We start from the raw sequence: 57,671 nt of genomic DNA on the forward strand, positions 1-57,671 counted from the left end.
CCGCACTCAAAGGATCCAAGCAAATAGGTTTTGCCATCATCGCTATGACATTAACTCTAACCAGCGTTTATGCACCTATTGCTTTGATTGATGGCATGATTGGTCAATTATTCATTGAATTTGCGGTAGCCCTGGCAGGAAGTGTATTCATATCAGGAATAGTAGCCTTGACACTTTCGCCCTTGATGTGTGCTACGTTCCTGCATAAAAATACGAAGCACTTATGGCCTGCCATTGACAGGTTCCTGAATAACCTTGCTCAGTATTACTATAAATTACTAAATATCATTATCTATCGCAAAAAAACAACCTTACTCATACTATTTCTCTCCTTGAGCCTAAGTCTGCTTTTTTACAAAATAATGCCTGCTGAAACCGCCCCTAAAGAAGATCGCGGTTTAATAGGAATTTATACTCCACCTCTATCTGGTGATAACTTAGATAACCTGGAAGCCAATACAAAACTCATGCAAAAGTCCATAGGTATAGTGCCCGAAGCGAAAAATACATTAACATTTTTAGGAAATTGGGGTAGTAGCATTGTTATGCCTTTAAAACCTCATCGACAAAGAGCTCGCTCTGCAGAGCAAATTGTGAATTCATTAAAACCGAAAACAGAGCGGCTACCTTCAGTCGATGCTTCCGTCTGGAGCTGGGACTCAGGATTACCTGGAGTTGAAGATGCGCGCAATAATTCAGAACTGGAACTGGTTATTTCCACCACCGAAAATTTCCGACAATTATTTGAAGCAACGGAGCACTTGAAAAAAATATTGGATCAAAGCAAAAAATTTGCTTCTACTCGCTATGATTTACGTCTTGATTCCATGGGCTACTCTGTAAATATAGATAAAAATGCTTTAGCTCAATTAGGATTGACGCCTATACAGTTAGCTAAAACCATAGAAGTTTTTTTCAGTAGTGATAAGTCCCTATCATTTCAAAAAGACGGTGTATCTTACAATCTAACCCTGCAAGGCTCCTCCAAACCCTGGACTTTGGATGAACTTTATCTTACAGCCCCCTCTGGAAAACGGATTTCCATAGGCTCAGTGGCTCAAATGAAAAGACGAGCACAACCAACCGCATTAGAACATGTCAACCAAATGCGTTCTACAACCTTATATGCCAAATTACCTGAAAAACAATCCTTTAAAAAGGGTATGAATACACTCTTGGAGATGGCGAGAGAAAATCTCCCCAACCAATACAAATTAAGTTGGGCTGGTGCTGCTAAGGCATATAATGAATCATCGCATACTATGGTTTTGTTATTTGCTTTAGCGATACTCTTTATTTATGCCATTCTTGCAGCACAATTTGAGAATTTTGTTTACCCGCTCATCATTTTATTCACCGTACCCTTAGCTTGTTTTGGTGCCTTGCTATTCGCTTACTTATTTGGCCAATCTCTAAACATTTTTACCCAGGTCGGTTTAGTCACATTAGTTGGACTAATCAGTAAACATGGTATTTTGATTGTAGAATTTGCTAATCAATTGCAAAAGGAGGGCTTTACCTTGGCAGATGCGATAAAAAAATCGTGCTCGTTAAGGCTGCGCCCCATTCTCATGACTACTGGTGCTATGGTTTTTGGTGCCATTCCGCTGGTACTTTCACATGATGCAGGAGCTGAAGCAAGGCATGCTATTGGTACAGTGCTTATTGGAGGCCTATGCATTGGTACGTTATTTACTTTGTTTTTGCTTCCTGCCGTTTACTTCATGATCTCACAAATACTAAAAAGACCCGAAAAATCCTAGTTATTGTAGCCAGAACGTGGCAAAACAAAATCCAATTAAACGTTACCATTCACAACCCAGCTTCCGCTTTGCTGCATTTAGGTTCCTATTTCTAATCTTAATCATGCATCAAAAAGCACAGACTGAATATTAAATAACTATAAAAGCATGGTAAAGATGCATAAGCAAGTATTTTTAGAGCCAATTTCGCTCAAAATGTACGACTAATGTCTTTTCAATCAGCTATGCACAAGAATAAGCTCCATATTCTAAAAAACACTTCTTGCACTTTTCTATACTCTGCCCAATCAATTTAATGTACTATGAAATTGTTCAACTTTAATAGGAGATTATGTTGAAAAGGATCTGTTTTTTAATGATATTTTGTGTTACTCAAGCAATAGGTTCTGTATTTAGTTTTGAAGATATCCAAAAACTTCGACAACATTTTTTTGCCAATATTCAATCTAACGGAGCAATAGTAGCCGCTCCTTCAAAACAAAATCCAGATTACTATTATGATTGGATTCGCGATTCAGCGATTGCCATGACATTGATTGAGACATGGTATGAATCCACTCATGCGTTTGGATATAAAGAACGCTTATTTAATTATATTTCTTGGAGCCAAAAGCTTCAGCATCAATATGATCCATCACCCGGACAAGATATATTGGGAGAACCCAAGTTTTATATTAATGGTTATCCTTTTGATGGTCCTTGGGGCAGACCACAAAATGATGGTCCCGCCTTAAGAGCCTCTGTTTTGATTCGTTTTGCACAACAATTATTAGATGATGATGAAGCCGAATATGTACAGGCCAATCTTTATAATAGCAATTTGGATCCAAATTCAATGGGAGTTATTAAAATGGATTTGGAATACACAGCCCATCACTGGTCTGATAAAAATTATGATCTCTGGGAGGAAGTGTATGGATATCATTTTTTTACTGCTATGGCTCAGCAAAAAGCACTTTATGAAGGCGCAGCCCTTGCTCGCCGGCTCAACGATAATGAAGCGGCAGTTTATTATGAACATCAAGCAAAACTGATAGACACACGCTTAATGGAGCATTTGGATCCGGTGCATAAAACAATTCTAGCAACGCTTTCACCCCATTCCGGTCCACAAAAAACCTTAGAGCTAGATTCATCTATAATTTTAGGCATTTTACTTAATCCCAAAAAAGATGGTGTTTTATCTCCCGATAGCCTCTACGTCCAAAATACAGTGGATGCTTTGTATGAACAATTTAATTCAATGTTCCCAATTAATAGCAATCATTCAGGAGAAATTTTATTTGGTCGCTATCCCGGAGATACCTACGATGGATATCAAACCAATAGTATAGGGAATCCTTGGTTTATTTTAACTGCAACTATGGCTGAATATTACTATACACTTGCTGATAATTTACCTTTAACCAAAGCAAATCAATCAACAATAGCGAAACACATCCAAGCAGGTGATAATTATTTGAAGCTTATAAAAAAATATGGCAAAGACATGAAACTAAGCGAGCAAATTAATTTAAATACCGGGAGCCAACAAGGAGCTCCATCATTAACCTGGAGTTATGTAGCTGTTTTACGTGCAATTGAGTTAAGAGATAAACTAATCATCAAATTAAAATAATCTTCGAGGAAATCCTTCACTAGCCAACGGTTTTTGAAAAACCAATGGCTAGTTTTTCTATTATTTTTTAGGTAGAAGCCAAATATGACGGCTCTTTTTTACCAACCTCTTCGGTCGGAAGCACCTCTTCGCGCCCTAATAAACGTAGTGGCTTACCAGACATAATGTAATTCTCAATTTGTTCAAGACTGATACCTTTTGTCTCAGGCATATAAAAATAAGTATATATAAGGCCTAAAAGACAAATCACTGCATACAAAGCAAAAGTATACTCAATACCCATCATTTTTTCTAAAAGAGGGAAACTAAAAATGACGATTGTATTAAAAGTCCAGTTACTCATAGCAGAAAAACCCATTCCTGCGCCACGCACATGCAGAGGAAATATTTCAGCCATTGCAATATGCGGTATTGGCCCCACACTTACTGCAAAAGAAAAAATATAAAGAATTAGACAAGCAACTGATAAATAAGGAAGCCAAATGACTTGATATACTGAAAACATGCATAAGGACAATAGACTGAAACACATACCAGAAAAACCAAACAACAGGAGTTTACGACGACCTATTTTATCAACGCTAAGCATCGCAATAACCGTCACCAGCAAATTAACGAGACCAATGCCTATAGTTGCCAATATTTGCCCGGTAGTATTATTCATGCCTAAATTTTTAAAAATTTCAGGTGCAAAATAGATTACGACATTAATTCCGCTCAATTGTTGTAAACAAAATAGCATTGTACCTAACAGCAAAACAGGTAATAAAGGACTCTTAAACAACAACAGCCAGCTTCCCTTTTTAGGTTCATTAGCCAATGTCATTTCGATATCCATCAACTCATGCTCGATTGAATGACTTTTACGTAGTTTTTTTAACGCTTTAGATGCAGCATCACGACGTCCCACAGTGCACAACCATCTGGGAGACTCTGGCATGAGTAAAATTCCGATGCATAAAATCAGGGCTGGGAAAGCACTTGAAGCAAACATTGCACGCCAATCATTGTTCTCTAGAAATAAATAATTGACTGAATAAGAACAGACGATTCCTACTGTCATTGCCAATTGATAAATAGCAACCACTGCGCCTCTGGTCTCATAAGTTGCTGTTTCAGCCAAATACAAGGGGGCCATTACTGAAGCCATACCAATTGCCAGGCCAAGAACTAATCGTGAAATAATGAGTATGGTAATTGAATCCGCAAATCCAGCACCTAATGCGCCTAAAAAGAACAATACTCCTGAGAAAGACAGTAGTGTGCGACGGCCGAAGCGTTTCACTCCTTTTGATGCAGTAATCGCACCAATCAACATAGAGCCGAACAAAGCACCAAAAGGCAACGCGGAAGCCATAACACCAACATGAGTGGCACTTAAGTCAAAATGATTTTTGACCAACTCTATAGAACCCGCAATGATTCCTTCATCATAACCAAACAAAAAACCAGCGACCGAACCGATAATTGCAACAACCCATGTCATATTTAACTCCTTGATCGACAATCTAAAATTTGGCTATAAAAAAATTATCTCTAACCTGAAAATCATCGGGCTACTGTCTATCTACTCCCATCCTCTTATGCTCTGACGCACAGCAAGAGATAAATCGGTAATTAGTGCCCAATCACCTTTTTTAATCGCCTCTTCTGGTACTATCCAGGAACCTCCAACACACGTAACATTAGGCAATGCCAGATAATCAGAAAAATTTCCCCCATTAATTCCTCCTGTGGGACAAAATTTTGCTTGCGGAAAAGGACCATGCATCGCCCGTAACATATTGGTTCCTCCTGCAGCAGTCGCAGGGAAAAATTTAAAATGGGTATACCCCAAAATTAATCCTTCCATTAATTCAGATACACTCGATATACCAGGAATTAATGGAATGCTGGAAGTACATCCAGCGGTCAATAGGGTTTGTGTTTTTCCAGGACTCAGTGCAAATTTTGCACCGATGTCTGCAACCTGTTTTAATTGTTCAGGGGTAGTTACTGTGCCCACCCCAATTAAAGCTTCAGGGAAGGTTTCTATAAGTAACTTAACGGCATCCAAAGCAATTGGCGTTCTAAGTGTAACTTCGAGTATATGGATACCACCTGCAAATAACGCTGTAGCTAAAGGTAGAGCATGCTCTATTTCTTTAATAACAACAACCGGGATAACTGGTGATGTACAAAATACAATTTCCGGCTGCACCATCCAATTTGGGAACGACATGAAGCTCTCCTTGTAGTCGACCGTTGCCTAGGTGAAGTAAGTGTAATCTGGGATCATAAATAGGACTTTATCCGATTATGCTCATTTTTATCTAGACCACGATTGTTTTAAATAAACTGCAGCCCCTAATATCCCTGGCTGCTCGGCAGTAATCACATAGGTCGGGATTTTCGCATTGAAATCGCTAAAACGACCTTTTTCTTCAAAATTAGATCTGAAATCACTACCGTGCAACAATGAAATTAATCGAGGCACAATACCACCAGCGATATAAACACCACCAAAGGCTGCAAAAATTAATGCCATGTCTCCAGCATAAGAACCCAGAATTGCGAAAAATTGCGCTACTGTCGCTTCAGCAATAGTACATTGTTGTGCTAAGGCCAAAGCAATAATTTCTGATGCAGGAACATGGCCTGTCTCTTTTTGATGCAAAGCAGCCAGTGCTTGATATAAATTTTCCAAACCATGGCCTGATAACAAGCGCTCATAGGATACATGCTCATATGTTCGCTTGAGATAACGATAAATAAACCATTCTTGTTCTGTTTTTGCACCCCAACTTATGTGACCTCCCTCTCCGGCATGAGCAGAATATCCTCCCTGTGTTGACAAAAGGAAAGCAACACCTAATCCAGTACCAGCTCCCAAAACAGCCCTGGTTCCATTTTGATTTGCAGCCCCCCTTCCTATCTGAAGCATTTGCTGGTTCGATAAAACCGGTAAACTCATTGCAATAGCATTAAAGTCATTCAAAACCTTAAGCTTTGTCAATCCTAATTTTTGTTTTGATTCACTAATAGAAAAGCGCCAATGTGCATTGGTCATACAAATCACATCATCAAGCACTGGACAAGCAATAGCAATAGCGGCTTGCGTTATTTCTTCCAATGAATGTTGTGACTTATAGGCTAAAAATACTGATTCAAAGCAGGGATATGCAGCGCATGAATAAATTTCAATTTTATCCATGACCAAGTTTTCTAAATTGACACGGCTGAAACGCGCAAAAGTTCCACCAATATCCGCAACGATCGCATAAGATTTTAAATCATCACTCATAACAAGACTCTTTTCCTTGAAACAAACTACATGCTCCCTGCTCAGCCCCTGTAAATTGCGACCTTAAACTACTGAATAACTCTCTGCCCATGCCAAGGTAAGACCCAACTTCAGTTAAAACAGCTTTAGGTCTTAATCCCAACTCATAATCGGCAACTAATAATTGCAGTACCCCTTGTTCTGCATCAATTAAAATCATATCCCCAGTTTCAATACGAGAAAGCACTTCATTATCTATAGCCTCAGGTGTGACATGAATCGCTGCAGGAACCTTACCCGAAGCCCCAGACATTCGGCCATCCGTGACTAAAGCAACTTGATATCCTTTATCCATAAGCACCCCAAGTTTGGGGGTTAATTGATGTAATTCAGGCATCCCACACGCTTTAGGTCCTTGAAAGCGCACTACCACCACGCAATCTTTGTCTAAAGCGCCTTCAAGAAACATCTGTTCAAATTCCTCCTGACTCGAACACACCACTGCTGGCGCTTCAATTTTACTTTTTCCAGCAGCAAGCCCTGAGGTTTTAATTACAGCTCGTCCTATATTTCCACTTAATACTTGCAAGCCGCCTTGAGCTTTAAATGGAGTTTGAGCGGAAGTTAATACACTCTCATCATTTGAAGTAGAAGGGCCAGAAACCCATAACAATTGCTCATTATCCAGTAAAGGTTGTTGTGTATATCGCTGCAAACCATACCCCATCACTGTCTGAACATCTTCATGCAACAACTCTGCATCCAGTAAAGTATGGATAAAATACGCCATGCCACCAGCTCGTTGAAAATGATTGATGTCTGCATAACCATTCGGATAAATCTTGGCAATCAAAGGAGTAACGGCTGACAATTGGGCAAAATCATCCCAGTTGATCGAATAACCTGCCATAGCCGCTATAGCAATCAGATGCATTGTGTGATTCGTTGAACCACCTGATGCCAATAAGGCCACAATGCCATTAACAATATTTTTTACATCCATTAATTGGCCTATGGGCGTATAATGATCATTTAAATCCGTTAAAGAAAGAATTTGTTGTGCCGCAGTCCAGGTGAGTGCATCACGTAAAGGAGTACCAGGATTGATAAATGATGAGCCAGGAAGTTGCAACCCCATCGTTTCAATAATAAGTTGATTGGAATTAGCCGTGCCATAAAAAGTACATGTGCCTGCAGAATGATATGAAGCGGCTTCCGCCTCAAGCAATGCATTTTTATCCGCCTTTCCCTCAGCATATAATTGACGAATACGGGCCTTTTCCTGATTTGAAATACCCGATGGCATGGGGCCTGCTGGCACAAAAATAAAAGGTAAATGACCAAAGCTCAACGCCGCCATCAGCAGTCCAGGAACAATTTTATCGCAAATACCGAGCATAAGGCCGCCATCAAACATATTGTGCGACAAACCTATTGCTGTTGCCATGGCAATCACATCTCGGCTTAATAAACTTAATTCCATTCCAGCCTGGCCTTGGGTAATTCCATCACACATTGCCGGAACACCCCCTGCAAATTGGGCGACACCTCCCGCAGCAGAAATAGCTTTTTTGATTAACGAGGGATAACTCAGATAAGGTTGATGCGCTGAAAGCATGTCATTATAAGCAGAAACAATGGCTATATTGGCTTTAGTCATGCCCCTCAGATTTGCTTTGTCCTGCTTTGCACAGGCAGCAAAGCCATGCGCTAAATTACCACAGTGAAGCATGCTTCGCTGTGGACCTTTAATACGCGATTGTTCTATATGCTTCAGATAAAATTCTCTACTACGGATACTCCGTTCACGGATGTTATCCGTAACTTGAGCTACAACCGGGTGCATTATTTTTCCTTAAGGTGCATACAACACCTGAACGTTTGCATCAAAGTTATTTAAAAAAGCGCTCACCGGCATCACCATCGAATCATGCTCTGCCATTGCTTGATGCAATACAGTCAATTTTTTCTGACCTAGCAAATGCAAAAAGATAACGCGACTATTTAATAATCTTTTTTTCGATAAGCTTATTCGTTGATGAGGGGCTGTCTTTGGACTAATTCGGAGTACTGCAGCAGCATTATCATCCAATCCCATACTTAGTTCCTGAGAGCAAGGAAACAAAGAGGCAATATGCCCATCCTCTCCCATTCCTAAAACCACCGCATCAAAAGTAGGTAAAGAAGCAATCATTTGCTCGGTTTGCTCTAGAGAATAATCCTCGTTGTATAAACTCAAAAAATGAGCTTTAGCTGCATGATGTTGCAGTAAAAATTGTCGGACTAAACGTTCATTTCGATCCGGGTCATGGGCGGAGACACAACGCTCATCGGTAAGAGTAATTGTAATTTTCTCCCAGGGAATATCAGTTTTGGCTAGGGTCTTGAATAAATCAATTGGAGTTTTTCCACCCGAAACCACTAAATAAGCGTGACCGCGTTGAGCTACTGCATTACATAGAATCCGTTTTAACTGCTCAACCAAGTCATCTGTTAAGATAGAAGCTTCACTAAAACTACGTAACAGCATTTTGATCACCCCATACATGCGCTTTGCCATTGTATAAACGAATTACCTCCAAAGGCCCCCAAGTACCTGCTGGATAAGTATAGAGTGGAGTCTCTTGTCTTTCCCAGGCTTGCTTAATTTCATCAATCCATTTCCAAGCTTGTTCTACTTCTTCTCGACTTACAAACAAATATTGATGGCCTAACATCACTTCCAACAATAAGCGTTCATAAGCGTCGGCAATTCTTTGTGAGTTAAAGAGATGGTTAAAATTTAAATCCAGCTTACTGTCTCGTAGTTGCATGCTTTCACTAAGACCAGGAATTTTATTCATCATTCGAAGCTCTACCCCTTCATCCGGTTGCAAACGAATGATGAGCTGATTAGGAGACAGATCTTGTTTTAATTGTTTAAAAACATTATAAGGTTGCGGTTTAAAGTAAATCACTACTTCACTTTGCTTTTTTGATAATCTTTTACCCGTTAATAAATAAAAAGGAACCCCAGACCAGCGCCAATTGTCTATATATGCTTTAATCGCAACAAAAGTTTCAGTAGTTGACCCTTTATAGGCACCTTCTTCATTTAAATACCCTGGTATTTGTTGACCTTTAATCACGTTTCCCACATATTGCGCCCGCACAGTATGTTCATGAGCATGAGCATCAGAAATAGGCCGTAATGACTTTAATACCTTTAATTTTTCACTACGTATACATTCAGCAGATAGACTCATTGGTGGTTCCATTGCCAAAAGCGACAGAATCTGTAATAAATGATTTTGCAACATGTCCCTTACTTGACCTGATTTATCATAGTAAGCCCATCGCCCTTCAACACCGACTTCTTCTGCAACGCTAATTTCAACCTTATCAATAGCTTGATGATCCCAGTTTGAAGAAAAAATCGCATTGGCAAAGCGCAGTACTAAAAGATTCAATACAGTTTCTTTACCCAAGTAATGATCAATTCGATAAATTTGATCTTCAGCAAAAAAATGGGCTACTTCATTATTAATTGCTATAGATGAAGGTAAATCATGACCAATTGGCTTCTCTAAAACCACTCGTGACGGTTGCTTGGTTAAACCGATACTTGAAAGGCCTTGGCATGCTTGAGCATAAAGAGAAGGAGGAATTGCAAAATAAGAAATGGTTATTCGCTCATCAGGACTCACATAATCTGTTATTTTTGCGTAGTCTTCAGGTTGTGTCAGATCAATCGAGCAATAGGTCATCTTATTAATGAGACGTGACCAAACCTGCTCATCCAGCCCTTCACCGATAAAAGTCTCTAATTTAGATTTTATTAACCCCGTGTAGTCGGTTAAGGTAAATGCGTCTCGTGCGCAACCGATAATGTGGGTATTAGCATGAAGCAAATTCGCGCGTTCGAGCTGATATAGGGCAGGAAATAATTTACGGCAAGACAGATCCCCCAAAGCACCGAATATAATTAAATCACAAGGATGTTTTACAGCGACTTCTTCGATCATGTTTATCCCAAACAATCATTTTTTTGAGGTTCAATACTAAATTGAAAGATTGTGCAGATCAACCCAAATCAAGATTATCCTTGGCAAAGGAATTGCAATTTGCATGAAAAAGTTTAATGTGCTGGATCTTTTAGGGCAATTATTGCAAAACCTCATTTTTATGCTATATCAAATAAATAAGATAGCCGTTCGCTTCTGCCTGACTTTCATGGCTTAGCTGTGAGGCGATGACTTAGAGGAATAATTGCACGTATGTTACCTTAACCTAAATCATTATTAGGAGAAGCAGATGCTTAATAAGAGATTTTCTGAAAGACTAAATAAAGAGCTTGATAATATTGGTGCACCCGAATCAAGTGCAGAACGTATTGAGGTGTTATCAAAATTAGTAAAGATTCCCAAGTTCAAAGCGGAAGCATTGCTTAACGGCGCCACTAGCCCAGATGAAAAATTACTCAATGCATTAGCAGAAGAATTTGAGGTAAGCGCTGACTGGCTAGTTGGTAAGAGTGATTCATCCCACTAAATATTTATTTAGCGCATTATGGCCACATAAAACCTATATTGCCCATAATTAAAACGACAAACTTATAATTATGGGCTCACAATTAACCATGGAACCGATCATTTGCACTAATCGGTTTTGCATTTTTCTCAATGTACTCAATAATTTTTCCAGCAATATTGATGCCGGTGGCTTTTTCCACGCCCTCAAGGCCAGGTGAGGAATTTATTTCCAAAACTAAAGGGCCATGATTCGAGCGAATTAAATCAACACCCGCAACTTTTAATCCCATTGTTTTAGCAGCACTGATTGCAATTGCACGTTCTTGTGGCGATAACTTTACTTTGGTGGCCTTCCCGCCTTGATGAACATTGGCACGAAATTCTCCATCCTTTGCTTGTCGTTTTACAGCAGCAACTACTTTTTCTCCGACAACAAAACAACGGATATCGACTCCGCGTGACTCCTCAATAAATTCTTGCACCAAAATATTGGCATGCATTTCTTTAAAAGCATTAATAATACTCACGGCAGATTGATGACTATCTGCAAGAATAACTCCCTTCCCCTGGGTTCCTTCCAATAATTTAATAACTAATGGTGCACCACCAACCATACGAACCAAGTCTTCAGTATCATCTGGTGATTGAGCAAAGCTCGTTAATGGCATGGGAATACCTTTACGAGCTAATAACTGTAATGAACGGAATTTATCCCGAGAACGAGCAATGGCTATAGACTCATTTAAAGCATACATCCCCATAGTTTCCATATGGCGCAAAACTGCAGTACCATAATATGTATTTGATGCACCAATTCTTGGAATTACTGCATCAAAATGAGGCAAGGGCGACCCTCCTCTATAATGAACTTTAGGGCAGGAAGCGGCGACGTTCATATAACAATATAAAGGATTAATAATCCTAATTTCATGACCAGCAGCTTCTCCCTCTGCTTTCAGACGCTTGTGAGAGTACAAATGTGGATTTGTGGCCAATATTGCAATTTTCATGAAAAACGCTTTCCTCAATTTTTTATTATTCTAGAAACCTTCGAGCCTTCTAAAAAAACTTTATTTACAGCTGGCTCGTATAAATAAAGCCTAGTTCAAAAATGTAAAATCACCTTTGACTAACAAAAATATATTTTATAAAAAAACTTCCGTTAAGAAACCAACAAGATGTAATCCTTCGCTAATATATCTGCATGATGTGGTGTAGTAAAAAATGCATTGAGCTCTCCCTGCGGATTAAATAGCATTAAAGCGCCACTATGCTGAATATCATAGTTTGTTGCGTCATTATTTCCCTTTTCAATTACTTTTGCATAAGCAATACCCATTTCTCGGGTCATTAACTTAATGGATTGCTCATCTCCCCGAGCTCCATAAAAATCAGGATGGAATGAAGTTACGTAATGGCCTAATTTCTCTTGATTATCACGCTCAGGATCAATTGATATCATTACAACGTGCGGCAAATTCTTTACACCTTTCTCTTCAAGAATACGATACATTTTTGATAATTCTGCCATAGTAGTTGGACAAACATAACCACAGTTTGTAAAACCAAAAAACATTAAGGTCCATTTCCCTTTTAAACTCTTATTATCAAATGGTTTTTGATCAATTCCTGTCAAATTGAACTGATTCACTTGCCTTGGATTTTCAAGATAAGTACCATGAAATCTCGACACATCAATTTTTTTCTTAAAATGAACATGTTGGCCTACAAAAATTCCTGAAAGTAATCCTGCAAGAGCCAGCAAAACAACTACAGTAAAGGTAACACTCTTAGCCTTTAAACTCATTTTACCCCCTTATAGGAACAAATATGGAATAAGTCTCACAACCATCTGCTTTCACAAAAAACGGGTTCATAGGACTTATTTCATCCCTATTCCTTACAAATAATGATCGATCAATAAAAAAACAAACAATAACATTAAATACACTATTGAAAATCTGAATGTTTGCATTGCAACTACAGGCTTATCTGTACGATATAATTTATGCGACCAAAATAAGAATCGCGCACCAAGCACTAAAGCGCCTATTAAATAAAACAAACCACTCATCCCTATAACAAAAGGCAATACACTCACTACTAGCAATAAAATGGTATACAAATAAACATTCAATTTAGTAAACGCAATACCATGGGTCACAGGTAACATTGGAATTTGAGCATGTTGATACTCTTCGTAGCGATAAATAGCCAAAGCCCAAAAATGTGGCGGCGTCCAAATAAAAATAATTAATACCAGCAATAAAGCTTGTGGATCCAGTTGATTTGTAACCGCAGTCCAGCCAAGCAATGGAGGTGCTGCTCCAGCCAATCCGCCGATGACTATATTTTGTGAGGTGGCTCTTTTTAAATAACCTGTATAGATACCAGCATAACCAATCAATGTAACAAACGTAAGACATGCAGTGAGCTGATTTACAAAAATCACCAAAACCGTCAGTCCAAGGCCTCCCATGATTAAAGCAAACCATAAGGCCTGACGTACTGAAACCTGGCCACTAGCAACGGGTCTTTTTTTGGTTCTGGCCATAATGGCATCAATTCGTTTATCGACCAAATGATTAATTGCCGCGGCGCTTCCAGCACATAGCCCAATACCAAGCAAGGAAAAAAACATCAGCGACATGCTAACCCAACCTGGAGTTGCCAAATACATTCCGACAACTACAGTCAATAACATGAGCAATACAACTCGAGGTTTGCATAACTCGAGATAATCACGCCAAGTAGCCGACGAAGATTGAACTACATGCTCAGCGTGCATCATTTTGCCCCTTACGCGTAAAATGTAGTGTACTAAATAATGTTGCTAACAATAGAGCAGCAACCCCATTATGAGCTACGGCGACACTAATTGGCAGTAAATAAATTACATTCAAGATACCTAAAGTAAATTGAACTAATACTAATAAACACAACACCACAGCTGCGGTTTTAAGATAATTGAAGCTGCTTCTCAATAGAATCAATAAGGCGAGCACGAGAATATAAGCGGCAGTGATTATTGCACCTAATCGGTGAATAAATTGAATCGTTACTCTAACATCATGATCCAGTAAACCACCTTGATAATTAGCGCCGACAGGTGAAAATAAATTAAACCCTTGTGCAAAATGCAAATCAGGTAACCATACGCCATTACACATAGGGAAACCAATGCAAGAGATTCCTGCATAATTTGAACTAACCCAACCGCCCAATGCAATTTGCATGAACACGATAAGCACCCCAAGCCGTAACCAAGGACGCCATTGTGATAAATCCTGCCCCTTTACTGCACTGATTTGCAATCGAAAACGGCTTAAGCAGGCAACAATGAGCATACCGCCTAAAAGATGCCCCATAACAACCACGGGTAACAGCTTTAAGGTTACGGTCCACATGCCTAATGCGGCTTGGAAAAAAACGAGTATAAGTAGTGCAACGGGCAAATGCCATGGCAAATTATTACCTTGTAATCGCTTGCGCACTACATAAAAACCTATAAAAAGAATTAACAAAGCTAAAGTACCTGCAGCATAACGATGAGCCATCTCCGTCCATGCCTTTCTTGACTCGATAGGAATTTCTGGATATTGGGTTTGTGCTGCCTGCAATTTTTCCTTAGCATTGGGAAGAACCATCTGTCCATAACAACCAGGCCAATCAGGGCAGCCCAAGCCTGCATCGGTCAAGCGTGTATATGCTCCGAGCATGACAACGAATAAAGATAACAGCACAGCAAATGATGCAACATATCGTAATAATTTATTCTGCATTAGATTAATCACTCTTGTTTTCTGTTGTATTGAGCAACAACTTCAAATCTTTGTATACATCATTAGGATTAACCTGCGATGCATAACTGAGAATTAAATAATTACCTGGATCAGCTATAAATACTTTAGTTTCAGACGATAAAGTATCTTTAGTATTAACCTCAGCTGCAGATAATCTTGCCACTTTAAAATCTATTTCCTTTAAATAGGATTGTTGTTCTTGTGATAAAGCAGGTGCTTTATCACTGAGAAGAAGCCACTGATCCACCTGATATAATTTACGTCCTAATGCCAGACGAATTCGAGCAAGCATATCGAGCTGTTTCATACACGCTTGGTCACAGGCCTCTGGACTCCAAAAGATAATGCGCCATTTCGACGTTCCTTCCAGAGCATTCAACTTTACCGGTGGATTCAGTAAGGTCCCTTTATTGATCCGAGTAGCGCCCAACCAGGAAGGATGCTGGTAAAACAAATAAGCAGCTACCCCCGGAGCAACGAATAGTACAACCAACAACACTAAAATATAATATTTACTGGCTTGTTTTTTCATTTTTTTTCTTCAGGTTTAATGCTACAAATATAATTAGTATCACCAATGCCATAGCAAACCACTGCAAAGCATAAGCTAAATGCCGCTGCGGAGGCATGGAGACCGTCTCCCATTCACGCACAAATCCGTTTGTGTCTTGCTTGTCGAGGCGAATAATAAACGGAGCGACTGATTTTTGCAAAACTTGACTGAACAATTGATCATCCACACGCTCCAAAATGATCATTTTATTCCCTTTTTCTTCTAAAGCAGGACCCAAAACCCATTGATTTTTGCTCGGAAAGTAGGCTATCCCCTGCAATTCTATGCTTCCTTTGGGAATCTGAATGTTTGGGAGGATTCGTCGAGTCAGTTCACCAGGAACCCATCCTCTATCTATTACGATGATAGAACCATCAGGCAACTGCAAGGGTGATAAGACATCATAACCAAATTGATGTTTGTGATGCTGATTATCCAATAAAAATACCTGCGACAAATAATGACCTTTTAACGAGATACGTTCATATTGCACAGGCAGTGTTTTCGTTCCAGACCAAGGAACTGGTTTTTGCTTCTCTTGTGTTTTTTGTGCAACAATCATTTTTGTTTTTTCATCCGCACGATGAATTTGCCAAAAGCCAAGCCGAACAAATAAGGAAAAAAATAGGATTGCCAAAATCGACATCGGCCAGCTTGGGGTGAATTGAAATTTAAAACAGGTTAAACTAGGCATCATTAATTAATTGTTTAAATGTTAGTCATAATTAGACGGCAATTTCGGGAGTATAACAAATGATCACTAAAATTATCATCATCTGTGTCATGATTATCATCGCCGGATCTTTGGCAAGTGGTCTTGTCTTCCTTATTCGTGATGCAGGTAACTCCAAACGAACCGTTAAAGCCTTAACTATAAGAATCAGTATTTCAGTGGGTTTATTTATATTTTTATTAATTGCTTTTAAACTGGGTTTAATTAAGCCTCATGGCATTTGATTTTAAGGATATCATTATGCGTAGTGTATTAATCAGTTTCCTAATTCTGTGTCATTGCAGCATCCATGCAGACACCATAAAAAATTACATGAGTATTGCTGATAATATTCCTCAAATGGAAGTTAAAGCTGACCCCCAGGCACAAGCATGGGCTCGCTCTGCTCGTCATGTTTTGACAATAACTTGTGAAAGTATTGCAGAAACAATGCTCCAGGCAAATGAAGTTGCAAAAAACCAAGGAAATCCTGTTTTTTGCTTACCACCAGGTGTTCAGCTGAATGCATTTACTCTGTGTGAGTTGATTCAGCAAACATATAAAGAAATCTCCAGCCAGCAAAGCGATAAAGATTCCATGACTGTGTCTCAGGTTGCCTGGTTAGGTGCGAGTAAACACTATCCATGCCAACAAAATACAGCAGCAAAGAATGAAATGCTTCATGTTTCTGCAGCGCTAGGACAGCATGCAGCAGACAAATAACTGCCGACAAAACAATAAAATGTTTATATAAATAGATATTATCATCCAGTATGAAAGACTTTTTAATGAACTGTTATCAATCCTAGCTACTTCATCAGATTGCCTACTCCAGTCTGATGAACTAGGTCAATGAGCTTATTATCCATATGTTGTTTTTATTTAAATTGTACGAAATATGACTTAATGAACCCAAAAAATCCATTTTGCTCAATTTTAGGTGAATCGATTAATATTTTGTTATACAATACATTCTATAAAAGATCTTAAGAACTATAGCAATGAAGATTTTTAGTAAACAAGGCGTAGGTTTTCAAGAGGTTTATACACACAAAGATACTCTTCCAAAAGGTATAGAGCAACCAGCAAAGAAACCATTTATCATCGTAACATTACCCGCTAGTTCTAAGAATCTTGCTTATCTACTTAACAATTTTCCCCAATTTAAAAATCTAGCGTACACAGAGGTTAAAGAACAGACACTAGTATTAACAATTACCAGCAGCAGAAAGGTTTGCCTTGTTATTAACGCGATTCGTTCAAGCTCTGATTATAATCACCAGGCCAATAGAGCTTTACTCGAGCAATTAAAGCAGCTCCATGATGAGCTAGCCAATGCAACAAAAAAGCACCATCCACCACCAAAAAGTAAAGAGAGCACACAATATACTCCTGTTCAAGCTGAAATTAAAAGAGAAAAATATGCCCCACAACCTTCTCATAGCGCTCAAATAGTAAAAAAAGTTGATAAAGACGCAAAAGAAATTTTAAAAAAAGATGAATCTGGAAGACGAATTACTGAAATTGAAGCCTTCAATGGCATGTGTTATCGCCTTCTATTAAACGACCGCACCCCCAGTGTTAGAAGTGTCCATGACAGTAACGGTAATCGAGTTGGGGTTATTTCCAGGGCCATCGATGATTTTCAATCTTTGCATGATTACTATTCAATACAAAGAGAAAAGACTGGCCGCTACGGATCGCCGCGGCAAAGTGACCTAGTAAAATCAGGTATTGGCAGAATATTAGCTGCAGCCTATACTGAGGAAGAGAATGATTTGCATGGCGGGAATATCGGCTATGATCCAGTCAAACAGATATCCTACAAAATTGATCACGATCAAGCGACCTGGCCAATAACATCAAAATATCAAGGTATAAATCCGAATAAGCCGCTTTTCCATGATAACCATAGAGCCTATGGTATAAAACCTAAAGATGCTTTTCCCATAACTCAAAAGGATATTACCAATTTCCCGCATTTAAGCGATGCGAAACCACGTAATTTTCCTGATCAGGCTGATGGTGGCGTTTTAGCTCTTGGAGGGATTGAGGATAATCCTGATTTTATCAAGGATGTTTTTTCGATTTTTCTTAAACGAGCTTTATTTGACGAGCAAATTTATCGAGCCATTGCTAAGGAAACGATCGAGAATCCTAAACTACAAGAAGAATTAATAGCTCACAAAACCCGGCGTAGCGAGCTACTCAAAACAGAGCTTATAAAAAACAGAAAATTTTTAAATTTTCTGCTCCAAAATCCTAATTTAAAAGAGCAAATTATTGGTGAGTTTAAAAAATATAATGCTGACCATGGTGAATCTAGTCCTTTGCGCCTCGATCTTGAAGATTTAGGAAATAAATTTGATAGCCTTGTTGAGGATACATTAAAGCAGATAGTGCCGAAAGATACCAAACTTTTTAAAATCCATTATAGCCCAGATCAAGATGTAAAATCCTATGAATATAAAACAAAAGCAATCGATTCATCTTTGCGAAAGCAAGAAACAAAAGAACATCTCAAATCAGAACTTGATCTTAACGACATTGAAGCTGAGTTTATTTTTAATAGGATATGGAAAAGTGATCCGACAAATATTAAGAGAAATGCAGAAAAAACGCTTGAGGAAATTTTCAAGGATATCCTTAAACTTGATGGTCAAGTGGGCTTTTCCGGGGGCGAAAAACGAAAACTAGACATGGGTCGCGAAATTAAAATACCCAAAGGTGTTGCCGCTATTTTTGATCTGTATAACAAATATAAAAAGGGCGAAATTCAAACTGCGGTTGAGACTTTAGAGGCGATTATTGCACAAGCAGCTATTGCAAATAGCTATCAGGGACATACTTTGTTTAATCGCCGTCAGCCTGCAACATCTGATTTTTACAATAATATTGTTTCTATTCAGAATAGAATACTTTCGAAAGATGTGAATGATGCAGTGATACCAAAGACACAACTATATAAATGAGTCAGGACTTACAAAAAATCCCCAATCCCTTCGTTAAAAAATGTTTTTAATTCGGTCATTTAGTCTATCTAAACTCCCTCATTAAAAACATTTTTTGCCTCGACCTTGGGGTTTTTCGTAAGTCTTGTGAGTTTTATAAGCTACGCCTGGATCTCAATTGGACCTTTTGCTAAGATGAGGCGAGTTTTCAATGAAGTTTGGATGCCATGTTGGAAGATATCCCTGAAGAAGTTCAAGAAATAATATATTCCTTCTTCAAAGAAAGAGAACTTTTTCTGACAAGTCAGGTATCTCAGCGCTCTTTAAGAATTTCAAGACGACAACTTTTGGAAAAATCCTATTCTTTTATTCAAAATTTAATAAAAACTCCTTTAGAAAGTTCTTCTTTATCGAGTTTATTAATCAATATGCATAGCGCTTATAATGAAGCGTGCAAATTTGAAAAAATGTTCATTACATTCAAAATTGAATTTAAAGAATTATCGTCTGCTGATTTATTAAATATCAGAAAAAGCATTATCCACATTTCACTTGATCATATCAAAAAGAAAATACAAACCCCGTCTGTAGAATATGATGAAGAAACTCAAAAGCTTATGACCCAATACGATGCATCAATAAAAAAGGACGGTATAAGTAATGAATCACGCTCTAGCTTATATGAAAATCTTTACGCTAAAATGGAAGAACAAACGAATAAATATAACGCTTTTTTAAAAAAAGAATTGGCGCTATGGCAGGCTCGCATTGAAGAGTTCGATTCGGAACATAATGTAATTAATCTTATGCCAAATAGATCATTTTCTTAGCCATAATCCAACATAATAAAATCTGAGGGTTCAGTGTTTTATCAATAGGTGCCCCAAAGGGCAATATAAAGCATTAAATAAAGGATGTGAATCATCAACGGGAAAACAGAGACTATGGGGGCACTTCCAGTAAATAAAAACAAGAAATCCGAATTTTGACCTATTTTCACATCATCTTTAGAGAATATTGCATCCTCTCCTGTTGTGAGCTTTTTTATCTTCCCCTGCTATAGTATTGGATTTATCAACTTTTTCGAGACAATCCCTAAAGGAATCGATATGCGCAAGGTTTTGATAGGCTAGGTGCTGAACATCTTGTATTAGCAGAATTAGTTTCTCAGTAAGCAATAATTTTGCTGATTCAAGATCGTCAATATTTTCATCATATAAATCCATGAAGCCCTTTTTTATACGTTCACTCTCGACATTAATTGATTTTGGAGATTTCTCTAAAAGATAGTCTTTGACTAATTTATTTATGCTTGTTGCAAATTTATGATTCGCCTTGATTTGGAGTAATTGATAGGCGTCTGTTAGAAAATTATAAAGTTCATCAACATAACAAGTATCAAACATTGCTTTTAACTCTTTTGTAACATCTTGCTTAATGGCTATTTCCAAATGGTGGCATATACAGTTTAAAGATTTAGTACACATACATGTCCTTATCGAGGATAGTAAACCAAATATATTAAAAATGGCCACACTGTGCAAATAATATTATTAACGGAATCATCAAATTTACACCTGTGGGCGGTGATTTCGGGATACTTATTAAACCTGGTAAATAAACAGCCTTGGATTTTATTTACCTCAGTGGGGTGACTTATAATTTAAAGGGTAGATGTGTAATAGAACCAATTTGACTTTATTTTAATTTATATTTCGATAAACGAAGCCTGGATTCTACTTCATTGCTTCCAGGCTATAAGATCATTACAACAAGTTTATTTACTAAATTCTTCGAACGCTTCTAAAGCTTCAGCGGCATACATTAAAGAGGGACCACCTCCCATATACACAGCCATACCTAAAGTTTCTAAAAGTTCTTCGCGTGTCGCTTGCAATTTAATTAATGTTTGGGAATGAAATCCGATACATCCAGGGCATTGTTTAGCAACAGCCAAAGCCATGGCAATTAATTCTTTAGTTTTTTTATCTAGGGCACCATCTTTGGTTGCTGCTTGAGCTAAAGCCGAAAATCCAGACATTACTTCGGGCATTTCCTTACGCATTTTAGCTAATTGAGTACTAATATCTTTGGTAACTTGAGAAAATTTATCTGACATTTAAAAAGCTCCTTTTTGTAATCACTCATTCTTGCTTATCATCTTCCTTGTTATTAATGCGACAACAAGTCAATGTTTTAGTTTGAGTCATTATTTTTAATAATATACCTAGAAGGCACTCTAATGTACCGCATTACTTTATTCAGAAAAAGATTCTTGATTAAGAAACAGCTCGATTTAAGGTTTCCTTAGCTAAAGTTAAACGGCGCTCTACTTCCCCTAACTCCGCTTTTAAATGCAAAATTGCACTGGAATTGTGGCTATGTCTGAGGTGCTCCAAAGACTTGGTCATTGCCTGTTGTTGTGCTACAAGCGTATTAATTTCCATTTCAAGATCGTTTATCCATTGTTGCCTGGTGCTTAACATCTTTATGCCGAAGGAAACTTTTTCTTCTGACTTTTTTTTGCCCTGATGCATTTGACATAAGACAACCAGAATATTAATTTTTTGTCTGATTCGCTCAGCCAGATATAAAGCACTACGCTTGTTTTGTTGTTTGGATAATGCATGTATGTCCGCTTTAATTTCTGCGATACATCCAGCCCCATTGGCCTCTGAGGCTAAACGGAATACCCCTTTAGGCAAACGTTGAATTGAAAAAAATGAGCCGAGCTCGCTAATCTTCCATTCCAATTCAGGTAATCTTGCCATTAACTGGCTCAGCAATTCATTAGATTCTGTTGGTATGTCCATTATGCTTTTTGTCCTTACAAATCCTATTTACAGAGGATCAGGAACGTCTGCAAACATCTTAATCTGGAACAGCGGCATCCAATATCGCTGTTTTTTCTCGTGACCAAGAACTTACAAATGGTGGTAAACACATGAGAATTAAGCCACCAATTAATGTCAATTCATAGCGGGCCATACCGCCTACATTAATTCCTTCTGGTGGGATAAAACTCACTGCCAAAGTAGCACATACCCCAACAATTCCTACACCTGCAACAAATAACATACCTACTAAGCCGCCAGGGATTGCAAAAGGTCGATGATGATGTGGCTCGGCAATCCGCAATTTAATTGCAGCTGCAAACATAATAAAATACATCAGCATATATAATTGAGCCGCTAAAGCGGTTAGCAACCAATAAGATCCATTCACACTGGGCATAAATAAGAATAAACCCGACAATATAGTGACAATGCTTGCCTGAGTAAACAGCATAACAACCGGTGCACCTTTTGCATTCGTACGTTGGAAATAATCCGGTAAGTTACCATCTTCTGCCGCAACCAATAATCCTTTTGTCGGAGCAATTATCCAGTTACTCACGCCACCAAGCCCACCTAAAACCAACATCACAGCAACTACCGGCATCATCCAATACATGTGGTAACTGGAAAAGAATGCTTCAAATGCTTGCATAATTCCTGCTACTAAATTGATGTCCTTTCCAGGCAAAACAATTGCAATCGCCAAAGAGCCTAGAATTAATGTGCTTAAAATAATTCCCACTGAGTAAATTAATACTTTGGGAAAAGCATGCTGTGGATTGTTCACGTCATTCGCGTGAACAGTCGCAATTTCAATACCACAAAAAGACATGATGATTGCAGTTAAGGAGACCCACATGGACTTGTCATCTAAATGAGGTACGATACTTGGAATATCAAATTGAATTTGCAACGGATTACCTTGCGTAACCCAAAAAGCCCCAAGGCCGATAATCAACGACATAGGCAATAACAAACCTGCAAGAGAGCATAAATTACTGAATGCGGCTGAAGATTTCATTCCCCGCAAATTTAATATGGTAGCCCCCCAAAATGCGCTAACAATTACCGCCCAAAGAAAATAAGGGTTGCTCGTCAATGCAGGATTAATCAAATAACCAATAGTCCCTGCGACAAAAGATAGAATCGTTGGATACCAAATTACATTTTCAATCCATTGCAGCCAAATGGCTAAAAAGCCCATCTTTTTACCAAAAGCCTGTTTCACCCAAATATAAATCCCACCCTGTTTTGCCCATCCTGAAGCCAGCTCTGCAGAAACCAAGGCAGTTGGGATTAGAAAAAATAAAGCACCTAAAACAAAATAAAAAATTAATTGGCTACCAAATAAGGCCGTAGCAGGTAAATTGCGTATACTGTCTACAGAACCAACTGTTATCATAGTCAGACTGAAAATTGTCAGTGAATGTTTTTTATCGATCATCGCATTCCTTCAGTGCAGTTTTGGGCGAGCAGAAGCCTAATTATATAAAAAGTTAGCTTAAGGAACCCTTAATAATCGGGCAATAATTAAACAAAATGTTCCTTGATTTTATTTACTAGCCCATAGATTTTTAGCTTGCACTGTAAAATAACATGATTTAAGGAGAAAATCTCTGCATTTTTTCCTGTCTTTATGCACAAAATCATTAGCTCAAGCCAGAGAAGTGAACACCACTCAAACCTCCTTCTTCAAATAAAAATTAAAAAAAATTTTTGAACAACGCACCCGCTCATAACTGAACAAGCTGATGGACTGAAAAAATCATGTAAAAAGCGTAATCAGCAGCGGTCAGTTTTTTAGATTTGATTATAATGATATCTATGGAATTAATTCTTAAGATTTTAAGTAAGAAACAACAAGCCTTGACTTGCCTCAAATTAGATCATGGGGTGGACAGTTTCATATCATAGCTTCTCTGTGCTATAGTTCCTATTTTTTTCGGGTAATAGATCATGTTTGAAACCTTAACCGAACGGTTGACCCGCTCCTTTAAAAGTCTACGAGGGCAGAGTCGATTAACTGAGGACAATGTACAACACGCTCTGCGTGAGGTCAGGATGTCACTGCTTGAAGCAGATGTTGCCTTACCTGTTATTAAGGAATTTATCGAAGAGGTAAAACAAAAAGCTCTTGGACAGGCCGTTTTAACTGAGTTAAATCCTGATCAAGCTTTTGTTAAAATCGTTCATGATGAATTAATTCATATCATGGGTGATGAGCGTGCTGAGCTTAACTTTAAAACCCAACCGCCTGCAGTATTTCTAATGGCAGGATTGCAAGGTTCAGGAAAAACAACCAGTACTGCAAAACTAGCCCGCTATTTAAAAGAATCTGAAAACAAAAAAGTAATGGTGGCCAGTGTCGACGTTTATCGACCTGCTGCAATACAACAGCTTAAAGTATTAGCAGAACAAATAGATGTCACCTTCTTCCCCGCAGAAGCAAACGAACAACCACTTGCTATTGCTAAAAAAGCGCTTGATGCCGCGAAAAAACAATATATGGATGTATTGCTGCTCGATACTGCAGGGCGTTTGCACATCGATGCCGACATGATGGCTGAAATTAAAGCCTTACACCAGGAAATACACCCAATTGAAACTCTGTTTGTTGTAGACAGCATGACTGGACAAGATGCTGCAAATACAGCGAAAGCTTTTCATGAAGCCTTACCATTAACAGGAGTCATTCTCACCAAAACAGATGGTGATGCTCGTGGCGGTGCGGCTCTATCTGTAAAACAAATTACCGGACAACCTATCAAATTTATTGGTAGCGGTGAAAAAGTAGAAGCTTTGGAACCATTCCATCCCGAACGAATTGCTTCAAGAATTCTTGGCATGGGTGATATTCTTACCCTAATTGAAGAAGTTGAACGGAAAGCAGACAAACAAGCGAGTGAAAAACTAGCTAAAAAGTTGAAAAAGGGAAAAGGTTTTGATCTGGAAGACTTTAAACAACAACTACTGCAAATGAATAATATGGGCGGTATTGCTGGCATGATGAGCAAACTACCCGGTGTCAGTCAAATGATGCCGCAACAGGCAATGAAGCAAGTCAGTGATAAAGCTATGGCACAAACCATTGCCATTATCAATTCCATGACCCCCAAGGAACGTCGTATCCCCAAGCTTATTGTGGGTTCACGCAAGAAACGCATTGCGTTGGGTTCAGGAACACAAATTCAAGATGTGAACAAATTATTAAAGCAGTTTGAACAAATGCAAAAAATGATGAAAAAATTTACAAAACCTGGTGGAATGCAAAAAATGATGCGTGGAATCGGTGGTATGGCAGGGTTAAAAGGCATATTACCCGATGATTTTAAATAATTCGCAAGAATTACTTCACATGCCGAATTAATTTTCGTACAATACACGGCATTTTTACGTAACCACTCTAAAGTAGAGGAAAACAATGGTCGTTATACGTTTATCAAGAGGTGGCGCCAAAAAGCGTCCGTTTTATCATATGGTCGTTACTGACAGCCGCAAACGTCGCGATGGCAGTTATATTGAGCGTATTGGTTATTTTAACCCTGTAGCTCGTGGACAAGAAGTGCGTCTGCATATTGATGCAGAAAAATTGAGCCACTGGCAAAAAGTAGGGGCACAATTATCTGATCGCGTCAGCGCTTTAGTTAAAGAATTTAATAAAAAAGGCGAAGCTGCTTAATAACGTGAATAATCAGGAAAACTGGATAATAATCGCCCGTTTTGGGCGGCCTCATGGTGTTAAAGGTTTTGTTACGGTTCATTCCTTTACAGAACCTCGTGATAATGTTCTAAAGTATGCAAATTGGCATGCCTTTATTAACAATAAATGGCAACCAATCAAGTTGTTGCGTGCTGAAGTACAAAATAAATCCATCATAGTCCAAATTGAAGGTTATCCTGAGCGTGAGCTTGTAGCTCAACTCACTAATATAGAAATTGCAGTTCAACAGGAACAACTGGAACAACTGAAACCAGGCGAATATTACTGGCATCAGCTTATAGGCATGAACGTGATCAACCAACAAGGAGAATCTTTTGGGAAGGTCATTGAAATAATCCCTACAGGTGCAAATGATGTGCTGGTTGTAGAAGGTAATAAAAGACACTTAATACCTTATTTACCTGGAAAATTTATATTAGATGTTGACGCCAGCCAGCAGTTAATTACTGTTAATTGGGATATGGATTTTTAAGTGGTGCTTCATCTTGGAGTAATCAGCTTAATCCCTGAAATACTTAATGCCTTGAATTATGGCGTTACAGGCAGAGCCATTGAACAAGGATTAGTTAAAATCGATTACTGGAACCCAAGAGATTGGTCTTCCAGGCCCTATAGGCAAGTTGATGACAAGCCTTATGGTGGTGGCCCGGGAATGGTTATGATGTACGAGCCCTTAAAAGGGGCGATTATGCAGGCACGTAGTCAAATGCCTAGTCATTGTAAAACGATTTACCTAAGTCCTCAGGGCAAGGTAATTCGTCAAAGTGACTTGAATAAAGTGGCAAATGACAAACAACCCCTGCTCTTTATTGCCGGGCGATATGAAGGAATTGATGAGCGTATTCTTCAAAATTATGTTGATGAAGAATGGTCTCTTGGAGATTTTGTTTTAAGTGGTGGTGAGCTGGCCGCTACGGTATTTATCGATGCGATTATTCGCTTAATACCGGGGAGCCTAGGGCATCTTGGTTCAGCAGAACAAGATTCATTTATGAATGGTTTACTGGATTGCCCTCATTATACTCGACCAGCAACCGTTGACGGATTAGAGGTGCCATCTGTTTTATTAGGTGGTAATCATAGAGATATAGAACTGTGGCGGCGAAAGCAATCTCTGGGTAAAACCTGGCTTAAACGACCAGATTTACTTGAAAAAATACAGTTATGTGAAACAGACCAGCAATTGCTTGCTGAGTTTAAGTATGAACACGGTGATTCCTAAAGGATGAACCAATTTGAGGAGTAGTCCATGACTAATATTATTGACCAACTGAATGCTGAGCAAATGCAAGGCAAGGAAATCCCAGATTTTAATCCCGGCGATACTGTTTTGGTTCAAGTGAAAGTAATTGAAGGTAACCGTGAGCGTTTACAAGCTTTTGAAGGTATTGTCATAGCAAAACGTAATCGTGGTTTAAACTCTGCATTCACTGTTCGTAAGATTTCACACGGTGTTGGGGTTGAGCGTGTTTTCCAAACTTACAGTCCAATTGTTGACAGCATTACTGTAAAAAGACGTGGTGATGTACGTCGCGCTAAGCTTTATTACCTACGTAATTTGGCTGGCCGTGCTGCTCGCATCAAAGAAAAGTTAGCAGGTAAAAAAGCGGATTAATATAAAATTCCATGAAAAATTGCAATTATCCCCGTGCACACGGGGATTTTTTTTGTGACAAAAAATCTCTTCATTTGAGGCTAAAATATCCTTAATTCAGTAAATATAGTTAATCCAAGGTTTTTCTAAAAAGTAAAATTGCTGAAATAACAATGAGTACCATGAATAATAGTATGGGCCAGATATCGGACCATAAAATGCTTAAATCAGCACCCTTCAACATAATATTACGTGTAATTCTTAAAAAGTGAGTTAACGGAATTAATTGACCGATGTCTTGAGCCCAAAGCGGCATTCCACTGAATGGGAATAGAAATCCAGAGATCATTACAGCAACTAAAATATAAGCATTTGTTGAAGCAACAGCTTGGAATTGAGTCTTGGCAAACGCAGAAATAGCTAATCCCATGGCTAAACTTCCAATAGAGTATGGCGCCATAATTAAAAGATAAAGTAAGAAGCTTCCATAAAATGGCACCGAGAAAACAAAAAATGAAATGATCAAGAGCATAAATAAGATAAGATAACCCACTATAAAATGCGGAATAACCTTACCCAAAATAATATTTGCTGCACTAAGGGGCGTGATTAATAGTGTTTCGAAAGTACCCACCTCATATTCAGCAGTAATTGACATCGCAGTTAAGAGCGTAAGTGTTGTAAACATCAATACAGAAATTAATCCAGGGATAATATTATATTGTGAGAAACCTTCAGGGTTAAATTTGGCATGTATATCAAATTCAAACGGTGTTTTTTGGGAAGAAAGATAATCAAAAGAACCAGAAAGATCTCGTTCAAACAATCGAGCTGGCAGAGCTGCGGCGGCTCGAAAGGCATTTGAAATCGCAACTGGGTCAGAGGCATCCGCTTCAATGAGTATATGTGGTTTTTCTCCTCTCAATAAATCCCTTGAGAAATTAGGAGGAATATTAATAACAAAAAGTCCCTTTCCGCTAAGTAATAAATTCTCTGCTTCTTTTTCAGTTTGAGCAAAAGAATTTAAGGAAAAGTATTCTGTGTGTTTAAAACCCTCTAGTAATGTTCGAGTGAACGAATTAATCTCAGAGGATATAACCGCTGTTGGTAAATATTTGGGATTAGTGTTAATCATAAAACCAAATAGTAGTATCTGCATTATTGGAACTAAAAATAGAAACAAAAAAGTAGAAATGTTTCGTTTGATCTGGATAAATTCCTTTTTAGCAACCGCCAGAACGCGACAGAGTTCAATTTTTATCATTTATAATCTCTGCTCACCAAACGTAGAGAGCCAAACAAATACATCCTCCAAAGTCGAATCAATTATTTTTCCATAAAAAAATTCATTTTCGATATAAGGCTGGATTGCTCTGGATAATTCCTCCTGATTTTTACTGCTTACATGGAGTGTATTATGGAATCGTAAAACTTGATCAACGCCCTCCGTAGATTCTAATTGATGGGATAGCATCGCAATATTTTTTCCTTTTATCTCCCAGGTCGTTAAATTTACAGAATTTAAAATTTCTTCAATCGTTCCTGACATAAGGGTTCTTCCATAACACATGTATGCAATTTTATTACATTTATCTACTTCATCTAAATTGTGTGAGCTCAATAAAATGGTGATTCCTTCTCTTGATAATTGATGCATTAATTCCCAAAACTCTCGTCTTGCTTTAGGATCAATATTAGCAGTTGGTTCATCCAATAATAACAATAAGGGATCATGCAATAAAGAAACAGCTAATGATAAACGTTGTTTCCACCCACCAGACAAAGTTCCTGCGATCTGATTTTTGTATTGTTCCAAATCAAATTTGTGCAAATATTTTTCTATTTGATTTTTTCTATCTACTACTCCGTAAACCTCAGAGAAAAAAATCATATTTTCGTAGACAGTAAGATCCTTATATAGACCAAAATTCTGCGACATATATCCAACGAGGGCCTTGATCTGACGAGATTCTGTTACAATATCAAACCCAACACATTCACCAGAACCTGAATCAGGAGTAATCAGTCCACATAACATTCTTAAAGAAGTAGTTTTTCCCGCTCCATTTGGTCCAAGAAATCCATATATATCACCATATTCAACTTTAAGATTTAGATTTCTCACTGCCTGATATTTATCGAATTGTTTCGTTAAATTGCTTACATCGATAATATAATTGCTTTTATCCATAAAATACCTGTTAAAAATTTTATTCGAATATGCTTATTATTCATACATGAAACTGTAAGATTGCATTCTTGATGTATGCTTCCCTATTTCGTTCCCGAAATCTTCATAAGAATTTTTTGAAATAAAGATGGGCGATGAATAGTTATGAATTTTTTAACAAGCTCAGCCTCTATAACTAACAATTCGCTATCAATTTTTGCATAAGCCTGTTCTTTTCTTTTCATATCCGTCATAAATTCAGAATCCCCGAACATTTGATTTATTTTAATAGCTGTAGAACTACTATTTTTTAAACAAAGAAGAACAATCTCCCCTTTAAGGAGGTAATAACAAGCATTAGCAATATCCCCCTCTTTATACAAACAAGAGCCTGCTTTGACCTTAATATTTTTTGCTGTTTTCACCATGGTCTGTATTTTCTCATGGGAAAAATCGCTAAAGAGATGATGAGCGCGAATAAACTGAATTAAAAGAAATTCTTCGCTTAACTTTTTTAAATTAGGATACTTTATTTGTGGCTGTTCCAAAAAGCCAAGAAAGTCATAAAGACTGATCTTTAGTAACTGCATAGGAGTAAGTGCTTTCACTGTGGCCGTACGAAGTCCAGTATGTGAAACAAATCCTTCTGAGGATAAACCGATAATATCTCCTTCTCTTAATTCAGAAATACGCATAGTCTGCTTTTTTCCCAGTGAATGCACCTCTCTTGATACTTCTGCTCGTCCTGAAACAATAAGAAAAATACAATCAATTGGTTCACCTTCAACAACAATCACTTGCTCTGCTTCAACAGATTCAGGTTTTGCGTATCCGATTAACTGATGAGCATTTGAGCGATTGAGAAGACAGAAAAGAGGATGTTGTAAAATAAGCTCCTCACACTGTTCAAAGTTCATTTTCATAAATTATCTGTTCTCTCATAAGCTTTGTATTACCAAGTTATTAATCTAATGTTCTTCTAAAAAGTAAGATTCCAAAAAAAATAATAACTACCGAAAACAAAATTATAGGCCAAGTATCAGGCCACAAAATATCAAACCCGGCCCCTTTTAACATGCTATTTCGAGTAATCCTTAAAAAATGAGTCAATGGAATAGTTTGGCTTATCGATTGCGCCCAATGGGGTACACCAGTAAAAGGAAATAAGAAACCAGAAACCATAATTGCAACAAGACCATACGCATTCGTTAAGCCTACAGCTGCAAATTGTGTTCGAGTAACAGCTGAAATAGCAAGTCCCGTGCCCAAACTTGAGATAGAGTATGGCGCTAAGAGTAATAAAAACAACGAAAAGCTACCATGAAATGGGATGGAAAAAATAAAATAAGCAATTGCTAATAATATAAATAAAAGTAAATACCCTAAAATGAAATAGGGTATCACCTTGCCAAAAATAATATTGGCTGGAGTTAAAGGTGTTATTAATAATGTTTCGAATGTTCCTCGTTCAAATTCTGAGTTTATAGATACCGCCGTTAAAACGGTTAACGTTGAAAAGATTAATAACGCAATTAGTCCTGGTATGGTATTGTATTGAGAAATATTTTCAGGGTTATATTTAGCCTGGATATCAAAAATAAAAGGCGCCTCACTGGAGGCTAAATAACTGAGTGATCCTTTTAAATCATGCTCAAATACTTTCGCAGGTAATTCAGATGCTGCACGAAATGCATTTGAAACGGCTACAGGATCTGACGCATCAGCCTCAATTAATATATGCGGGTGCTTTCCTCGTATTAAATCCCGGGTAAAATTAGGTGGAATATTAATAACAAAAAGAACTGTTCCACTCAGTAATAGTCGCTCTGCTTTTTTTTCATCTTCCGTTATTGTTTCAATTGAAAAATAATTCGTGTTTTTTAGACCTTGTAATAACGTTCGAGTAAAAGAGGTATCTTCCGAAGTAATGACAACGGTTGGGAGATGTCGGGGATTAGTATTAATAATCGCACCAAATAATAATATTTGGATAACTGGAATGATAATTAGCCATGAAAAAATCAAAATATCACGTCTAATTTGAATAATTTCTTTCTTTGCAACCGACCAGATACGAAGAAATTCATTTTTAATCATTTATCGTCCTTGAATGAGAACTGGAAGTACTAATTTTTCTCAAACAAATTTCTGAAATTTTCTCAGAAAAATACCCATAGAAGGTAAGGTGTTTTGACAATTCATCTTCATCACCTACGTACCGTGATTTGTTCGCGGAATCGGGAATGGATGATAAAGCTGAAATGTTTGGTTATTAATCAAATCGATCGTGAATTCCGCGAACAAATCACGGTACGTGGGCTACGATGAATTGTCAACACACCTTAGTTTTTTTGATAAGAATCTTAATCAATTATGTTGTATCGTATCTTAATATGATCCGGACTAACAATCTATTGATCGTGAAGGTTTAATACCTTTCTTACTAAATTCAGTACCATTTACAAATTTTAAACAACATGATGCAAAGAACAACTTGAATGCATCGGCTATGTGACTGATGAACGTAGTGATAGCGGAACGATATTGATTTTCTTTGGATATATATTGTCAGATGTTACTATTTGATGGTAAGTTTTTTTATTTCAGCCAATTGAATCAAAAAATTCATTTAAGATCAAAATAATATGCAAGAATTTATTCCTAGGTGGTTGGTTCTCTTAATGAGTAGTGCATTGATTGTGGGCTGTAAGGAAAAGAACAATTCATTGCAGGGATATGTCGATGCTGATTATATATATATCTCAAGTAATTTTTCAGGCAATCTTATTAGCCTTGATGCCCCAAAAGGAACTGCAATTAATAAAGGAGCGCTGTTATTCAGCCTGGATGCACAGCCACAACAATCCCAACTCAAAAAAGCTAAAGCAAATCTTAGCCAGGCTTTGGCACAAGTAAAAGTAAAACAGGCCGATCTTGACTATCAAAGTAAATTATTGGCTCGTTATCAAAAACTGATAAAATCAGGCGGAGTCAGCCTTGAACAACTTGAAGAAGTAAAAAATAATTATCTTAATGCCGAAGCATCTTTAATATCCCAACAGGCATTAGTCGAATCCTCGATGGCAGAATTAACACAAGCAAAATGGAGTGAATCAAACAAAAAGAGATACTCTTCAATCTCAGGCTATGTTTATGATACCTATTATAATGTTGGTGAATTAGTATTATCAGGACGTCCTGTATTATCTATTGTTACACCTGAAAATCTAAAGGTTATTTTTTACATTCCTGAACCTTTACTATCAAAGTTAAAATTAAAAAATCAAGTTACCATCAGCTGTGATGGATGTAACGACACCTACACCGCGACTGTAAGCTATATTTCTTCAAAAACTGAATATACCCCTCCTTACATATTTAGTGAAAACTCAAGAACAAAATTTGTTTATCGAGTGGAGGCAAAACCAGTAAAAACAGCATTTAATTATTTACATCCAGGGCAACCGGTTAGCATCAACTTGGTTTTATAATCGTTTTAGCGACTCAATTCGCTAATTAATGATCCATTTATATAAGAAGATCAAATGCAAAAAATTTATTTATTTTTATGCACAATAATCCTTACGAGTTGTAAGGTTGGACCTAATTTTCATTCACCAGATGCTCCCAAAGCAACTCACTATAATACTAGCCCTTCGAAAACTAAAACAGTCAGTGCTCATAGTCGAGCAGGCCAACCGCAACGATTCAATTTTAAAAAAAATATATCCAAATCATGGTGGGAAATATTTCATTCAAAAGAATTAAATTTATTCATTGAAAAAGGATTAAAAAATAACCCTTCAATCGCAATGAGCAAAGCTAATTTGCGAAAAGCCCAAGCCAATTTGCTTGCTGAAGCTGGGCCTAATTTATTCCCTACTGTCGATACCCAATTTTTAGGAAGTCGTGAAAGAAATAGCTTGCTTGCTACAGGAATTAATCTTACACCTACCCCAGGAGCGACACTTCCATTTTCCTCCGTAAATACATTCGATCTTTACAATGCCTCAATCAGTGTTAGATATAATCTTGACTTATTTGGCGGTAATCGCCGTCAGTTAGAAGCTCTAAAAGCAGCAATTGATTATGAGCGTTTTGAATTGGAAGCTACTTATTTAACGTTAACAGCAAATATAGTAACAACGGGGATCACAATTGCATCTTTGCAAGAACAAATTAAAACAACAAAAGAACTTATAGAGTGTCAAAAAAAACTGGTGAAATTAGAAAATAACAACTATGTTCAAGGACACACATCCAGGCTTGATTTACTCAATAGTGAAAATCGACTCAAGGAAACTCAAGCGCACCTCCCTATCCTCAAAAATGATTTGGCTAAAAAGCATAATGCTCTTGCAGTCCTTACAGGATCATTGCCGAGTGAAACAAAATTTTTTGACTTTACGCTACAAAATATCCAGTTACCCCTAGATCTGCCAGTTACACTTCCTTCACTTCTTGTCAAACAAAGACCGGATATAAAATCCTCTGAATCATTATTGCATAAAGCAAGTGCTGAAATTGGTGTTGCAACTGCGAATCTATTCCCTAAATTAAATATAGGTGCTACCTATGCGTGGTACTCAACTGCGCTGAGTACCTTGTTTAATCCAGCTAATAACGTATGGAATTATGGTGGTCAAATAGCTCAAACACTTCTTAAAGGAGGAGCATTACGTGCAAAACGCAAAGTTGCCATTGCCACGTATGATTATGAACTTGCACGGTATAGGAAAGTGGTACTTGAAGCCTTCCAGCAGGTAGCAGATGTATTACATGCTTTAGAGTTCGATGCTGAATTGTTGCGTGAACGAGCAAATTCAGAAATAAATACACTTGAACATTTTAAAATAGTGAACATGCAATACCAACTCGGTAAAGTAAACTATTTGGCTGTATTAAAAGCAAAAGAATCCTATTTAAAAATACATTTAAAAGTAATTCACGCAGAAACAGCTCGTTATAATGACACCGCGGCGCTTTTTCAATCACTTGGTGGCGGATGGTGGAATAAGAGAGGGCTAAAGACTTGATGCCTAGTGTTTTTTTACATCGAGCTCGTATTCAACTCTTTTTCTTGCAGTGGTTGGAGCGGTTCGAAGTTTCGCTAGATTTAATTTCATTAAAATTGTGATGTAAAACCAACCCAGATCAAATTCCGAATCCTGGAAAGAAAGTTTGGCGGATGCTGGATTATTATGATGGTTGTTATGTAATTCTTCTCCATTCAACAAAATACCTATATGCATTAAATTACGTGAATTATCCTTTGTATTAAAGTTTCGATAACCACATTTATGGGTTAGAGCAGCAAATGCTCCAAATAAGACAGCAGTAATCACAAAAATATTTATATCCCACATTACCATCCCCCACAAACCAAAGAGCAGAATGTATACAGTTAAAAAGATTATTAATCCTAACGATTGAAATTTAGTGAAAATAAATTTCTCAAGCGCATCATTATCTGAGATATTTCCGTACTTTTCTATTAGCGATGAAGGGTTGCATTGAGCACAAATTTCAAAGCCACTCAAGAACAGATTAAATGTTCCCTTATAGATCGGACTATGCGGATCAGCTGGCAAGTCTGCTTTTTGATGGTGCAATCGATGAATTGAAACCCATTCAGCTCGGTTTAGTCCTGTAGCAATCCAGAGCCAAAAACGACTAAAATATCTTATAACCGGTGTAAGTTCAACTGACCTATGTGTTTCGCATCGATGTAAATAAATACTGAACACAACAATCGTTATATGGTACACAATAAGACAAAATATTAATTTTCCTTTCCATCCCAGATCCCATAGGCCATAAATAAGAATTTGGTTATTAGAAATAAGACAAAAAAGCAAATAAACAAAAAGAAATGACGATACTATTAAAACGTCTTTAGATAAGATTCTTTGATTTATAATCTTCATTACAACCTCTCGGCCCACAACACTGGGATATATCCTGTTGGATTTATTCCTTATGTATTAAAAATAATCATCCGGCATTACACATTTTCGTCCAAAGATTTTATTACTTCAGTGCCAGTCCTTAATTCAAGTGGAACTTTATTAAGATCATAAACAATCTTAATTTTTTCTAAAAAACATAATAAATAATAAGTGATATCTATTTGCCACCAGCGAAATCCCTGGCTAGCTGATCGTGGATAATAGTGATGATTATTATGCCAGCCTTCACCCAAGGTAATTAACGCTAAAAGAAAATTATTGCGGCTTTCATCTCCTGTCTCAAAGGGTTTTGTACCCCATACATGACAAAGTGAATTGATAGTAAACGTAGCATGGAAGAGAGCAATTGTTGAAATAAAGCCCCAAACAACTAACTGCATACCATTAGTATGTAGCTGAGGATAATAATTTGCTAGAAAACTACCTGTAAAATAAAGGATGAAAAGTAAACAAATGGGTACCACGTTATCATAACGATTCAACCAGCATAATTCCGGATATTTTGCAAAATCCTGTATCGCTTTATAGTCTGTTTTAAAATTTTCCGAATAAAAAATCCATCCAACATGACTCCATAATAAACCATGTTGTACCGGAGAATGAGGATCTTGTGATTGCTCTGTATAGCGATGATGATGACGATGATGGCTTGCCCACCAAAGCGGTCCTCGTTGTACAGCTGCATTACCGATTACAGCGAAAATAAATTGCCAAAACCGATTGGTTTTAAATGTCTTGTGTGAGAAATAACGATGGTAAAAGCCCGTTATTGCAAACATTCTAAAAAAATAAAGGAGCATGGCCGTAAAAATAGCGGTAAAGCTCCATCCTACCCAGAACACAGCCAAACAACACAGATGGAGAAGTACAAAAATAAATGCTCGGGCCCAATGTATCGTACCTTGCTTTAGATTGTTCTCTTTAAGACTCGCATCAAACCATCCATGTATGGAGAACATTAACGATTTGAATTTCATTTTATTACCTCTGCAAATGAAAATTCGTTATCTACAAGAAATATGAAATAGGCATGAGACGTTGATATTTTCCATTAAACTTAAGCATGATAGTTCATTTTATAAAATGAACGTGCTTTTACATCAAATGAAAAAATACCTTGCTCAGTGCTACAGCATAAACTCCCCGTCTAGCCTGCATCAGACATTTGCCATAATGTTTTATAAGTGTAGCAGACCCTCATTGTCTAGCACCAAATACAGATCAAAATGAATAAAAAATTACCATATCTTAACTAAATTTCCATATCCCATGTTAATACCGTTAATTCTTTACAAAGGTTGTAGGTTTCTTATAGTAAATCGACAGTTTTTTTGCCATCCATCCATTATCGGGAAAGGTTGTTCCTGGTACTTCCCAAACCCCTGTTGCAAAAGCTCCTGCTCCCCACAGAATTGCAAATATGTGTGCATCAACTGCCTTTTTTAATTGCTCGGCATTATTATGAGCCCAATTAAAATTGTTTAAGGTCAAACACTGGGTCGCATTTTTGCCAGCACATAAACCATACCCTTTAGGTAAATTGGCAATGTCTAGATTAATCCAAGAGGCAATATTGCTTAAATCACGTTGTAACTTTGAATCACCGAAAAAATATACAGGTGCAGAACCCTCTTCTTGAGCCTCTAGAAGAGGTTCATCCTGGGTAGGGAGATGAGCAGCAGGTATTTGCCATAACATAGTAGGTATATAGCCTTTTCCTGCTTGCTTTCCCAAACCTTCGCTAATTTGTTGCGTCATCGTCAGGAAATTTTGCCAGGCGGCATCATTATAAAAGGTTGCCTGATTTATGAGTAAATTTGGAAATTTGCTACTGTAATCATCGGCACCATAACGATCAAAATAAATAAAATCCGGTTTGTATTTGCTACTGAATAATTCAAAACTCTTTAAATCAGAAAGAACCTTGTCCACATAAGTCTTTACAGCAGTTGACCCTCGATGAATCCACCATCCCCCTTCTGGAACTGCAGAAATATTTTCATGAACACCAAGAGCAACATGAGGTCCAAAATATTTAACCATCCAGTTTTGCGCGTGTAACCATCCATTAAAGTTATCTGAAAACACAGGGATATTCTGATCCGGATTGGCTGCACTACAGAGGGGCATCACATAATCATTGACACAATTAGCAAACGCTTGTCCAGCAGTATAGTTATCAGTTTTAGATTTGAGCCAAAGAAGTAAATCAGTAGGAGTACCTTTAATTAGCACAGGTTTATTGTCCCATCCATAAGTGCAAGTGGGTGTATTAGCAGGACTAAAATTAAGTTTTTTACTCACCATGCAATAAGCGTTAGAAACAGCCTGACCTACCGGGATGTATAACGATTTAACTGCTTCCACACGATTTGTATTCCCTAAATAACCCAACATATCTGGATTTAATAAAATAGTGCCATATGTTCCAGTATTGATATAAGCATTATCTTCTAATGTTTTAGACAAAAACATTAAGTTAAAAAAATGTTTTGTTAGATCATCTAAATTAGTAACGCTATCCGGATTCCAACCGCCACTTAGTTGCCAACCGTATTCAACTAAAACAGGATTAACATCATGGCCAGTATTCGTTTTTATATTCTTAGCCATGTTAATCATATTCCAAATTTTATAAGGAGTTTCTATTTTTCCAGGATCTCCATCTCCGCCTGCGCCATTGTATGTAAATACAGCATCAATACGAATATTAGTCGGCTCTTGCGGGGCTCCATTCGTTATAGTTCCCATAGCCAGATAGTTTGGCCAACCAGGAATAATAGAATTGTTTGTATTTTGACTAAAAGAAAAGGAAGATAAGCTCATTGCAAAAATAATCAAAAAACTAAAACTCTTTTTTTTCATTGCATAGTTCCTAAATGATTCATCAGGATTGAAAACAATCGTTACACTGTTGCTGATTTTACTGACTAAATTGGTACTTATAATGAAACGAATTATACCACAACAGCTCACATTGAGCGCATACTACGCCTAATAGTCAAAATATATGCAGTTTTAATGATTGTTATTGCAGATGTGCATTGGCATTGGAAAATTTAGAGTCGCAGCATGCGACTCAACTCGCAAGCAACACGCGGCATCTTTATAGGAGGTAAATTATTCGCCTATGTCTTCATTCCATAGAGTTCTCTCTTGAGCAATGAAGTGTCGCATCATGGTGATACATTCTTTATTTTGTAACACCTCAAGTTTTACACCACGTGATGTTAATAATGATTCTTCGCCCATAAAGGTTTGATTTTCTCCAATCACAACATGAGGAATTTTATAAAGAAGGATAGCTCCGCTACACATCGCGCAAGGTGAAAGAGTGGTGTATAAAATGGATTGCTCATAAACTTTAGCTTGCTGTCTACCCGCATTCTCTAATGCATCGATTTCAGCATGTAATATGCTGCTTCCTTTTTGAACCCGTTGATTATGTCCGCGCCCAATGATCCTGTCTTGATAAACAAGTACCGCACCAATGGGTATTCCTCCCTGAGCGAGACTTCGGCGTGCTTCTTCTATAGCTGCTTCAAGAAATCGTTGATGAGACTCTGACATGGTTATCCCTCCAATGACAGTAATATTGGGAATATTCTCCAGTATTTAATCATTATAAACAAGAACATAAACATGGAAAAAAATAATCTGAGCCTACTGTGCCGCAGGTTGTATCAAATGACTTACTTAGTAGCGTTTATCATACATTAACCGTAGAGTAGGAAGAGACAATAAATCCAACACGATCAAATAAATCGAAAATGCAAAATTTGTTGGCCAAAAACCGAAAGGACACAATAGGAAATAATGTGACTCAATAGATTGAGCATCACATAACCCTTCTCAAGACTTGTTTGCGGGCTCAACGAAGCCTACATCCGAGATGGATCTCGAAGAAGTAGGCAGAAAGAAATTCACATTAAGAGATTGTGCATGAGCCGCTACCGTTTGGCAAACAAACTGGTGCGCGATTGACTACTTTCGTACTTGCAGGAGCAGGTGTTGGCGTTGGTTGAAAGAAGTGTGGCTGATATGCCGCGGCGGTCGGTAAGGGTTGGGATTTTCCTTCCATTTCTTGTTGATTCATATGATTGCTTGTTGCATTCGAAACAGGAGTGCTGTGTGATGGACTATCCGCTGTTTTTGGGGCAGGTTTAGCTGTTTTATCTTCGGTATTAGTCGATGCAGGCTTCACGGAAGGAAAATTATTGACAAGGATTCGATTAAAAATAAACGGTTTCTGAAATATTGTCCATTTCGCATGGTCAGTGATATGTTTTAATGCATATATATGTATTTCATCATTCACTTCTTTATAGCGGGCAAAAAAATCAACCCGGGAATAAGACGTATATTCGTGACTATCCTTACGTGCCTGTGCAAAAACACTATTTAGGTCTTCCTCACTTTTAAAAACCCTATTCTTGTATTTATACTCCCAATCGCCAGGATTGGTATTTGAAGATGTTGTATCATCTCCAACACCTTCAGGAAAATATATTTTTTTTACGTTGTCTGTCTTTTGAAATAACCGTTGCAGCTCTTCTTCAACAAGCGCATAACCCTTTGCTACCAGCCTATAACTAAATCCAGAAATATTAGGGAGGGTTAAAATCGTGTATAAGTCGGGATTTGAAAATTCTTCTTTTGTTTGGCCTACGGCTTTCTTCCAAACAAGATCACTCGAAGCAAGGTCCTGCCAATCTTTACAGACTAACTCTAAATTTGCTAAATCTCTTGGGCCTAAAAATGTCATTATATGCTCTACAATCTCTGCGGGTATCTCGGGTAATTGATCTTCATATTTCTCTTGCATGATGGTCCTCATTATGGAGTTGATTTACAATTGCTATATGACACATGATCAATACTAAATCAATATTAACAGAAAATGACTTCAACCTCCCCAAAATAACCAGTGCAAAATTTGTGAAAACATAACTCAAAAGCAAGGTAATCAGTGGTGCTGTGCCACCAAGTAAAGAATGACTTAGGTTAAAAATAAAGTAAAACCACTTGCTCGCCCTTCTAGTGGTTATAGTTCGAAGCTCGCATTAAATACATTTCCAATAAAAATAGAGATAATAATCGCCAAAACTCTGCAAGCAAGGACAACCTGCAGTAAAGTACCTGCAGCAATAATTTTTTTATCCATAATCCAAACGATAGTGTTCGTTTTACGTTATCTGATTGATTCTAAATTTTTTTTCAGTTGAGGATACGTTTGTTATTTCTTCAACGCCATTTTTATTTTCTAATACTTTGTCCATTTCGTTCTTAAAATTGAATTTTGTTGGATCAACAGACACTTTAAGAAGTCCGCAAGGAAAATCACCTGGATAACATATATCAATATTTATAATTAAGTGTTTGCTTTCTGAATCAAAGACGATATTTTGGGCATAGGAATCACTTGGATTAGGTCCGGATCCAATGGTAATAATAACTTGTTTCACATCGGCTGCAACATTGTTTAAATATCCCTATAGTTGAACTTTATTCTCCATATCTACTTTATCTTCTCGAGTGAATCTATACATATCGACACCTGTAAATTAGTTAATATTTTTAGAGGATGATTAATGCCCCTGATGGGGCGCAGTTGTACATTATAAGAATAACAATCTCAACAAAAACATTGAATGAACAACAAGAGATCACAATTTATTGAAACACAAACCGAACTTCATTTAGTTCGTTTTGTATTTTTTGCAATCAAGGCTTTGCGTACAGTCAACTCAAGTTTCATAAGAATTTTTTATCAGATGAGATGCTACATTTTTAGATTGGAATCAGGTGAATCAATCGAGTTAAAGATTATAGCTTCCCCGGAAATTAATTCACCAAGCGTCTTCTCACCTGAGACGATATTAAAAAAGCTAATCCCTATCGTGGTTATTTTTCTCCAAGTATGTTCCAGGGTTGAAGGAGGAGAGATTCTGTCCAACTGCTCTATTTCTCCTTTACCAGGATGCAATTCACGGAGTGAATTAACGTAGGTAGCAATTATCTCCGCTACTTCGTGTGTTAGTTCAGTTTGTTCATATAAATAGCCGAGAAAACGTTTTGCCAAACTTAATCGCGTAGCATAAAGTTCATCATCTTTTATTTTTAAACGTTCTAAATGCAAAATATAGTCTTCAAGAAGATATCTTGGTTGCGTAATCGCGTGAATTTTTTGAAATGCATCGGTTAATTCTTTTTTATCAATCTCCTCCACCCACTGATAAAACCGTGTTTGCATCCCTTCTAACCGTTCCTGATAAGTAAAAGGATTCAACTTGACAAGATTTTTTTCAATAAACTGATGTACTGCATCCCGTGCAGTGTCATGATTTGAGAGTTCGGTTACATCCCCTTCAAGTTTCTGAAAGACCATGCAGATGAATAAAGCAATGGCAATTGATTTAAGCGAATAATCTAATTTTCCTTGTAAAGGCTTGGATTCCAAATCATATACCGCTTGTAAGACAGCTAATTTCAGGGCGTCTTCTTCTGAATAACCATTATTTAACCATTCAAAAATCAAAAAATTTACTGTGTCATCAGCATCTAACAATTTATATTTTTGGGTAATAAAATCAGTCCACTGCAAAAAAAGTAGATATTTTCCTTCACGCAAGGCTTTAATGTATTCAGAACTGGATGAGAGCATGGCGATCCTTGACTGCTTTTTTAGAATATTATCCTATACTTAAAAAACATAAACATGCAAATGGTGCACACTATGAAAAGGAAATGGTATGTAGCTATTGCTGTATCTCTCTTACCCTTTAGTTTCGCTTTCGCAAATTGCGATTTAACCCAATTTCGCTGGGAATGTGACTTGCCGGTGAAAGTTAAACCCAAACCAGGAGCAACCTCACTCGTATATTGTGGTAACTCCTATGGCTACATCACCAAACAAGAATATGACATTCTTGCCCGTTACCAACGTGCTAACGTTAATATGGTTTTAAATATTAATGGCGAATACATAGACAGCCCTTGTATCGGCGCACAGAGATAGTACAATAGCTCTGATTCATTCCTTGTATACTTTGTATCATCATACCCTGGGACAAGCGCAGCAAAGCTCAGGGTTTTCTGAAGCTTAACGTTCAGGGTTCCGCTGCGCTGCACCCAGACTACATGATGTTAATGAGATGATCATTGAACTCGATGGTATTCCCATAGAAATATTAAGAAAAAAAATTAAGAACATGCACTTACGTATTTATCCACCTGATGGCTTAGTCAAGGTGAGTGCACCTCTGAGATTCAGCGAACAACTTATAAGACAAAGTCTTGAGTCTAAAAGTGCATGGATTCATAAGCAAAGGGAGCGAATTCGTAATCGTGCTGTTGTCGAGGAATGTACATTTGCAACAGGATCAACTATAGCATTCAGAGGGAACAAATATTTATTAATCATCGAAGAACATCACGGACCAGCACAAATTAAGCTCAACAAGGAACTGATGTACTGTTATACCCAGCCTAACAGCTCACCCACCCAAATTCAAACCATTATTGAGCGCTGGTATAAACAGCAAATGCAAATGCTATTGCCTGAGCTTATTCATCGCTGGGAAGCTATTGTTGGAGTTAGAGTAGCTGAATGGGGAATCAGAAAAATGAAAACACGTTGGGGTTCATGTAACACCAGAGCGGCACGTATTTGGTTAAATCTTAATCTTATTAAAAAACCGTCGATTTGTCTGGAGTATGTCCTTGTGCATGAGTTAGTTCATCTGTTAGAACCAAGTCATAATAAACGATTTTATGGGTTAATGAGTCAATTTATGCCACAATGGCGCGAATATGAATATCACCTTGAAGGACGTGTACTTTGATTGATTCCGCACAACTAATCCCTAACCTCTGTAACCAGGGATTCTGTATTATTGATGGCTTTCTTGAGCAAACCCAATGCCAATTATTGCGCGAGACAGCACAAGGGCTGTATGAAGAAGGATTGTTTCGTGGTGCTAAAATTGGTCTTAAACTAGAATCCCATAAGAATGATTTAATTCGTACTGATGAAATTTTCTGGCTGGAAGGAAATGAAACAAATCCAGCAATACAAATCTTTTTAGGGCGAATTAAACAATTGGCTCAAATATTGAATCAGTCGCTCTTTTTAGGTTTACATGAATTTGAAACCCATTTTGCTGCATATCAACCAGGTACTTATTATAAAAAACATGTGGATCAGTTCGCAGCGCAAAGAACACGGAAAATCTCATGTGTGTATTATTTAAACGAGCATTGGAACTCTGAATTTGGAGGCGAGCTAAAAATATACAATACAGAAGATCAATTAATTGAGAATGTACTGCCCTTAGGAAATCGCTTCATATGTTTTAATAGCGAATTGCCTCATGAAGTATGTGTTACTCATCAACCTCGATACAGTATTACTGGTTGGATGAAAACCCATGCTCACTTTGTATTGAACAAAGGCGCGTTCTCCGATTTATAAAAACGAAATTAACAAGCGGATTACTTAGTAATTCAGAACGCTTAACCTTGCTCGTAAAACAATATGATTATTGTGTATAATGATATTTTTATTTTCATTTAATCTTCTATGCATGCCTTAGACATTAAACAATTATTTAAAACCTATGCTAATGGTGTACAAGCAGTAAAAGGCATTGATTTGACCATTAATACGGGTGATTTTTTTGCTTTATTAGGTGCCAACGGTGCGGGGAAGTCCACAACTATTGGTCTAATAACTTCATTACTCAATAAAACATCGGGTAGCATCAGCATTCATGGTTACGATTTGGAAAAAGAACCTGAAAAAGCCAAATCCTGTTTGGGTCTTGTGCCCCAAGAAATTAATCTTAATATTTTTGAAAATTGTGAACAAATCCTTCTAAATCAAGCGGGATATTATGGAATTTCGCGAAAGAAGGCACAACCCCGAGTTGAAAGTCTCTTGCAACAGCTAGGTCTTTGGGAGAAAAAAAACTCTATAGCGCGACACTTGTCCGGCGGAATGAAACGTCGACTTATGATTGCCAGGGCTTTAGTGCATCAACCTAAAGTACTGATTCTCGATGAGCCTACGGCTGGTGTGGACATAGAAATCCGACACAGTATGTGGGAGTTTCTCACCAGAACCAATGCAGAAGGCACAACGATTATTCTCACAACCCACTACCTGGAAGAAGCAGAACAATTATGTAAAAACATTGCCATCATAGATAAAGGGGAAATTATAAAAAATACATCGATGAAGGCTTTACTGCAAACACTACGTCATCAAACATTTATCTTCAATACAGAAAACCGCATCGATACTTTACCCGATTTATTTCCATTTAAGCCCACACTGGTTGATAGCACTACAATAGAACTCCGTGTAGACAACAATTTGAATTTAAATGATGCCTTTGCCCTGTTCACCAAACATGGAATAAAAATTCATAGTATGCGAAATAAAACCAATCGCTTGGAAGAACTCTTTTTGGATCTTATAAAAAATGGCCATTAAACAACAAGTTATTGCATTATATACTTTAGTAAGGCGCGAGTTGGTTCGTATGTTTCGCATTGCAAGCCAAGTATTTTTACCTCCAGTGATTACGACCACGCTTTACTTCCTTATTTTCGGGAGTTTAATCGGGCCGCGTATCGGCTCCATTCAAGGAGTCAGCTATCCGATGTTCATTGCTCCTGGATTGATTATGATGTCCGTTATTGTTAACTCCTACGGTAATGTATCTTCTTCTCTTTACAGTGTCCGCTTTCAAAAAAGTATCGAAGAAATGCTTGTTAGCCCAATGCATAACAGCCTCTTGTTGCTTGGCTATGTCTTGGGCGGCGTATTTAGAGGATTAATTGTTGCTGTCTTGGTTTATATCATTGCCAGTTTTTTCTTGACCATTGAATTAAGTCACTTGCCAATGACGTTACTCGTGGTATTGCTGGTATCTGCTGTTTTTTCATTGGCAGGGTTCACTAATGCCATGGTTGCGCGGAATTTTGATGATATTATGATTATACCCACATTCATACTCACGCCACTTACCTACTTAGGTGGTGTATTTTACAGCATAACCATGCTACCAGAATTTTGGCAGAAGGTATCTTGGCTAAATCCCATTTTGTATATGGTTAACGCACTGAGACAAGCAATGATTGGCCAAAGTGAGGTCAATATCTCTTTAGCGATGGGAATTATTTGTATGATGTTAGTGTTACTGACTCTTCTCAATATGTTTTTATTAAAAAAAGGCGTGGGGTTTCGCGAATAATCATCATTCATATGAGTAAATAAAAAGTGCAAGAACCTATTACAAGCGCTCTCGAATCTATTTTCTTAAGTTGCATGTCATTGACCACTCGCTTAATGGTGTCAACTTAAGCGTGTAGCCTAGATGTAGCGAGGCGTAATCCCATTTATTTACGTGTAAATCCCAAGGCCTGTAAACGTTGGTCAATTGAAGGATGTGTTGCAAACGCATTACTTAAAGATTTTACCGGATCAATATCGGATGGATCGAAAAGGTATGATGCCTGCCTCACCTGTTCATGAGGAGTGTTACCATATTCCTCTGAATAATGCTCGGCATGTTGTTGATGATCGTCATTAATCTTGAGCAATGCCCGAGCTAAGGGTTCATTATCGCGCATTAACTGCACACAGCCAGCATCAGCCATATATTCACGTGTTCGGCTTAAGAATAAGGTTAACAAAATTGTCAGTAAGGGCAAAACGTAACGAAGAATTACAATCACCATTAACAAACGATTATCTTCTCGTTTACCATCACGCTTAAATACTGCGGAATAAAATAGAATATCCACTACAATCAAAAGAATATTACTCAAAATCGCCACTGTTAGCGTTAATTTAATATCATAGTGACGAATGTGACTTAATTCATGAGCCATCACTGCTTGCAGTTCTGCCCTGTCCAGTTTTTCCATTAAACCGCGAGTAATTGCAACCATTGCTGATTTTTCACTATACCCACTCGCAAACGCATTCATATAATCTGCTTCGATAATAAAAACTCTAGGCATATACTGTAAACCAGCAGCAACTTTCATTTCTTCAACTACATTATACAATTGTTGTTCCCGCAAATCTCGGGCGGTTTGCGGGGTAATTTCATGATAGTCTGTACCTAATAACATAATGCGATCATAAAATGCATACGTTATTAATAATGACACTATGGCAATAGCAACCATAATTATAGTGGCATAGGGAACAACGCGCAGATGAATCAACGCAAGAAAGCATTGCTGCAAGGTAACCTGTGGATAGGTCGATTGTAAAACAAATAAATCAGCAACGAAGCCCACAGCAAAAAAAATGGCAACAAAAAAAGCGATAACTCCATATGTCTTACGCTGATTCAGCTGTATTTGTTCGCGCCAATTCCCTACACTACCATGATAGTCTTCAAGGCCCATATTCTAAACTCAAAATTTTACGGTATAGTCTTCTTTAGCTTGAATCTGCTCTTCAGGAAGTCCCCAATATACAAAGTCTTTATCTAATGCTGAAGAAAACAAAGACACTACCATAGATTCAAAGAATGATTTCTTTTTCGCATTATAACGCTCTATACCATCGTTATAAGCCTGCTTGGAGTAGGCCAATTTATTTTCAGTGTTAACAATTTCTTCCTGCAATTGCATGACATTTTGACTTGCTTTCAAATCGGGGTAATTTTCAAATACCACATTCAACCCAGATGCAATCTGAGAAATTTGGTTTTCTGCAGCCATGCGACCTGCTTCATCTCCTGCAGCTTTAGCTGTTTGCGCTTGATTACGCAAGGCGACTACATCCTTTAATGTAGTTTTCTCGTAATCCATATATTTTTTTACTGCCTCAATGAGCGATTCAAAAACCTTAAAACGACGATCCAGTTGGATATCTATTTGTTTTTTGTCGTTATTAATAGCCTCAATTAAATGAATTAACGTGTTATAAACACTAATAGCCCATAAAAATAAAAGTACTACAATAATAATAAGGGCAATAAGAAAAGTACTCATTTTTCATCCTATGTAAAATTTTCTACAATTTAGTTATAGATCGAAAATAACAAAAAAAATAGTGGAATGACTGAGGATTTTTTGCTAACCGTAAGAGTACAAGTTAATGAATAAAAGTCAAATTGGGTGGTGCATCCATTTTTTAGCCTATTATCTGTGTTGGATAGCTTGTTTCTATTTTGCAGCCCAAAATGAAGTATTGCTTGGAACAATAATTGGTTTCCTGCTCATTGCCGTGCAAATCGCCTGGCAATCAATTAATCGTTTGCCTTATTTAAATGCTCTATATTTTGCACTTCTTATTGGGGTCATTGGCTCAATCACTGATACAATTTGGCTGCATCAAAATTATATTTCTTTTAAAGCAAATCCCTTCAGCTCTTATTTTACAGCCCCATGGATGATTTGTATTTGGTTAAGTTTCGGATTGAATCTTATTATTCTTAATGAAAAATTGACCCGCTACTATCTCATTTGGTTCCTGCTCATCCTTTTTTTGATGCCTTTTGCTTATAAAATTGGCGAAACATGCAATATCGTAGTGATCGAAAAAAGTTATCCATTTTATTTTTTTGTAGGAGTTACCTGGGCATTCCTCTTACCCGCCAGCTTTTATATCTATCACTACTTAAATAAACACGAAATTGTTAATTCATGAATTCAAGTTGTAGAAATCATGACACATTTAAAATAGGCTTCAAAAATTGTCCCGTATAAGAATGTTCACATGCAGCAACTTGCTCTGGTGTTCCTGTAGCCACAATACGACCTCCTTTGCTTCCTCCTTCAGGTCCCAGATCAATAATCCAATCTGCGGTCTTAATCACATCCAGATTATGTTCAATAATCACAACCGTATTCCCTTGCTCCCGTAAACGGAATAATACAGCTAATAACTGTTTGGTATCGTGAAAATGTAATCCTGTAGTCGGTTCATCAAGAATATATAGAGTGCTTCCTGTACCCCGTTTTGACAACTCTCGAGATAACTTAATTCTCTGAGCTTCTCCTCCTGAGAGAGTAGTCGCACTTTGCCCCAATTTAATATAAGACAAACCAACATCCATCAACGTTTGACATTTTCTGGCTAAAACAGGAATCGCTGCAAAAAACTGACCAGCGTCTTCAACAGTCATTTCTAAAACTTCATGAATATTTTTGCCTTTATATTGAATATCCAGGGTTTCTCGATTATAACGTTTTCCTTTGCACACATCGCATGATACATAAATATCAGGTAAAAAGTGCATTTCAACTTTAATCAGACCATCCCCCTGACACGCTTCACAACGCCCACCGCGCACGTTAAAGCTAAAACGCCCAGGCTGATAACCTCTTGACCGAGACTCAGGAGTTGCTGCAAATAATTCTCGAATATGAGTAAAAATACCTGTGTACGTAGCTGGATTAGAACGAGGAGTCCTGCCAATCGGGCTCTGATCAATATCAATTACTTTATCGCATAAATTCAAACCGACAATCTCTTTGGCTGAACCGGGAGTATATAAACTTGCTCTATTTAATAGATTGGCAGCATTCGGATATAGAGTATCATTAATCAAACTCGATTTTCCCGAACCTGATACTCCGGTAATACAAGTAAGCAACCCTAAGGGAATACTGACATCAACATCAACCAAGTTATTACAATTCACTCCTTTTAGATGAATCATTTTTTCGGAGTTAACGGGTAAACGTGTATTAGGAATTGCAATGGATTGCTTTCCAGATAAATATTGACCCGTTAAGGACGTTGGAGATTGCATAATTTCTTGCGGTGTACCACTTGCAACAATTTCACCACCATGTACCCCAGCCCCAGGACCTATATCCAGGACAAAATCAGCGCTGCGAATTGCATCCTCATCATGTTCCACCACAATAACCGTATTTCCCAGATTTCGTAAGTGCATTAAAGTCTTTAATAGCCGGTCATTATCTCTTTGGTGCAAGCCAATAGAAGGCTCATCCAAAATATACATAACGCCAACCAATCCAGAACCAATTTGACTGGCTAAACGAATACGTTGTGCTTCTCCGCCTGATAAAGTTTCAGCACTGCGGGCTAATGAAAGATAATCCAAACCCACATTGACCAGGAATCCTAATCGCTCAACAATTTCTTTATTAATTTTTGCCGCAATTTCACCTTTATATCCCGTCATCCGCAGATTTTTAAAAAAAACATAAGCTTTTTCGATCGAATAGGCTGTAATTTCAGGCAAATTTTTATCATCGATAAATACATGCCGAGCTTCTTCACGTAATCGCGCACCATGACAGCTCTGGCATGGGCGGGAAGATAAATACTTCGCAAGCTCCTCTCGTATCATTCCTGAGTCAGACTCACGATAACGTCGTTGCATATTAGGAATAATTCCTTCAAATACATGTCGCTTTACTGTATATCCGCCATTAGGGCGATGATAATGAAAGTCTATAACCTCACGCCCACTCCCGTATAATATAATCTGTCGAATCTCCTCGGACAAATCACAAAATGCAGTATTGACATCAAAACCATAATGCCCGGCAAGCGACTCAAGCATTGAGAAATAATAAGTAGTTTTTTTATCCCATCCTCGTATAGCACCTTCAGCCAAACTGGCAGTTTGATCATGTACAACCCGCTCCGGATCAAAAAACTGATCAACGCCCAATCCATCACAAGAAGGACAAGCACCTACTGGATTATTAAACGAAAAAAGTCTAGGTTCTAACTCACTGAGGCTGTATCCGCATTCAGGGCATGCAAATTTTGAAGAAAAGACAAGATCATCAAATTGATTATCCATGGATGCGACTATGGCGAGCCCTTCTGCTAAATTTAAAGCATTTTCGAATGACTCGCTTAAGCGCTGGGCGATATCGGATCTCACTTTAAACCGATCCACAACGACTTCGATCGTGTGTTTCGTACGCAAACCCAGTTTGGGAGGAGAATCCAATTCATACAACTCGCCATCGATACGAGCACGTACATAACCTTGGGCTTGCAACTGCTGTAAAAGCTGAACCTGCTCTCCTTTACGCTCACGCACGACCGGAGCCAAAATCATTACTTTACTGTCAGTAGGTAAAGCCAAAACCTGATCCACCATTTGGCTGATTGTTTGCGCATGCAAGCTGACATGATGTGTAGGGCAACGCGGCTCCCCCACCCGGGCATAGAGCAATCGTAAATAATCATAAATTTCGGTAATGGTCCCTACTGTGGAACGAGGATTATGGGAAGTGGCTTTCTGCTCTATAGAAATTGCTGGTGATAAACCCTCTATCGAATCAACATCAGGCTTTTCCATCATTGCCAAAAACTGGCGTGCATAAGCAGATAAAGATTCAACATAGCGACGTTGTCCCTCCGCATATAATGTATCAAAGGCTAAAGAGGACTTCCCTGAACCAGATAAACCCGTAATTACAATTAATTTATCACGTGGTAAATCCAAGTCGAGATTTTTAAGGTTATGGGTTCTTGCACCGCGTATGGTGATAGTATGCATATAATTCGATAATTTGGTTTAAAAACTAAGTTTGGGGTTTATATTTTTCGCCTACAAAGTATACAATTATACGTCAAAAAAATGGAGCGTATAGAGTAAATAAGTAATTCTTTTTGGGAATCAAATTCCAATAATTACTTTTTTTTCACATCTGTTTTGCACCACAAAACGCAATTTTTCAGTACACATTTATCATTTACAGATTATACTAAAATAAAAAAATTAAGTTCTTCATTTTAAAACATTAAAAAGGATTTTTAACATGAACGCTCTTTTGCCAAGGATCCTGTTATGGCTCGTGCTGGTCATATCGCCATTTACTCTTTATGCGCAAAATGATGCGGAAATCTGTCAATGGGCAAAACAAATTTTATTGAATACCTTATCCGTAGATTACAACTATCAAGCAAGTGATGATGCAGAATTACGTAAAAATTATACTGCGAATGCCTGGGACGCCCTAACCAATTTCTTAGGCAATTATCTCGATGTTATCCGAGAAAACCATCTTACACTGCATCCTAAAGTTATTGCAGAGCCTTATGTCGCTGAAAAAGGTTTTGCTCTTGGCGTCCATTTTTGGCGCATTAATGAAGTTTTTTCTATTCCTGAATTAAATCTTACGATTGCATTTTCACTAATAGTTATCGAAGCAAATCCTCAACCCAGTGGAAGTGGGCGTTTACTCATTCAGAGCATAGATATGATTAAAAAGGAAAATTCATGAATCTCTTGACTCGTTTTAGATTTTTTCTTTGGAAATTTAGCCATTTTAAAGTTCGCATGATAGGCTACCTAAAGCCCCGGCTGATCCAACTTACTGACAGTGAAATTATTATTTGCTTGCCTTTAAATCGACGCAGTCGTAATCATTTAAACTCCATGTATTTTGGTGCGCTGTGTGTTGGGGCAGACTTAGCAGGGGGGTTACATGGTTTTTATCATGCAGCACAAAAACAACTCAATGTTTCTCTCGTGTTTAAATCATTTCAAGCACAATTTTTACATCGCCCTGAAGCGGATGTTTATTTTGTTTGTCGTGAAGGAACAAAAGTCGCAGCAATGTTGGAAGAATCTAAAAAAACAGGAACACGAGTAACCCAACCCATCCAGATTAAAGCCTATACCGATTATCCTGACCTTAAAGAATCAGTTGCAGAGTTTGTTTTAGAGTTGTCAGTAAAAATTCGCGCCTAATTTAATTGGCTCCTTTATGAATGATGACAAAAGTAATCATTGATTTATATTCAAGAACAGACGAAAATATTGCCAAACTGTGGTATTATTAATGCCGGTTAATCTATTGACAGTCAACGACTTATGAATTCATTAGGCTATCTGTAATGATATTTGAAGAATATGTAAAATTATTAGAGTCATTCAAGCAAAACCAGATATCTAAAATACTGGAACAAATTGACACTAAAATTTTCGAAATTCTCTATAGCAAGCATGTTAGTCCTCGAATAGTCCCTTATTTTCCCCGCTACGAACTTTGTTTTATGTCCGATGAAACAAAAGAATTACAGCCTGGAAAGTTATACATAAGTGAACAAAATGGCAAAGTAGCCTACTCAGTAATCACCCCAGACAAAAAAACGATTGAAAATGCTGTTTTGGATGAGATTGATGCACCATCGCCTTTTAAATACACCATTGCCCCAAGGATCGATGTAGTAAAACCCCAAGCAGGTTTTTTTTATGTCCGTATGGTCGAAACAGGTCTTGAATATACTGTTATAGACCCCTCCGGCAAATTAGTAACCGCTGTAATTAAACGCGAAGAATTTAAAATTAACTTACGCTCAGATTTTTCACCTAAAGATCTAGAGCCTTTTATGCCTGAAATTCTTAATATTACGTCGAAAAGAAATCATACCCCACCCTTTACACTGGATGCTCTTAGGGCGCGAGTACTGTCAGCAACATCGAGGAAGGGCCATACGAATTGGGCTCCTTTTGCTAATTATTCTCTTGACCCTGATAATATTTCTCAAATTAAAAAGCTAATTAATGCACTTTATTATGCGCGCCTGACTTTTTTAGATTTGGAAAATATTGATGTCAGAGACTTAAAACGAAGTTTTTGGGATCTGAAATTACTCTACAATAAAACAATAAATCTGGCTTATGAGGCAAGTTACTTACTCACTCATTTAGATATTGACCTAAAAGATATGTTTCAGGAGGAACTCTCTCTTATTCTGCCCTTATTCAATCAAATACAAGTTTTTGCAGAAAAATATGCTAAAGAAAACGAATCGATTGTAAAATCATTCGACCCATTGCCTTTAGCTTATAAAGCGGGAACCGTGGCAGGAATTACCGTAGATCAAATGCGCCCGATCAGCAGCGATGTAGATTATAACTTCCTTGCCCAATTCAGTGCTGTCCTGCCGAGCTATATTGACAAATTAACTAACTACATAAAACAATTTTCCTCTGAAATTAAAGAATCAGAAGAAAAACTTAATAAAGAAAAACTAGACGAGTTACAAAATGCAGCACTAAACTTATTAAATGAGATCGAAAATTTAAAAGGAAACAGTGTTTTTGTTTCACTTAAATTTTTAAATTACATTCATATAATTCGCAATGTTATCACTTTATCCATGAGCTCGTTAGAACAAATAGGCGAACTTAGTGAATCATCTCAAGACGTGCTCCGTGATAAATTAGCCCAACTCAAATACGACGTATTGCCCGGCCTATTTAGTTTGGTTGATAAAATTGAAGACAATGCCATGCTTAAGCCTGGAACTTTGTCTGTTCCTTTGATGGAAAAAGTCAAAGTCTTGTATGACCAACTCCTTTATCTACCTAAAAAAGTAATTGATTTTAAAACCAAAGGAGAAGAGTTACTCGAAATCGAAGATCATCGATTTATCGAATTAAGGCTGGAAATGGTCTATAAAAGGATAGATAAGGCCAATAAAGCATTGTATAAAATTCAAAAAGCGCAGGCCGCGTGCACGGCATTTTTTGAACTATTAAAAAAACATAAAACCGTTCATTTATCCAAGCTCCCTCTCGATGTGAAACAAGAACTTATAAATCACTATAAGCTGCTTAAACCTTACATGACTCAACTGGACATCGATTTAAATCAAATAATTATCTCTAATTTAGTACAACCTGAAGAAAAGGAAAAAAAACAAGACTGGTACACTTTTATAGGAAAATCTCTGCAACGCTTTATGAGACAACCTTCTGCAGACCTAATTATAAAAAAAGAAAAAGAGCTCACTGATTTAATTACTAAAGATGAAAACAGCCAACTTTTTCACATTAATTTAAATAAAGATTTAATTGATTCGGTACATAAAAAAGCAAATTTAGCTTTATTCCCATATAGTGAAAAAACAAATGTCTACACTCTTGATGAAACGATCCCGCTACAAGTCGAACAAGGTAAAGATAAAAAATCAAGGTTAACAAAAGCACAGTTTCAACGAATCCAAAATGCTTATTTGCGCTTTTCACAGATAATAAATGAACAAATAAAAGCAAAACCCGAACGTTATGAACAGAATTTGGATCTAAGCTTACTTGACACTAAACTAAAAAAAGAGTGCCAACAGTTATTTAAGATATTTCAACCTTACATAACCTCAATCATCTTACCTGAATTTAACGACGCAGAAAAAAGGAAAGTACTCCAACCTTATTTAAGTTCAATCATAACCTCTGAACTTAAAAAATCGGCGAAACATTTTGAATCCTATTTATCGGCTTTATTTGCGCAAAAAACAGTCAAAAATATTCCATCTACAGAACTTTTTCTTGGACTGGATAAAAATATTCACACCTTCATCGATCATATTAATTTCGAATGGTGCAATAAAAGTGACTTTAAAAAAATCCTGATGGCGTACACTCGCTTTGCTCAGATAATAAAAAAGCAGATCGAAAGAAAACCGCAACTCTATGGGAATAACTTATTATTAACGAGTCTTGATGAACAAGCCAAAGAGGAATGTCGAGAGTTATATCCAATCTTTCAGCCTTTTTTCAAGTTTGCAATCCCACCGAAACTTCGAGACTCAGCACAAAATTTCGAAGAATATTTAGCTGCATTACTTGCAAATAAACCAGTAGAAATCTTAGAAGCACCACCTTCGTCTTTGTTTTTAAAACTGGATGAACACGTCCAGGATTTTCTTGCCAAATGGCAAGATAAAAGTCAAATGTATTATGATTTTGCAAAAGTCAGGTTTCTGGATGAAAATGAGTCAAGTGCTCTGAGAAGCAAACGAGAGGAAGAGAAAAGACTGCGATTTAAAACAGTTAATGGGGATAATTTACTGCAAAATCGCGAAGAATTAAATGCAGACCAAGCACTTGAAGTCTACCAGTGGTATCGAAATAAGCATACCAAATTTCTGGTAGTTCAAAATGCTTATATTCAATTTATCGCATTACTCAGAAAAGAAATCCGTACAAAGCCTCAAATTAAAGGAAATATGTTACTTCTAAATCGCATTGATCCCAAAGTAAAAGATCAATGTCGTAATTTATATAGCATTTTCCAACCCTTCTTTATCTGTGCCGTACCCCCTGAGATGAAAAAGGAAGCTTTAAAGCTTGATAAATATCTCGTGGCTATCTTATCGAACAATAAAATCTCTATAAAGAATGCACCATCCATGCGAATGTTTCTGGATCTCGATATACACTTCCAAGAGTTCTTTGCAGACATTACTCAGGAATGGAATCGGAGAACGGAGCGTTTTTATAACTTAGCGCAGAAAAAATTTACCCAAGAAAATAGGTTAACTACACTAAAACCAGAGCCCCAAACGGGCAGAGAGCACTATGTTATCCAACATAATAACTATTCCAAATGCATTCATGAGTTTAGACAATCCTTGTTTGGGGTAACTCAACTACTTAACAATGCAATGCAAACTGCATTAACACCCCAAGGTTTACAGCAATCATTGCCCAGAGTGGTTGATATATCACCCGAAGGGATATTGAACCAAGCTAAGGAAACTGTAAATCCGCAATCCTCACCACCATTCCCGGAAATGGAGGATAATAACAAGAGATTAGCTCAAAGCAGACAAGTTTGCGCTTTAAAAGACATATTTAACAGTTTATTTCATTTAGAAGGGATTGCTCTTGAGTTAGAAAAATTAAATAACAAGAGTGCTAAAAGTCGTTATGTTTATTATTTATTAAATGCTTATGGACATCTTAATGAAATCATTAAGTCATCCAAGCGCTTGGCTGCTGATCCACATTTAGGATTAATAGCCCGTAATTTACTTGATAAGGCCCAAGAGCTTTATGCAACGTTCCAAGAACACTCCGATGCATATCAGGTAAGTCCTGAACAAGTTCCATACGGCACAACCAAAGTGCAATACAATGCACTTTGGTATGTTCTGAATGCTTTTTATATTAGCCCCAAACATATTAGGGCATTAAAAAATACTAATTTCCTAACTACTAAGGAACTTAACCAATTACATCTGCGAGCCAAAAAAGCAACCTTATTTATAGAAGATCTGATTAATAATTCTAATTCATATTTTAAATTGTTCCTGCAAACCCCACGCATGATTTACCTATACCAGGAACTCACCACCAAACTAAATGAATTTACGACTACTTCTCACGATGGAATAATTGATAATCTAGAGAAGATGCGATCTACCGTATTCACCCCAATGCTTTTTGAGGCAGATCTCTGGGAAAACAAATTAGGACTCGCTCCAGGAGCACTTTCAGGCCCATTACGGCAAATTACTGATGAATTCTTTAAGGGATTGTTACACCCACTCGATTTAAAATCTAAAAAATGCATCAAGTTAGTTTGTGATGAAGAACCACTGAAACAAAGAACTAGCATAACTAAAAAAAGGATCCGTAATGTAGGAAAATTTCTTAAAAAAATAGACAAAGAATATCAAGATATTGAAAATCTTTATCATTGGTATCGTGTAGTTACTACTCCATTTGAAGCCTTTGCTCTCACTGCGCCAAACCTATCAAAAGAGGATTTGGAAAAAGCCAAAGTTGAGTTAAATGCGGCTTATAAAAAAGCACTTCCCAAACTGACTAAACTCAAGCGGGATAAGAAAGTTGAAATTCCGCCAAGCCAGTATCCTGAGGACCATCAATTTGATGAACTATGTAATTTTGGACTCAAAGCATACGACCCACATTTTACCGAAATCGAGGCGTTAATCACTGCAAGTCATCATTATTATCTTGGTCTAAAAGCAACATATCAAATGCGTTTAGATACCTTAAAAGAGAAATTGAGTTATCTTCAGGATTTAGTTCCAATTCAGAAACAAGAGAAACTGACTTTTATTAAACAATTCGCTACTGAGTCGTTTGGCAAACATCTCGAAAAGATGTGCAATGACAATTTAAGCTTACAATATACTGATTCAGAATATAGAGCCCAACTTAAGGCTTATTTGCTTAAACTTAAAACTGAAATAGTTGCTAAGTCAGAAACAGCTGAAGATATTGATCTAAGCATCAATAAATTGCTGCAAAAAGAAATCAGTAAATTTGAGAAAAAGTACTATGTGGACTACCATCATCTTGATGAAGTATTTGTGGCTTTGGCTCAATTTAAAATTTATTTCAAAAACTCCAGAATTGCGATACATAAACAAAGTTCTTTATTTGAAAGTAAAGAAACTTTATATGTAAAATCAAAGTGC

Annotated in this window: 53 protein-coding genes (2 of these 53 cut by a window edge); 23 read left to right on the forward strand and 30 right to left on the reverse strand. The window is 37.4% G+C overall.

All coding sequences use genetic code 11. The annotated features are described in order from the left end of the window. Positions 1-1,763, forward strand: the 3' portion of a protein-coding gene (locus ELY20_RS04935; protein ID WP_110141729.1) for an efflux RND transporter permease subunit. The gene continues 1,255 nt to the left of window position 1, outside the view; 1,763 of the gene's 3,018 nt are visible here — the last part of the coding sequence; its start codon lies off the left edge, out of view; the stop codon is at positions 1,761-1,763. A gap of 355 nt (positions 1,764-2,118) precedes the next feature. Beyond that, positions 2,119-3,381: a glycoside hydrolase family 15 protein gene (locus ELY20_RS04940; RefSeq protein ID WP_110141728.1), complete on the forward strand. Its 1,263-nt coding sequence runs from the start codon at positions 2,119-2,121 to the stop codon at positions 3,379-3,381. Positions 3,382-3,448: 67 nt separating this feature from the next. On the opposite strand, the gene ELY20_RS04945 is transcribed toward ELY20_RS04940, so the two are convergent. From ELY20_RS04945 to zwf, 6 genes are all read right to left on the reverse strand, one after another. Next, positions 3,449-4,867, reverse strand: coding sequence for a sugar porter family MFS transporter (locus ELY20_RS04945; protein WP_110141727.1), 1,419 nt, complete (start codon positions 4,865-4,867; stop codon positions 3,449-3,451). 81 nt (positions 4,868-4,948) lie between these two features. Next, positions 4,949-5,602, reverse strand: coding sequence for a bifunctional 4-hydroxy-2-oxoglutarate aldolase/2-dehydro-3-deoxy-phosphogluconate aldolase (locus ELY20_RS04950; protein WP_110141726.1), 654 nt, complete (start codon positions 5,600-5,602; stop codon positions 4,949-4,951). An 87-nt stretch (positions 5,603-5,689) separates the two neighbouring features. Next, positions 5,690-6,664, reverse strand: coding sequence for a glucokinase (glk, locus tag ELY20_RS04955; RefSeq protein ID WP_110141725.1), 975 nt, complete (start codon positions 6,662-6,664; stop codon positions 5,690-5,692). Beyond that, positions 6,657-8,489, reverse strand: coding sequence for a phosphogluconate dehydratase (gene edd / locus ELY20_RS04960; protein WP_110141724.1), 1,833 nt, complete (start codon positions 8,487-8,489; stop codon positions 6,657-6,659). Before edd ends, glk begins: the two co-directional genes overlap by 8 nt. A gap of 9 nt (positions 8,490-8,498) precedes the next feature. Continuing rightward, complete coding sequence (gene pgl, locus ELY20_RS04965; protein WP_110141723.1) at positions 8,499-9,173, reverse strand: 6-phosphogluconolactonase; 675 nt, start codon at positions 9,171-9,173, stop codon at positions 8,499-8,501. Next, positions 9,160-10,647, reverse strand: a complete 1,488-nt coding sequence (zwf, locus tag ELY20_RS04970) for a glucose-6-phosphate dehydrogenase (protein ID WP_110141722.1) — start codon at positions 10,645-10,647, stop codon at positions 9,160-9,162. Before zwf ends, pgl begins: the two co-directional genes overlap by 14 nt. A gap of 289 nt (positions 10,648-10,936) precedes the next feature. On the opposite strand from zwf, the gene ELY20_RS04975 reads away from it, so the two are divergent. Beyond that, entirely contained in the window at positions 10,937-11,173 is a 237-nt protein-coding gene (locus tag ELY20_RS04975) for a hypothetical protein (RefSeq protein ID WP_058466680.1), read from the forward strand. Positions 11,174-11,255: 82 nt separating this feature from the next. On the opposite strand, the gene rimK is transcribed toward ELY20_RS04975, so the two are convergent. The 6 genes from rimK to ELY20_RS05005 form a co-directional block, all read right to left on the reverse strand. Then, positions 11,256-12,164 carry a 30S ribosomal protein S6--L-glutamate ligase gene (gene rimK / locus ELY20_RS04980; protein WP_110141721.1) on the reverse strand — a complete coding sequence of 303 codons (909 nt, stop codon included), beginning with the start codon at positions 12,162-12,164 and terminating at the stop codon, positions 11,256-11,258. 152 nt (positions 12,165-12,316) lie between these two features. Beyond that, entirely contained in the window at positions 12,317-12,961 is a 645-nt protein-coding gene (locus ELY20_RS04985) for an SCO family protein (RefSeq protein WP_110141720.1), read from the reverse strand. Between the two features lie 93 nt (positions 12,962-13,054). Next, positions 13,055-13,942, reverse strand: coding sequence for a heme o synthase (gene cyoE / locus ELY20_RS04990; protein ID WP_110141719.1), 888 nt, complete (start codon positions 13,940-13,942; stop codon positions 13,055-13,057). Next, the gene (locus tag ELY20_RS04995; RefSeq protein WP_199739207.1) at positions 13,932-14,936 is read right to left on the reverse strand and encodes a COX15/CtaA family protein; all 1,005 of its coding nucleotides are present in this window, start codon (positions 14,934-14,936) and stop codon (positions 13,932-13,934) included. Before ELY20_RS04995 ends, cyoE begins: the two co-directional genes overlap by 11 nt. A 4-nt stretch (positions 14,937-14,940) precedes the next feature. After that, positions 14,941-15,489: a hypothetical protein gene (locus tag ELY20_RS05000; protein ID WP_110141717.1), complete on the reverse strand. Its 549-nt coding sequence runs from the start codon at positions 15,487-15,489 to the stop codon at positions 14,941-14,943. After that, positions 15,470-16,204, reverse strand: coding sequence for an SURF1 family protein (locus ELY20_RS05005; protein WP_199739211.1), 735 nt, complete (start codon positions 16,202-16,204; stop codon positions 15,470-15,472). Before ELY20_RS05005 ends, ELY20_RS05000 begins: the two co-directional genes overlap by 20 nt. A 59-nt stretch (positions 16,205-16,263) precedes the next feature. Here ELY20_RS05005 and ELY20_RS05010 point away from each other — a divergent pair, with 59 nt between their 5' ends. From ELY20_RS05010 to ELY20_RS05025, 4 genes are all read left to right on the forward strand, one after another. Then, a complete protein-coding gene (locus tag ELY20_RS05010) occupies positions 16,264-16,467 on the forward strand; it encodes a twin transmembrane helix small protein (protein ID WP_110141715.1) in 204 nt (67 codons plus the stop codon). A 16-nt stretch (positions 16,468-16,483) separates the two neighbouring features. Next, positions 16,484-16,945 (forward strand): phosphatase, encoded by a 462-nt coding sequence (locus ELY20_RS05015; protein WP_165831576.1) that lies wholly within the window; start codon positions 16,484-16,486, stop codon positions 16,943-16,945. A gap of 278 nt (positions 16,946-17,223) precedes the next feature. Continuing rightward, positions 17,224-19,194: a hypothetical protein gene (locus ELY20_RS05020; protein WP_110141714.1), complete on the forward strand. Its 1,971-nt coding sequence runs from the start codon at positions 17,224-17,226 to the stop codon at positions 19,192-19,194. A gap of 206 nt (positions 19,195-19,400) precedes the next feature. Next, entirely contained in the window at positions 19,401-20,003 is a 603-nt protein-coding gene (locus ELY20_RS05025) for a hypothetical protein (protein WP_110141713.1), read from the forward strand. Between the two features lie 177 nt (positions 20,004-20,180). On the opposite strand, the gene ELY20_RS05035 is transcribed toward ELY20_RS05025, so the two are convergent. From ELY20_RS05035 to ELY20_RS05050, 4 genes are all read right to left on the reverse strand, one after another. After that, positions 20,181-20,660, reverse strand: coding sequence for a hypothetical protein (locus ELY20_RS05035; protein ID WP_110141712.1), 480 nt, complete (start codon positions 20,658-20,660; stop codon positions 20,181-20,183). Positions 20,661-20,950: 290 nt separating this feature from the next. Beyond that, a complete protein-coding gene (locus ELY20_RS05040) occupies positions 20,951-21,292 on the reverse strand; it encodes a carboxymuconolactone decarboxylase family protein (protein ID WP_058466692.1) in 342 nt (113 codons plus the stop codon). A gap of 160 nt (positions 21,293-21,452) precedes the next feature. Further along, positions 21,453-21,986, reverse strand: coding sequence for a hypothetical protein (locus ELY20_RS05045; RefSeq protein ID WP_199739208.1), 534 nt, complete (start codon positions 21,984-21,986; stop codon positions 21,453-21,455). Between the two features lie 58 nt (positions 21,987-22,044). Then, on the reverse strand, positions 22,045-23,454 hold the full coding sequence (locus ELY20_RS05050; RefSeq protein WP_110141710.1) for an APC family permease: 1,410 nt from the start codon (positions 23,452-23,454) through the stop codon (positions 22,045-22,047). A gap of 512 nt (positions 23,455-23,966) precedes the next feature. Between ELY20_RS05050 and ffh the strand changes: the two genes are divergently transcribed. The 5 genes from ffh (at position 23,967) to rplS (ending at position 27,346) form a co-directional block, all read left to right on the forward strand. Next, positions 23,967-25,346: a signal recognition particle protein gene (ffh, locus tag ELY20_RS05055; protein ID WP_110141709.1), complete on the forward strand. Its 1,380-nt coding sequence runs from the start codon at positions 23,967-23,969 to the stop codon at positions 25,344-25,346. 85 nt (positions 25,347-25,431) lie between these two features. Next, positions 25,432-25,689, forward strand: a complete 258-nt coding sequence (gene rpsP / locus ELY20_RS05060) for a 30S ribosomal protein S16 (RefSeq protein ID WP_058466696.1) — start codon at positions 25,432-25,434, stop codon at positions 25,687-25,689. 4 nt (positions 25,690-25,693) lie between these two features. Further along, a complete protein-coding gene (gene rimM / locus ELY20_RS05065) occupies positions 25,694-26,203 on the forward strand; it encodes a ribosome maturation factor RimM (protein ID WP_110141708.1) in 510 nt (169 codons plus the stop codon). Next, positions 26,204-26,953 (forward strand): tRNA (guanosine(37)-N1)-methyltransferase TrmD, encoded by a 750-nt coding sequence (gene trmD, locus ELY20_RS05070; RefSeq protein WP_110141707.1) that lies wholly within the window; start codon positions 26,204-26,206, stop codon positions 26,951-26,953. 27 nt (positions 26,954-26,980) lie between these two features. Continuing rightward, positions 26,981-27,346 carry a 50S ribosomal protein L19 gene (rplS, locus tag ELY20_RS05075; RefSeq protein ID WP_110141706.1) on the forward strand — a complete coding sequence of 122 codons (366 nt, stop codon included), beginning with the start codon at positions 26,981-26,983 and terminating at the stop codon, positions 27,344-27,346. A 109-nt stretch (positions 27,347-27,455) separates the two neighbouring features. Here the strand turns inward: rplS and ELY20_RS05080 are convergent, their stop codons facing one another. The 4 genes from ELY20_RS05080 to ELY20_RS05095 form a co-directional block, all read right to left on the reverse strand. Continuing rightward, positions 27,456-28,589, reverse strand: coding sequence for an ABC transporter permease (locus tag ELY20_RS05080; RefSeq protein WP_110141705.1), 1,134 nt, complete (start codon positions 28,587-28,589; stop codon positions 27,456-27,458). Further along, positions 28,590-29,516, reverse strand: coding sequence for an ABC transporter ATP-binding protein (locus ELY20_RS05085; RefSeq protein WP_110141704.1), 927 nt, complete (start codon positions 29,514-29,516; stop codon positions 28,590-28,592). It lies immediately after the preceding gene. An 83-nt stretch (positions 29,517-29,599) separates the two neighbouring features. Beyond that, a complete protein-coding gene (locus ELY20_RS05090; RefSeq protein ID WP_110141703.1) occupies positions 29,600-30,418 on the reverse strand; it encodes a cyclic nucleotide-binding domain-containing protein in 819 nt (272 codons plus the stop codon). A gap of 40 nt (positions 30,419-30,458) precedes the next feature. Then, entirely contained in the window at positions 30,459-31,592 is a 1,134-nt protein-coding gene (locus ELY20_RS05095; protein WP_110141702.1) for an ABC transporter permease, read from the reverse strand. A gap of 584 nt (positions 31,593-32,176) precedes the next feature. Between ELY20_RS05095 and ELY20_RS05100 the strand changes: the two genes are divergently transcribed. Together ELY20_RS05100 and ELY20_RS05105 are read left to right on the forward strand one after the other, a co-directional pair. Next, positions 32,177-32,986 (forward strand): HlyD family secretion protein, encoded by an 810-nt coding sequence (locus ELY20_RS05100; protein ID WP_233590499.1) that lies wholly within the window; start codon positions 32,177-32,179, stop codon positions 32,984-32,986. 54 nt (positions 32,987-33,040) lie between these two features. Continuing rightward, positions 33,041-34,531 (forward strand): efflux transporter outer membrane subunit, encoded by a 1,491-nt coding sequence (locus ELY20_RS05105; RefSeq protein WP_110141700.1) that lies wholly within the window; start codon positions 33,041-33,043, stop codon positions 34,529-34,531. A 3-nt stretch (positions 34,532-34,534) separates the two neighbouring features. Here the strand turns inward: ELY20_RS05105 and ELY20_RS05110 are convergent, their stop codons facing one another. The 7 genes from ELY20_RS05110 to ELY20_RS05145 form a co-directional block, all read right to left on the reverse strand. After that, entirely contained in the window at positions 34,535-35,422 is an 888-nt protein-coding gene (locus ELY20_RS05110; protein WP_110141699.1) for an acyl-CoA desaturase, read from the reverse strand. A 77-nt stretch (positions 35,423-35,499) separates the two neighbouring features. Continuing rightward, complete coding sequence (locus tag ELY20_RS05115) at positions 35,500-36,441, reverse strand: acyl-CoA desaturase (protein ID WP_110141698.1); 942 nt, start codon at positions 36,439-36,441, stop codon at positions 35,500-35,502. A gap of 304 nt (positions 36,442-36,745) precedes the next feature. After that, the gene (locus ELY20_RS16875; RefSeq protein ID WP_199739209.1) at positions 36,746-38,329 is read right to left on the reverse strand and encodes a hypothetical protein; all 1,584 of its coding nucleotides are present in this window, start codon (positions 38,327-38,329) and stop codon (positions 36,746-36,748) included. 255 nt (positions 38,330-38,584) lie between these two features. Then, on the reverse strand, positions 38,585-39,034 hold the full coding sequence (locus ELY20_RS05125; protein ID WP_110141697.1) for a nucleoside deaminase: 450 nt from the start codon (positions 39,032-39,034) through the stop codon (positions 38,585-38,587). Positions 39,035-39,392: 358 nt separating this feature from the next. Continuing rightward, complete coding sequence (locus tag ELY20_RS05130) at positions 39,393-40,289, reverse strand: F-box protein (protein ID WP_158618864.1); 897 nt, start codon at positions 40,287-40,289, stop codon at positions 39,393-39,395. 361 nt (positions 40,290-40,650) lie between these two features. Next, positions 40,651-40,929, reverse strand: coding sequence for a hypothetical protein (locus ELY20_RS05140; RefSeq protein ID WP_110141695.1), 279 nt, complete (start codon positions 40,927-40,929; stop codon positions 40,651-40,653). Between the two features lie 317 nt (positions 40,930-41,246). Then, positions 41,247-42,128, reverse strand: coding sequence for a helical bundle domain-containing protein (locus ELY20_RS05145; RefSeq protein ID WP_110141694.1), 882 nt, complete (start codon positions 42,126-42,128; stop codon positions 41,247-41,249). A gap of 72 nt (positions 42,129-42,200) precedes the next feature. Between ELY20_RS05145 and ELY20_RS05150 the strand changes: the two genes are divergently transcribed. The 5 genes from ELY20_RS05150 (at position 42,201) to ELY20_RS05170 (ending at position 45,723) form a co-directional block, all read left to right on the forward strand. After that, on the forward strand, positions 42,201-42,482 hold the full coding sequence (locus ELY20_RS05150; protein ID WP_110141693.1) for a hypothetical protein: 282 nt from the start codon (positions 42,201-42,203) through the stop codon (positions 42,480-42,482). A 136-nt stretch (positions 42,483-42,618) separates the two neighbouring features. After that, positions 42,619-43,308: a M48 family metallopeptidase gene (locus ELY20_RS05155; protein ID WP_110141692.1), complete on the forward strand. Its 690-nt coding sequence runs from the start codon at positions 42,619-42,621 to the stop codon at positions 43,306-43,308. Next, on the forward strand, positions 43,305-43,937 hold the full coding sequence (locus ELY20_RS05160; protein ID WP_110141691.1) for a 2OG-Fe(II) oxygenase: 633 nt from the start codon (positions 43,305-43,307) through the stop codon (positions 43,935-43,937). Before ELY20_RS05155 ends, ELY20_RS05160 begins: the two co-directional genes overlap by 4 nt. 108 nt (positions 43,938-44,045) lie before the next feature. Beyond that, on the forward strand, positions 44,046-44,960 hold the full coding sequence (locus ELY20_RS05165) for an ABC transporter ATP-binding protein (protein ID WP_110141690.1): 915 nt from the start codon (positions 44,046-44,048) through the stop codon (positions 44,958-44,960). Next, positions 44,950-45,723 carry an ABC transporter permease gene (locus tag ELY20_RS05170; RefSeq protein WP_110141689.1) on the forward strand — a complete coding sequence of 258 codons (774 nt, stop codon included), beginning with the start codon at positions 44,950-44,952 and terminating at the stop codon, positions 45,721-45,723. The genes ELY20_RS05165 and ELY20_RS05170 overlap by 11 nt, the downstream gene beginning before the upstream one ends. A 145-nt stretch (positions 45,724-45,868) precedes the next feature. Here the strand turns inward: ELY20_RS05170 and htpX are convergent, their stop codons facing one another. Together htpX and ELY20_RS05180 are read right to left on the reverse strand one after the other, a co-directional pair. Further along, positions 45,869-46,891 carry a zinc metalloprotease HtpX gene (gene htpX, locus ELY20_RS05175; RefSeq protein ID WP_110141688.1) on the reverse strand — a complete coding sequence of 341 codons (1,023 nt, stop codon included), beginning with the start codon at positions 46,889-46,891 and terminating at the stop codon, positions 45,869-45,871. Between the two features lie 9 nt (positions 46,892-46,900). Beyond that, a complete protein-coding gene (locus tag ELY20_RS05180; protein ID WP_110141687.1) occupies positions 46,901-47,482 on the reverse strand; it encodes a LemA family protein in 582 nt (193 codons plus the stop codon). 106 nt (positions 47,483-47,588) lie between these two features. On the opposite strand from ELY20_RS05180, the gene ELY20_RS05185 reads away from it, so the two are divergent. Beyond that, entirely contained in the window at positions 47,589-48,140 is a 552-nt protein-coding gene (locus ELY20_RS05185; protein ID WP_110141686.1) for a DUF2878 family protein, read from the forward strand. 16 nt (positions 48,141-48,156) lie between these two features. Here ELY20_RS05185 and uvrA read toward each other — a convergent pair whose 3' ends face one another. Further along, positions 48,157-50,985, reverse strand: coding sequence for an excinuclease ABC subunit UvrA (uvrA, locus tag ELY20_RS05190; protein ID WP_110141685.1), 2,829 nt, complete (start codon positions 50,983-50,985; stop codon positions 48,157-48,159). A gap of 262 nt (positions 50,986-51,247) precedes the next feature. Here uvrA and ELY20_RS05195 point away from each other — a divergent pair, with 262 nt between their 5' ends. From ELY20_RS05195 to ELY20_RS05205, 3 genes are all read left to right on the forward strand, one after another. Then, positions 51,248-51,712: a hypothetical protein gene (locus tag ELY20_RS05195; protein ID WP_110141684.1), complete on the forward strand. Its 465-nt coding sequence runs from the start codon at positions 51,248-51,250 to the stop codon at positions 51,710-51,712. Then, positions 51,709-52,182: a hotdog family protein gene (locus ELY20_RS05200; RefSeq protein WP_110141683.1), complete on the forward strand. Its 474-nt coding sequence runs from the start codon at positions 51,709-51,711 to the stop codon at positions 52,180-52,182. The genes ELY20_RS05195 and ELY20_RS05200 overlap by 4 nt, the downstream gene beginning before the upstream one ends. Before the next feature lie 146 nt (positions 52,183-52,328). Beyond that, a protein-coding gene (locus ELY20_RS05205) for an SdhA (RefSeq protein WP_110141682.1) crosses the window boundary here: on the forward strand, positions 52,329-57,671 show its 5' portion. It continues 360 nt past the right edge of the window; the window shows 5,343 of its 5,703 coding nt (coding positions 1-5,343); the start codon lies at positions 52,329-52,331; the stop codon falls past the right edge of the window.

This window comes from Legionella qingyii (assembly GCF_003990155.1).
Taxonomy (GTDB): Bacteria; Pseudomonadota; Gammaproteobacteria; order Legionellales; family Legionellaceae; genus Legionella; species Legionella qingyii.

What these genes read in the sequence shown, in the direction of transcription:
- ELY20_RS04940 (WP_110141728.1), top strand. Translation starts at nt 2,119, where the DNA reads ATGATATTTTGTGTTACTCAAGCAATAGGTTCTGTATTTAGTTTTGAA.
- ELY20_RS04945 (WP_110141727.1), bottom strand. Translation starts at nt 4,867, where the DNA reads ATGACATGGGTTGTTGCAATTATCGGTTCGGTCGCTGGTTTTTTGTTT.
- ELY20_RS04950 (WP_110141726.1), bottom strand. Translation starts at nt 5,602, where the DNA reads ATGTCGTTCCCAAATTGGATGGTGCAGCCGGAAATTGTATTTTGTACA.
- glk (WP_110141725.1), bottom strand. Translation starts at nt 6,664, where the DNA reads ATGAGTGATGATTTAAAATCTTATGCGATCGTTGCGGATATTGGTGGA.
- edd (WP_110141724.1), bottom strand. Translation starts at nt 8,489, where the DNA reads ATGCACCCGGTTGTAGCTCAAGTTACGGATAACATCCGTGAACGGAGT.
- pgl (WP_110141723.1), bottom strand. Translation starts at nt 9,173, where the DNA reads ATGCTGTTACGTAGTTTTAGTGAAGCTTCTATCTTAACAGATGACTTG.
- zwf (WP_110141722.1), bottom strand. Translation starts at nt 10,647, where the DNA reads ATGATCGAAGAAGTCGCTGTAAAACATCCTTGTGATTTAATTATATTC.
- ELY20_RS04975 (WP_058466680.1), top strand. Translation starts at nt 10,937, where the DNA reads ATGCTTAATAAGAGATTTTCTGAAAGACTAAATAAAGAGCTTGATAAT.
- rimK (WP_110141721.1), bottom strand. Translation starts at nt 12,164, where the DNA reads ATGAAAATTGCAATATTGGCCACAAATCCACATTTGTACTCTCACAAG.
- ELY20_RS04985 (WP_110141720.1), bottom strand. Translation starts at nt 12,961, where the DNA reads ATGAGTTTAAAGGCTAAGAGTGTTACCTTTACTGTAGTTGTTTTGCTG.
- cyoE (WP_110141719.1), bottom strand. Translation starts at nt 13,942, where the DNA reads ATGCACGCTGAGCATGTAGTTCAATCTTCGTCGGCTACTTGGCGTGAT.
- ELY20_RS04995 (WP_199739207.1), bottom strand. Translation starts at nt 14,936, where the DNA reads ATGCAGAATAAATTATTACGATATGTTGCATCATTTGCTGTGCTGTTA.
- ELY20_RS05000 (WP_110141717.1), bottom strand. Translation starts at nt 15,489, where the DNA reads ATGAAAAAACAAGCCAGTAAATATTATATTTTAGTGTTGTTGGTTGTA.
- ELY20_RS05005 (WP_199739211.1), bottom strand. Translation starts at nt 16,204, where the DNA reads ATGCCTAGTTTAACCTGTTTTAAATTTCAATTCACCCCAAGCTGGCCG.
- ELY20_RS05010 (WP_110141715.1), top strand. Translation starts at nt 16,264, where the DNA reads ATGATCACTAAAATTATCATCATCTGTGTCATGATTATCATCGCCGGA.
- ELY20_RS05015 (WP_165831576.1), top strand. Translation starts at nt 16,484, where the DNA reads ATGCGTAGTGTATTAATCAGTTTCCTAATTCTGTGTCATTGCAGCATC.
- ELY20_RS05020 (WP_110141714.1), top strand. Translation starts at nt 17,224, where the DNA reads ATGAAGATTTTTAGTAAACAAGGCGTAGGTTTTCAAGAGGTTTATACA.
- ELY20_RS05025 (WP_110141713.1), top strand. Translation starts at nt 19,401, where the DNA reads ATGTTGGAAGATATCCCTGAAGAAGTTCAAGAAATAATATATTCCTTC.
- ELY20_RS05035 (WP_110141712.1), bottom strand. Translation starts at nt 20,660, where the DNA reads ATGTGTACTAAATCTTTAAACTGTATATGCCACCATTTGGAAATAGCC.
- ELY20_RS05040 (WP_058466692.1), bottom strand. Translation starts at nt 21,292, where the DNA reads ATGTCAGATAAATTTTCTCAAGTTACCAAAGATATTAGTACTCAATTA.
- ELY20_RS05045 (WP_199739208.1), bottom strand. Translation starts at nt 21,986, where the DNA reads ATGGACATACCAACAGAATCTAATGAATTGCTGAGCCAGTTAATGGCA.
- ELY20_RS05050 (WP_110141710.1), bottom strand. Translation starts at nt 23,454, where the DNA reads ATGATCGATAAAAAACATTCACTGACAATTTTCAGTCTGACTATGATA.
- ffh (WP_110141709.1), top strand. Translation starts at nt 23,967, where the DNA reads ATGTTTGAAACCTTAACCGAACGGTTGACCCGCTCCTTTAAAAGTCTA.
- rpsP (WP_058466696.1), top strand. Translation starts at nt 25,432, where the DNA reads ATGGTCGTTATACGTTTATCAAGAGGTGGCGCCAAAAAGCGTCCGTTT.
- rplS (WP_110141706.1), top strand. Translation starts at nt 26,981, where the DNA reads ATGACTAATATTATTGACCAACTGAATGCTGAGCAAATGCAAGGCAAG.
- ELY20_RS05080 (WP_110141705.1), bottom strand. Translation starts at nt 28,589, where the DNA reads ATGATAAAAATTGAACTCTGTCGCGTTCTGGCGGTTGCTAAAAAGGAA.
- ELY20_RS05085 (WP_110141704.1), bottom strand. Translation starts at nt 29,516, where the DNA reads ATGGATAAAAGCAATTATATTATCGATGTAAGCAATTTAACGAAACAA.
- ELY20_RS05090 (WP_110141703.1), bottom strand. Translation starts at nt 30,418, where the DNA reads ATGAAAATGAACTTTGAACAGTGTGAGGAGCTTATTTTACAACATCCT.
- ELY20_RS05095 (WP_110141702.1), bottom strand. Translation starts at nt 31,592, where the DNA reads ATGATTAAAAATGAATTTCTTCGTATCTGGTCGGTTGCAAAGAAAGAA.
- ELY20_RS05100 (WP_233590499.1), top strand. Translation starts at nt 32,177, where the DNA reads ATGAGTAGTGCATTGATTGTGGGCTGTAAGGAAAAGAACAATTCATTG.
- ELY20_RS05105 (WP_110141700.1), top strand. Translation starts at nt 33,041, where the DNA reads ATGCAAAAAATTTATTTATTTTTATGCACAATAATCCTTACGAGTTGT.
- ELY20_RS05110 (WP_110141699.1), bottom strand. Translation starts at nt 35,422, where the DNA reads ATGAAGATTATAAATCAAAGAATCTTATCTAAAGACGTTTTAATAGTA.
- ELY20_RS05115 (WP_110141698.1), bottom strand. Translation starts at nt 36,441, where the DNA reads ATGAAATTCAAATCGTTAATGTTCTCCATACATGGATGGTTTGATGCG.
- ELY20_RS16875 (WP_199739209.1), bottom strand. Translation starts at nt 38,329, where the DNA reads ATGAAAAAAAAGAGTTTTAGTTTTTTGATTATTTTTGCAATGAGCTTA.
- ELY20_RS05125 (WP_110141697.1), bottom strand. Translation starts at nt 39,034, where the DNA reads ATGTCAGAGTCTCATCAACGATTTCTTGAAGCAGCTATAGAAGAAGCA.
- ELY20_RS05130 (WP_158618864.1), bottom strand. Translation starts at nt 40,289, where the DNA reads ATGCAAGAGAAATATGAAGATCAATTACCCGAGATACCCGCAGAGATT.
- ELY20_RS05145 (WP_110141694.1), bottom strand. Translation starts at nt 42,128, where the DNA reads ATGCTCTCATCCAGTTCTGAATACATTAAAGCCTTGCGTGAAGGAAAA.
- ELY20_RS05150 (WP_110141693.1), top strand. Translation starts at nt 42,201, where the DNA reads ATGAAAAGGAAATGGTATGTAGCTATTGCTGTATCTCTCTTACCCTTT.
- ELY20_RS05155 (WP_110141692.1), top strand. Translation starts at nt 42,619, where the DNA reads ATGATCATTGAACTCGATGGTATTCCCATAGAAATATTAAGAAAAAAA.
- ELY20_RS05165 (WP_110141690.1), top strand. Translation starts at nt 44,046, where the DNA reads ATGCATGCCTTAGACATTAAACAATTATTTAAAACCTATGCTAATGGT.
- ELY20_RS05170 (WP_110141689.1), top strand. Translation starts at nt 44,950, where the DNA reads ATGGCCATTAAACAACAAGTTATTGCATTATATACTTTAGTAAGGCGC.
- htpX (WP_110141688.1), bottom strand. Translation starts at nt 46,891, where the DNA reads ATGGGCCTTGAAGACTATCATGGTAGTGTAGGGAATTGGCGCGAACAA.
- ELY20_RS05180 (WP_110141687.1), bottom strand. Translation starts at nt 47,482, where the DNA reads ATGAGTACTTTTCTTATTGCCCTTATTATTATTGTAGTACTTTTATTT.
- ELY20_RS05185 (WP_110141686.1), top strand. Translation starts at nt 47,589, where the DNA reads ATGAATAAAAGTCAAATTGGGTGGTGCATCCATTTTTTAGCCTATTAT.
- uvrA (WP_110141685.1), bottom strand. Translation starts at nt 50,985, where the DNA reads ATGCATACTATCACCATACGCGGTGCAAGAACCCATAACCTTAAAAAT.
- ELY20_RS05195 (WP_110141684.1), top strand. Translation starts at nt 51,248, where the DNA reads ATGAACGCTCTTTTGCCAAGGATCCTGTTATGGCTCGTGCTGGTCATA.
- ELY20_RS05200 (WP_110141683.1), top strand. Translation starts at nt 51,709, where the DNA reads ATGAATCTCTTGACTCGTTTTAGATTTTTTCTTTGGAAATTTAGCCAT.